The 57,671-nt window shown below is 38.2% G+C and carries 54 protein-coding genes and 1 tRNA gene (2 of these 55 running past the window's edge); 25 read left to right on the top strand and 30 right to left on the bottom strand.

Annotation, left to right across the window (positions count from 1 at the left end):
• From K5G00_RS11025 to K5G00_RS11045, 5 genes are all read left to right on the top strand, one after another.
• Positions 1-599 carry the 3' portion of a PAS domain S-box protein gene (locus K5G00_RS11025; RefSeq protein ID WP_238766217.1) on the top strand. Its footprint begins 3,424 nt before the window's first position, so 599 of the gene's 4,023 nt are visible here — the last part of the coding sequence; the start codon falls outside the window, past its left edge; the stop codon is at positions 597-599.
• Positions 600-685: 86 nt separating this feature from the next.
• On the top strand, positions 686-1,840 hold the full coding sequence (locus tag K5G00_RS11030) for an alkaline phosphatase (RefSeq protein ID WP_238766218.1): 1,155 nt from the start codon (positions 686-688) through the stop codon (positions 1,838-1,840).
• A gap of 111 nt (positions 1,841-1,951) precedes the next feature.
• A complete protein-coding gene (locus K5G00_RS11035; RefSeq protein ID WP_238766219.1) occupies positions 1,952-2,920 on the top strand; it encodes a bile acid:sodium symporter family protein in 969 nt (322 codons plus the stop codon).
• Between the two features lie 59 nt (positions 2,921-2,979).
• The gene (locus tag K5G00_RS11040; RefSeq protein WP_238766220.1) at positions 2,980-4,323 is read left to right on the top strand and encodes a 1-acyl-sn-glycerol-3-phosphate acyltransferase; all 1,344 of its coding nucleotides are present in this window, start codon (positions 2,980-2,982) and stop codon (positions 4,321-4,323) included.
• Between the two features lie 45 nt (positions 4,324-4,368).
• On the top strand, positions 4,369-5,454 hold the full coding sequence (locus tag K5G00_RS11045) for a DNA alkylation repair protein (protein ID WP_238766221.1): 1,086 nt from the start codon (positions 4,369-4,371) through the stop codon (positions 5,452-5,454).
• Here the strand turns inward: K5G00_RS11045 and K5G00_RS11050 are convergent.
• The 4 genes from K5G00_RS11050 to K5G00_RS11065 all read right to left on the bottom strand — a co-directional run bounded on the left by K5G00_RS11050 (position 5,451) and on the right by K5G00_RS11065 (position 9,428).
• A complete protein-coding gene (locus K5G00_RS11050; protein ID WP_238766222.1) occupies positions 5,451-6,104 on the bottom strand; it encodes an ATP-binding cassette domain-containing protein in 654 nt (217 codons plus the stop codon). The two genes, K5G00_RS11045 and K5G00_RS11050, sit on opposite strands and share 4 nt — an antisense overlap.
• 397 nt (positions 6,105-6,501) lie before the next feature.
• A complete protein-coding gene (locus tag K5G00_RS11055) occupies positions 6,502-7,824 on the bottom strand; it encodes a DEAD/DEAH box helicase (RefSeq protein ID WP_238766223.1) in 1,323 nt (440 codons plus the stop codon).
• Between the two features lie 26 nt (positions 7,825-7,850).
• A complete protein-coding gene (gene dprA / locus K5G00_RS11060; RefSeq protein WP_238766224.1) occupies positions 7,851-8,954 on the bottom strand; it encodes a DNA-processing protein DprA in 1,104 nt (367 codons plus the stop codon).
• A 21-nt stretch (positions 8,955-8,975) separates the two neighbouring features.
• Positions 8,976-9,428, bottom strand: coding sequence for a hypothetical protein (locus K5G00_RS11065; protein ID WP_238766225.1), 453 nt, complete (start codon positions 9,426-9,428; stop codon positions 8,976-8,978).
• A gap of 98 nt (positions 9,429-9,526) precedes the next feature.
• On the opposite strand from K5G00_RS11065, the gene aroB reads away from it, so the two are divergent.
• Together aroB and K5G00_RS11075 are read left to right on the top strand one after the other, a co-directional pair.
• The gene (gene aroB / locus K5G00_RS11070) at positions 9,527-10,591 is read left to right on the top strand and encodes a 3-dehydroquinate synthase (protein WP_238766226.1); all 1,065 of its coding nucleotides are present in this window, start codon (positions 9,527-9,529) and stop codon (positions 10,589-10,591) included.
• A gap of 18 nt (positions 10,592-10,609) precedes the next feature.
• On the top strand, positions 10,610-11,848 hold the full coding sequence (locus K5G00_RS11075) for a 3-phosphoshikimate 1-carboxyvinyltransferase (RefSeq protein WP_238766227.1): 1,239 nt from the start codon (positions 10,610-10,612) through the stop codon (positions 11,846-11,848).
• On the opposite strand, the gene K5G00_RS11080 is transcribed toward K5G00_RS11075, so the two are convergent.
• Positions 11,849-12,292, bottom strand: a complete 444-nt coding sequence (locus tag K5G00_RS11080; protein ID WP_262921333.1) for a nucleoside deaminase — start codon at positions 12,290-12,292, stop codon at positions 11,849-11,851.
• Between the two features lie 12 nt (positions 12,293-12,304).
• Here K5G00_RS11080 and aspS point away from each other — a divergent pair, with 12 nt between their 5' ends.
• Positions 12,305-14,131: an aspartate--tRNA ligase gene (aspS, locus tag K5G00_RS11085; protein WP_317235542.1), complete on the top strand. Its 1,827-nt coding sequence runs from the start codon at positions 12,305-12,307 to the stop codon at positions 14,129-14,131.
• Positions 14,132-14,204: 73 nt separating this feature from the next.
• On the opposite strand, the gene K5G00_RS11090 is transcribed toward aspS, so the two are convergent.
• The 14 genes from K5G00_RS11090 to K5G00_RS11155 form a co-directional block, all read right to left on the bottom strand.
• Entirely contained in the window at positions 14,205-14,675 is a 471-nt protein-coding gene (locus K5G00_RS11090) for an ExbD/TolR family protein (protein WP_238766229.1), read from the bottom strand.
• Positions 14,676-14,677: 2 nt separating this feature from the next.
• On the bottom strand, positions 14,678-15,259 hold the full coding sequence (locus tag K5G00_RS11095; protein WP_238766230.1) for an ExbD/TolR family protein: 582 nt from the start codon (positions 15,257-15,259) through the stop codon (positions 14,678-14,680).
• 36 nt (positions 15,260-15,295) lie between these two features.
• Complete coding sequence (locus K5G00_RS11100; RefSeq protein ID WP_238766231.1) at positions 15,296-15,754, bottom strand: hypothetical protein; 459 nt, start codon at positions 15,752-15,754, stop codon at positions 15,296-15,298.
• 8 nt (positions 15,755-15,762) lie between these two features.
• On the bottom strand, positions 15,763-16,566 hold the full coding sequence (locus K5G00_RS11105) for a MotA/TolQ/ExbB proton channel family protein (RefSeq protein WP_238766232.1): 804 nt from the start codon (positions 16,564-16,566) through the stop codon (positions 15,763-15,765).
• Between the two features lie 147 nt (positions 16,567-16,713).
• A tRNA-Ser gene (locus K5G00_RS11110) sits at positions 16,714-16,801 on the bottom strand.
• Positions 16,802-16,871: 70 nt separating this feature from the next.
• Entirely contained in the window at positions 16,872-17,915 is a 1,044-nt protein-coding gene (locus K5G00_RS11115) for an asparaginase (RefSeq protein ID WP_238766233.1), read from the bottom strand.
• Between the two features lie 30 nt (positions 17,916-17,945).
• Positions 17,946-18,710: a TatD family hydrolase gene (locus K5G00_RS11120; protein ID WP_238766234.1), complete on the bottom strand. Its 765-nt coding sequence runs from the start codon at positions 18,708-18,710 to the stop codon at positions 17,946-17,948.
• A 124-nt stretch (positions 18,711-18,834) separates the two neighbouring features.
• Positions 18,835-20,169, bottom strand: coding sequence for an NADP-specific glutamate dehydrogenase (gdhA, locus tag K5G00_RS11125; protein WP_238766235.1), 1,335 nt, complete (start codon positions 20,167-20,169; stop codon positions 18,835-18,837).
• A 226-nt stretch (positions 20,170-20,395) separates the two neighbouring features.
• Positions 20,396-22,039: a chaperonin GroEL gene (groL, locus tag K5G00_RS11130; protein WP_262921334.1), complete on the bottom strand. Its 1,644-nt coding sequence runs from the start codon at positions 22,037-22,039 to the stop codon at positions 20,396-20,398.
• Between the two features lie 25 nt (positions 22,040-22,064).
• A complete protein-coding gene (locus tag K5G00_RS11135) occupies positions 22,065-22,343 on the bottom strand; it encodes a co-chaperone GroES (protein ID WP_158864533.1) in 279 nt (92 codons plus the stop codon).
• 395 nt (positions 22,344-22,738) lie between these two features.
• Entirely contained in the window at positions 22,739-23,116 is a 378-nt protein-coding gene (secG, locus tag K5G00_RS11140) for a preprotein translocase subunit SecG (RefSeq protein ID WP_238766236.1), read from the bottom strand.
• 10 nt (positions 23,117-23,126) lie between these two features.
• Positions 23,127-23,729, bottom strand: coding sequence for a hypothetical protein (locus K5G00_RS11145; protein ID WP_238766237.1), 603 nt, complete (start codon positions 23,727-23,729; stop codon positions 23,127-23,129).
• Positions 23,730-23,732: 3 nt separating this feature from the next.
• Positions 23,733-24,254: an LptE family protein gene (locus K5G00_RS11150; protein WP_238766238.1), complete on the bottom strand. Its 522-nt coding sequence runs from the start codon at positions 24,252-24,254 to the stop codon at positions 23,733-23,735.
• Positions 24,247-25,524, bottom strand: a complete 1,278-nt coding sequence (locus K5G00_RS11155; protein WP_238766239.1) for a sigma-54 interaction domain-containing protein — start codon at positions 25,522-25,524, stop codon at positions 24,247-24,249. Before K5G00_RS11155 ends, K5G00_RS11150 begins: the two co-directional genes overlap by 8 nt.
• A gap of 131 nt (positions 25,525-25,655) precedes the next feature.
• Between K5G00_RS11155 and kdsB the strand changes: the two genes are divergently transcribed.
• From kdsB to K5G00_RS11185, 6 genes are all read left to right on the top strand, one after another.
• A complete protein-coding gene (kdsB, locus tag K5G00_RS11160; protein WP_238766240.1) occupies positions 25,656-26,405 on the top strand; it encodes a 3-deoxy-manno-octulosonate cytidylyltransferase in 750 nt (249 codons plus the stop codon).
• Between the two features lie 183 nt (positions 26,406-26,588).
• Entirely contained in the window at positions 26,589-26,954 is a 366-nt protein-coding gene (locus tag K5G00_RS11165; RefSeq protein ID WP_238766241.1) for a T9SS type A sorting domain-containing protein, read from the top strand.
• Positions 26,955-27,029: 75 nt separating this feature from the next.
• Positions 27,030-29,270 (top strand): phospholipase D-like domain-containing protein, encoded by a 2,241-nt coding sequence (locus K5G00_RS11170; RefSeq protein ID WP_238766242.1) that lies wholly within the window; start codon positions 27,030-27,032, stop codon positions 29,268-29,270.
• Between the two features lie 73 nt (positions 29,271-29,343).
• Positions 29,344-32,145, top strand: a complete 2,802-nt coding sequence (locus K5G00_RS11175) for a bifunctional YncE family protein/alkaline phosphatase family protein (protein ID WP_238766243.1) — start codon at positions 29,344-29,346, stop codon at positions 32,143-32,145.
• Between the two features lies 1 nt (position 32,146).
• Positions 32,147-34,399, top strand: a complete 2,253-nt coding sequence (locus K5G00_RS11180; protein WP_238766244.1) for a TonB-dependent receptor — start codon at positions 32,147-32,149, stop codon at positions 34,397-34,399.
• Positions 34,400-34,518: 119 nt separating this feature from the next.
• Positions 34,519-37,203 carry a bifunctional YncE family protein/alkaline phosphatase family protein gene (locus K5G00_RS11185; RefSeq protein WP_238766245.1) on the top strand — a complete coding sequence of 895 codons (2,685 nt, stop codon included), beginning with the start codon at positions 34,519-34,521 and terminating at the stop codon, positions 37,201-37,203.
• Between the two features lie 6 nt (positions 37,204-37,209).
• Here the strand turns inward: K5G00_RS11185 and K5G00_RS11190 are convergent, their stop codons facing one another.
• The 4 genes from K5G00_RS11190 to K5G00_RS11205 are packed head-to-tail and all read right to left on the bottom strand — an operon-like array spanning position 37,210 to position 40,985.
• Positions 37,210-38,160, bottom strand: a complete 951-nt coding sequence (locus K5G00_RS11190; RefSeq protein ID WP_238766246.1) for a nucleoside hydrolase — start codon at positions 38,158-38,160, stop codon at positions 37,210-37,212.
• Positions 38,161-38,177: 17 nt separating this feature from the next.
• On the bottom strand, positions 38,178-38,894 hold the full coding sequence (deoC, locus tag K5G00_RS11195; protein ID WP_238766247.1) for a deoxyribose-phosphate aldolase: 717 nt from the start codon (positions 38,892-38,894) through the stop codon (positions 38,178-38,180).
• Between the two features lie 22 nt (positions 38,895-38,916).
• The gene (locus K5G00_RS11200) at positions 38,917-40,218 is read right to left on the bottom strand and encodes a serine hydrolase domain-containing protein (protein ID WP_238766248.1); all 1,302 of its coding nucleotides are present in this window, start codon (positions 40,216-40,218) and stop codon (positions 38,917-38,919) included.
• Between the two features lie 56 nt (positions 40,219-40,274).
• Complete coding sequence (locus K5G00_RS11205) at positions 40,275-40,985, bottom strand: GntR family transcriptional regulator (protein WP_238766249.1); 711 nt, start codon at positions 40,983-40,985, stop codon at positions 40,275-40,277.
• A 105-nt stretch (positions 40,986-41,090) separates the two neighbouring features.
• On the opposite strand from K5G00_RS11205, the gene K5G00_RS11210 reads away from it, so the two are divergent.
• The 3 genes from K5G00_RS11210 to lepA all read left to right on the top strand — a co-directional run bounded on the left by K5G00_RS11210 (position 41,091) and on the right by lepA (position 44,622).
• Positions 41,091-42,095, top strand: coding sequence for an aldo/keto reductase (locus tag K5G00_RS11210; protein WP_238766250.1), 1,005 nt, complete (start codon positions 41,091-41,093; stop codon positions 42,093-42,095).
• 166 nt (positions 42,096-42,261) lie between these two features.
• Positions 42,262-42,750 carry a putative molybdenum carrier protein gene (locus K5G00_RS11215; RefSeq protein WP_238766251.1) on the top strand — a complete coding sequence of 163 codons (489 nt, stop codon included), beginning with the start codon at positions 42,262-42,264 and terminating at the stop codon, positions 42,748-42,750.
• Between the two features lie 84 nt (positions 42,751-42,834).
• Positions 42,835-44,622, top strand: coding sequence for a translation elongation factor 4 (gene lepA / locus K5G00_RS11220; protein WP_238766252.1), 1,788 nt, complete (start codon positions 42,835-42,837; stop codon positions 44,620-44,622).
• A gap of 84 nt (positions 44,623-44,706) precedes the next feature.
• Here the strand turns inward: lepA and rprY are convergent, their stop codons facing one another.
• The 3 genes from rprY to purN form a co-directional block, all read right to left on the bottom strand.
• Complete coding sequence (gene rprY / locus K5G00_RS11225; protein WP_158864570.1) at positions 44,707-45,396, bottom strand: response regulator transcription factor RprY; 690 nt, start codon at positions 45,394-45,396, stop codon at positions 44,707-44,709.
• Positions 45,397-45,398: 2 nt separating this feature from the next.
• Positions 45,399-46,964: a sensor histidine kinase gene (locus K5G00_RS11230; protein ID WP_238766253.1), complete on the bottom strand. Its 1,566-nt coding sequence runs from the start codon at positions 46,962-46,964 to the stop codon at positions 45,399-45,401.
• 101 nt (positions 46,965-47,065) lie between these two features.
• On the bottom strand, positions 47,066-47,647 hold the full coding sequence (gene purN, locus K5G00_RS11235; RefSeq protein WP_238766254.1) for a phosphoribosylglycinamide formyltransferase: 582 nt from the start codon (positions 47,645-47,647) through the stop codon (positions 47,066-47,068).
• 184 nt (positions 47,648-47,831) lie between these two features.
• On the opposite strand from purN, the gene K5G00_RS11240 reads away from it, so the two are divergent.
• From K5G00_RS11240 to K5G00_RS11255, 4 genes are read left to right on the top strand one after another with little or no spacing between them, the layout of a single operon-like run.
• Complete coding sequence (locus tag K5G00_RS11240) at positions 47,832-48,068, top strand: acyl carrier protein (protein WP_158864576.1); 237 nt, start codon at positions 47,832-47,834, stop codon at positions 48,066-48,068.
• A gap of 21 nt (positions 48,069-48,089) precedes the next feature.
• A complete protein-coding gene (gene fabF, locus K5G00_RS11245) occupies positions 48,090-49,334 on the top strand; it encodes a beta-ketoacyl-ACP synthase II (RefSeq protein WP_238766255.1) in 1,245 nt (414 codons plus the stop codon).
• Positions 49,335-49,340: 6 nt separating this feature from the next.
• Complete coding sequence (rnc, locus tag K5G00_RS11250) at positions 49,341-50,081, top strand: ribonuclease III (RefSeq protein WP_238766256.1); 741 nt, start codon at positions 49,341-49,343, stop codon at positions 50,079-50,081.
• A 58-nt stretch (positions 50,082-50,139) separates the two neighbouring features.
• Positions 50,140-50,826: a lipid-A-disaccharide synthase N-terminal domain-containing protein gene (locus K5G00_RS11255; protein ID WP_238766257.1), complete on the top strand. Its 687-nt coding sequence runs from the start codon at positions 50,140-50,142 to the stop codon at positions 50,824-50,826.
• Positions 50,827-50,860: 34 nt separating this feature from the next.
• Here the strand turns inward: K5G00_RS11255 and K5G00_RS11260 are convergent, their stop codons facing one another.
• Positions 50,861-51,877 carry a serine hydrolase domain-containing protein gene (locus K5G00_RS11260; RefSeq protein WP_238766258.1) on the bottom strand — a complete coding sequence of 339 codons (1,017 nt, stop codon included), beginning with the start codon at positions 51,875-51,877 and terminating at the stop codon, positions 50,861-50,863.
• Between the two features lie 22 nt (positions 51,878-51,899).
• On the bottom strand, positions 51,900-52,271 hold the full coding sequence (locus tag K5G00_RS11265) for a MotA/TolQ/ExbB proton channel family protein (RefSeq protein ID WP_238766259.1): 372 nt from the start codon (positions 52,269-52,271) through the stop codon (positions 51,900-51,902).
• A 257-nt stretch (positions 52,272-52,528) separates the two neighbouring features.
• Between K5G00_RS11265 and K5G00_RS11270 the strand changes: the two genes are divergently transcribed.
• Genes K5G00_RS11270 through K5G00_RS11280 form a run of 3 tightly spaced genes read left to right on the top strand, consistent with a single transcriptional unit; the run spans position 52,529 to position 55,211 of the window.
• On the top strand, positions 52,529-53,581 hold the full coding sequence (locus K5G00_RS11270) for a sensor histidine kinase (RefSeq protein WP_238766260.1): 1,053 nt from the start codon (positions 52,529-52,531) through the stop codon (positions 53,579-53,581).
• A gap of 3 nt (positions 53,582-53,584) precedes the next feature.
• The gene (locus K5G00_RS11275) at positions 53,585-54,301 is read left to right on the top strand and encodes a LytR/AlgR family response regulator transcription factor (RefSeq protein WP_238766261.1); all 717 of its coding nucleotides are present in this window, start codon (positions 53,585-53,587) and stop codon (positions 54,299-54,301) included.
• Between the two features lie 31 nt (positions 54,302-54,332).
• Entirely contained in the window at positions 54,333-55,211 is an 879-nt protein-coding gene (locus K5G00_RS11280) for a cation diffusion facilitator family transporter (protein ID WP_238766262.1), read from the top strand.
• Between the two features lie 6 nt (positions 55,212-55,217).
• Here the strand turns inward: K5G00_RS11280 and K5G00_RS11285 are convergent, their stop codons facing one another.
• Together K5G00_RS11285 and K5G00_RS11290 are read right to left on the bottom strand one after the other, a co-directional pair.
• Positions 55,218-55,916, bottom strand: coding sequence for a 3-keto-disaccharide hydrolase (locus K5G00_RS11285; RefSeq protein WP_238766263.1), 699 nt, complete (start codon positions 55,914-55,916; stop codon positions 55,218-55,220).
• A gap of 27 nt (positions 55,917-55,943) precedes the next feature.
• Positions 55,944-57,293, bottom strand: coding sequence for a Gfo/Idh/MocA family protein (locus K5G00_RS11290; RefSeq protein WP_238766264.1), 1,350 nt, complete (start codon positions 57,291-57,293; stop codon positions 55,944-55,946).
• Between the two features lie 171 nt (positions 57,294-57,464).
• On the opposite strand from K5G00_RS11290, the gene K5G00_RS11295 reads away from it, so the two are divergent.
• A protein-coding gene (locus tag K5G00_RS11295) for an RNA polymerase sigma factor (protein ID WP_238766265.1) crosses the window boundary here: on the top strand, positions 57,465-57,671 show its beginning. It continues 384 nt past the right edge of the window; the window shows 207 of its 591 coding nt (coding positions 1-207); its start codon is at positions 57,465-57,467; its stop codon lies beyond the right edge, outside the window.

The raw sequence follows: 57,671 nt of genomic DNA on the forward strand, positions 1-57,671 counted from the left end.
CTGCCATTTTTGATCGTTTTGTTCAAGCCGACATCGGAGATTCCAGAGCTTTTGAAGGTTCCGGATTGGGGTTATCCATAACAAAGGCTTATGTTGAAATGTTGGGAGGTGAAATACATGTACATTCAAAAATTGGAGTTGGTACACTATTTACAATAGTACTTCCAGAAATTTCGAAAAAACAGAAAAAAAAGGAAAAAAAGCCGGATAAAACTTCTGCCAATATTAAAGAAAGACTAAAAAAGCTAAATATATTGATAGCAGAAGATGATGAAACCAGTTTTCTTCACCTTTCTCTTCTTTTGAAAAATTATGCAAAACAAGTGCACAGAGCAAAAACAGGGTTGGAGGCAGTGAATCTCTTCAAAAAAAATTCAGATATTGACCTGATTCTAATGGATATAAAAATGCCTGACATGGATGGTTTTGAAGCCATTAAAAGAATTAGAGAAATAAATTCGGATATAGTAATAATTGCCCAAACGGCGTACGCGCTTGAAGGAGACAGGGCAAAAACACTGGAAACCGGATGTAACAGTTATATCTCAAAACCTATAGATAAGGATAAACTTATTTCGTTAATAAAAAAACATTTTTAGTCTACTAATTGTATTGTTACTGAAAATTAATTTCTCAAATACTTTTAACTTACTATTTTTACTAATTCAAAATAAACAGTTAAATTATGCTTAAAAGATTATCGCTGCTGGTATTTTTACTGGCCTTTGGATTAAATATTTTTGCCCAGGACGCTTATATGGATGCTGAGGCAGAAGATGTAGAAAAGACCTATGTTGGGGGAGAAAAGTATGAAGTAAAAACTTACCCCCAAACGTTTAAAGCAAAAAAACCTAAAAACGTTATTTTTCTCATAGGAGACGGGATGGGAGTTGCCCAGGTTTTTTCCGGTATAACAGCAAACCACGGTCGGCTTTTTCTCGACAATTTTAAACACATCGGTTTCTCTCAAACACAATCGGCATCTGATTTTATTACCGATTCGGCTGCCGGAGGAACTGCCCTTTCAACAGGAGTCAGAACCTATAACGGAGCCATTGGCGTTGACACAGAAAAAAAACCGATAAAAACGATTTTGGAAAAAGCAGAAGAAAAAGGACTTGCAACGGGACTAGTTTCTACCTCAACAATAACCCATGCAACTCCTGCATCGTTCATAGCACATCAGCCAAACAGAAATATGTATGAAGAAATTGCTGATGATTTTTTGAAAACCGATATTGACGTTTTTATCGGAGGTGGTAAAGCTCATTTCACCCAACGAAAAGACGGGAGGAATCTGGTGGAAGAACTCAAACAAAAAGGGTATCAATTTGAAGAGGATATCGAAAATATCAAAAAGGTAAAAGAGGGTAAACTCGTTGGGTTAACTGAAGAAGGCGATGCCGGAAGACTTGAACATCGTAAAGATATGTTACCCGTTTCGACAGAAACAGCCATCAATATTTTAAGTAACAACAAAAAAGGTTTCTTTTTAATGGTTGAAGGATCTCAGATAGATTGGGGTGGCCATGCCGGAAGTACAATTTATATTGTGGAAGATATGCTTGACTTCGACAAAGTTGTAGGAAAAGCCCTTGATTTTGCATCAAAAAACGGAGAAACTCTTGTGGTTGTAACTGCCGACCATGAAACTGGGGGAATGGCGATTACCGGTGGTGATTTTGAAACCGGCATGGTAAAAGCCGATTATCCGCTGGGGGGGCATACCGCAGTTATGGTTCCTGTTTTCGCATATGGCCCGGGAGCTGAAGAATTTGGTGGAATTATGAAAAATACAGATGTAAATAAAAAAATGGAGAAACTATTACTCAATAAATAGATTATTAGCCATTTACAAAATAAAAAAGCCGGAATCAGGATTACCTGACTCCGGCTTTTTTATTGCTTTTTTAAATAGTTTTTATATTTTCAAACTTTCAAATTCAGACTTATGAGAGAGGCATTGGAAGTTCTTGATAATGTTAGACTAAATTTTTCCCAATCTGGTTTATTTGCTTTAAATGTTACCATTGCATTTATTATGTTTGGTGTAGCGCTCGACATCAAACTCCAACATTTTAAGGATGTCATTATGAAACCCAAATCGGCTTTAGTGGGAGTCTTATCTCAATTCTTACTGCTGCCTCTTGTTACTTTGGCTTTTATTTTGATATTAAACCCAACCCCCACAGTAGCTTTGGGTATGATACTTATAGCATCGTGCCCCGGCGGCAACATTTCGAATTTTATGAGTGCGCTGGCAAAAGGGAATGTTGCATTATCGGTAAGTTTAACAGCAGTTGCGACACTGGCAGCAACATTTATGACGCCATTAAACTTCGCCATCTGGGGGAAAATATATTTAAACCAATACAATGCCTCAGCAGGCGCAGGGAATTATCTTGTTCCTATCGAAATAGATTTTTCCCAGATGGTACAAACTGTAGTTGTTTTATTAGGTATCCCGGTTGTATTGGGAGTATTGTTTTCACAATATCTTCCCCGTTTTACTGCCAGGATTAAAAAACCTATCAGACAGCTTTCAATTATAATCTTTATTGCATTTGTAGTCATCTTACTATCTGCAAATTTCGACCATTTTATGAAATTCATTCACCTCGTATTTATAATCGTTCTTATCCACAATGCGATTGCTTTGGGAACAGGCTTTTCAATTGCAACCCTGTTTCGTTTACCAAGGGTCGACAGGAGAACAATTTCATTGGAAACAGGTATTCAGAACTCAGGACTAGCTTTGGTTTTGATGTTTAATCCCAAAATATTTCCTCCCGAACTTGAGTTAGGAGGAATGACAATTATTGCAGCCTGGTGGGGCGTATGGCATATTATCAGTGGGTTGGCAATTTCTACGATTTGGTCTAAAAAGCCATTAACACAGCCAGCCACTTCAAACGGGTAAATTTTTGTAGTTTTGCTAAATCAAAACGAATAACAGAACTTAACTGCGGAATTTATTAAATGAAGTACGAAAAATGGTCGTTAGGGTATTGGTGCTTAAAGCAATATGTGACATTTGCTGATTGGTTGATTCACAAAAAAATAACCACCAACGGAAAAGAAAAAATTCCTCAAAACAAACCAATTCTTTTTGCCCCAAACCATCAGAACGCACTCAGCGATCCGATGGCGGTACTTCTCCATACCCGTTTTCAGCCCGTTTGGTTGGCCAGAGCTGATATTTTTAAGTCGAAAACAGTAGCTGCCATCTTACGGTTTCTGAAAATAATGCCCGTGTATCGTTTGCGCGACGGGAAAGAGAATCTGGCAAAAAACGACCAAACATTTACTGATTCAATAAAAGTATTGGAAAATAATGGCGCACTTGCACTTTTCCCGGAAGCGGCCCATTCCGGGAAACGCCAAATGCTGGCGCATAAAAAAGCTGTCCCACGAATTGTTTTTATGGCGGAAGAAAAGGCCGGATACAACTTGGACATTCAAATTGTTCCCACCGGAATTTACTACAATCATTACTGGAAATTTAACCGATGTGTGCTCGTAAATTTTGGCAAACCAATTCCGGTACAAGATTATCTGGAGGAATACAAAACCAATCCAAATGCTGCCACCATTTCACTGAGAGAAGCTATCTCCGATGCCATTCTGCCATTAATTTTAAACATTAACAGCAAAAAATATTATACTGATTTTGAAAACATCCGGGAAATTTATGGGAAACACTTTTTAAAGAAGCAAGGAAAGAAATATTCGCTGTTAAATCTTTTTCAGTCGAATCAAAAACTGGTTGCTCAACTGGACAAATTGGAGGCTGAAAAACCAGAAGAAACAGAAAAACTCGTTTCGCAAGTAAAAGAATATCAACGCAACTTAAAGAAACACAAACTCAGAAGCTGGGTGGTTGAAAAACGAAAAAGTAATCTTATAAATATCATTGGAACCCGCCTCTTATTATTGATGGGACTACCGGTTTTTCTATATGGTTTTTTGCTAAACGCCATCCCCTATTTTACGATTGACCGTTTAATTCGTAAAAAAGTAAAAGACAGGACATTTTGGAGTTCGTTCTTCCTGGTTGCCGGCATTGTACTTTTTCCGGTAATTTATATTATTGAGATATTGGCGCTGGGTTGGCTGCTACCTTCTTTATTGTGGAAAATAATTTTTGTTGTGAGTTTACCTTTTGCTGGAAAACTGGCATTTCAATGGTATATTTTACTTCGGAAAATTATTGGAAGAACACGTTTCGTCATGTTAAAACTGACGAATAAAAAAGAATATCAAAACATCGTTCAGCAACAGGAAAATCTTTTCAACCTATTAGACAAATTAATTCCGGACTAAAACTTTTTTACCTAATTTTATATTCAAACTTTAACTTACCTACCGATGCCCGAAAAATTAAAAGATATCCTTTTCCCTTTGGAAAAAGTTGAACTGTTTGGCCGTGTTTTAAAAGAAGAATATCCGTCTTTTGATTCCGAAAAATTTGTTTCTTCGGTTTGCGATGAAAATTGGCCTGCCAGAGAATTAAAGGAAAAAATGCGGCACACCACAGTTTGTTTGCATAAATATTTACCTGAAGATTTTTCAGAAGCAATTGAAATACTGCAGAACATTGTACCTAAAGTTACAGGTTTTGAAGCAATTGTTTTACCCGATTATGTTGAAGTTTACGGAATCGACTATCCTGAAATTTCTGTTCCGGCACTGGGAGTTCTAACCAAGTGTGGTTCTTCAGAATTTGGTATTCGCCCGTTTTTAAACAAAGACCTGAAAAGCACCATGAAATACATGCTTGCGTGGGCTGACAATGAAGATTTTAAAGTACGCCGATTTGCCAGCGAAGGCTGCCGCCCAAGATTACCGTGGGCTTCCGGTGTTCCGGCATTAAAAAAAGATCCATCACTGATTCTTCCCATTCTGGAAAAACTAAAAGACGACTCCGAAGAATTTGTACGAAAAAGTGTAGCCAATAATCTCAACGATATTTCCAAAGATCATCCGGGACTGGTTTTGGATATTTGCGAACGCTGGCAGGGAAATTCAAAAAACACCGACTGGATTATAAAACATGCTTGCAGAACACTTTTAAAGCAGGGCAACAAACGGGCCATGCTGCTTTTCGGTTTTGCCAATCCGGAACAAATGCAAATTAAAGAGCTCCAATTTTCAAGTCTTTCTCCTGCCATTGGTGATGAAATATCGTTCTCCTTCAATTTATATCTAAAAACAAAAAAGAAACAAAAAGTGCGTTTGGAATACATTGTTCATTTTGTAAAAAAAACCGGGAAGACTTCGCCAAAAGTTTTTCAAATGAAGGAAGTTTTGCTGGCTCCGGGGATTCATCCGATTCAGAAAAAACATTCGTTTGCCAACATGTCAACCAGAAAACATTTTCCGGGTGAACATAAATTCCAACTGGTGGTAAATGGAGAAGTAAAAGCAGAAGAAATAGTACAGCTTGCCGATTAATAAATATAACCTAATCGTTTTAAGTCCGACTTTCCTTTAACCGGAATTGTTGTTCCATTGTGCAAAAGGATAATTTTGTCACTTACATCCAGAATGTCATTATAATAATGGTCAACCAGCATTATCCCCTTATTTTGTTTTTCACGTTGAATTAAACTTTTAACAATCTCAACATGAGCCGGCATGATGTGAGTAAACGGTTCGTCGAGCATACAAAACATTGATTGACTTGTGAGAATCAAATACAATTCAAGAATCCGTATTTCTCCTCCAGACAACTTGTTGACTCCGGATTTATAATACCTATCAAACTGGTTGAAGTATTTAAGGAAATCTGAAAAGTCAAGCTGGAAATGATGAAAGATTCTTTTTATTGAATTTGATTTTGGAAGAAAATTAAACTGCGGTAAATAACTGATAAGATTTTTCTCTTTATATGTTTTATGAATTACTCGGCCATCTATCCGAACTGACTTATTGTATGTTTGCAGATCGCCAAAAATAATCCGTAAAAGCGTGGATTTCCCCGAACCATTTCTGCCAAGAATTCCCAGAGTTTCACCTGTTATACATCGCAAATAGACATCCGCCAACACTCTCTTCTGTCCGTATTCAAAAATAATACTATCAGCCTCCAGAATATGACTCATCTGACCTTTAAAACAAGGATTAATAAAATAAAAAACAAAAAAATATCAATTAAAAAAGTGGAAATCCAAAGTTGTCTTTTTGAGACTCCCAGATTTAAGTAATAAAAAAACTCATTCTTTTTAAAGGTGTAATTGGCATACAACACAAACAGCAGTGCCATAATTTTAAACCAGAAGACAAAAACAAAGGGATTAATTCCATAAACAAAAATGATTGAAAGTGCTCCTGCCGAAATCAAAATATTAACAAATGCGCTCGATAAATAATAATTTATAAAGAATCTAATCTTTCTCAATCGATATAGCAATTTTGGCAACAATACAAAGTTACCAAAAGCATCCCTATCAACTTATTAGAAAGTGTTATATAAACTAAAAATAAGTTAAACAAACTCTGTTATCTTCTCCTTTTTGAACGTTTTTGCCGTGTCTTTGTACGTTTAAATTTATCGACATACGTTTTTTTCGGGCCGATTCTTTTTTTCTTTTCATGAAAGGCTCCCTGGTAAGTTGGGTCATCAATTTTTCGCTGTCGATCGATTTCGCGGAGCTGTTTTTGTTTTTCCTCAAAATCCGTTTCTACAATTGTAACTTCTCCTGGCACCTCTTCCTTCGGAATTTCCATCCGAATCAGCTCCTGAATTTTTTCAAAATGCCATTCATCTGATGGTTCAATCAGGGTAATTGCGTCTCCTTTGTTCCCGGCACGTGCAGTTCGTCCAATCCGGTGAATATAATCGTCATAATTATTCGGAAGATCAAAATTAATAACATGGCTCACTAAACTGGCATCCAATCCGCGGGCAGAAACATCAGTAGAAATCAAGATTCTGATTTCCCCTTCTTTGAAAGCCTTTATCGCATTCATACGTGTATTCTGCGCTTTGTTCGAGTGCAAGATTCGCTTTTCCCCCTCAGTTTTACGCTTAATCACTTTAAAAACACCTTCCGCATGTTCCTTTGTTTTTACAAAAATAATAACACGCGAAAAAGTCTCTTCATCTTTCAACAAATGCTGAATCAGGTTCAGCTTCGTCCTGTAATTCGGAACTTCATAGGCTTTTTGCGTAACCAGCTCAACTGGCGTTGCCGACGGAGCTACTCCCACTTTTTCGTAATGATCCAGAAATTCTTCAGCCATCTTTTCCACTGTTTCCGGGAAGGTAGCAGAAAAAAGAAGGTTTTGCCTTTTACCCGGAAGAATCTCCTGAAGTTGCCGAAGTTGTGGTAAAAATCCCATATCAAGCATTCGGTCGGCTTCATCAATAACAAGAAACTTTATTTTTTTCAATGACAGCACTCCTGCACGATACAAATCCCGGAGCCGGCCCGGTGTTGCAACCAAAATATCAATTCCCGGTGTAACCAGTTCTGCATGTTTTGTCCAGCCGATTCCTCCAAAAATTGCAGCATGCCTCAAATCGGAATATGTTGTCAATTCTTCAATATCTTCGCCAACCTGAATCGAAAGCTCCCGGGTTGGTACTATAATTAGCACTCGCGGATCAACGCCTTCTGCCTTTTTTAATTTTGTAAACAAAGGCAAAAGATAAGCCGCTGTTTTGCCCGTTCCGGTTTGAGCAATTCCAACCACATTTACTCCCGAACTAATCCGGGGAATCGCTTTTCTCTGGATAGGAGTTGGTTCAGTAAAACCAATCTCGTCAAGCGACCTTAAAATGGCTTTCGATATTTTTAAATCTTCAAAAGATCTTTTCATGCCGCAAAAATAACAAAATCAAGCAACTACTTCAATCGATACATCTTTCCGGGCAAAGCCTTTAAAATATTTTTGAATTCCATATTTAGCAACAATGCAGAAACACGACTTACGGGCATTGAAAGTTTGGAAGAAATCTGATCAATAAAGAGTTCTCTGTTCTCTTTTAACAAATCAACAACTTTCTCTTCATCTTTTGTCAACTCAACAAATAAACTCGGTTGGACTACTTTTTCTTTATCGTCCATCTCCCACCCCATAAAAAACTCAAGGTCATCAATCCCGGAAATTAAACTGGCACCGTTATTTCGAATCAACTTATTACATCCTTTTGAATAAGTATCGCCCGCCCTGCCCGGAAATGCGAAAACATCGCGATTATAAGAAAATGCAATATCAGCAGTAACCAGCGCGCCACCTTTTTCTGCGGACTCAACCACAATTGTTGCATCTGCCATGCCCGCAATTATCCGGTTTCGACGCAAAAAATTGGGAGGATCAATCTTTGTTTGGCTTGGGAAATCAGTGAGTAACCCGCCATTTTCCAACATTTTCATGGCAATTTCTTTGTGTAACGACGGATATAATTTATCCAATCCGTGTGCAACAACACCCACCGTTGGCAAATTATAATTCATAGCCGATTTATGCGCGTGAACATCTATTCCGTAAGCCAGTCCGCTTACTATTAAAATCGGATATTTACGTTCCGAAAATTGTTGAATTAATTCCTCACAAACCTGCTTTCCGTAGTCGGTAGCATTCCGGGTTCCAACAATCGAAATTACACGTTGCTCATCCAATTTCATATTTCCTTTTGTATAAATCAAAACAGGAGCGTCAACACAATTTTTTAACCGCCGGGGATAATTTTTTTCAGTATAAAAAAAGCAATTAATGTTTCCCTCATGAATGAATTTAAGCTCTTTCTCCGCACGTTCAAAAATTTCGTTATCGCTTATTCGTTTTACATTCACTTCTCCAATTCCGGGTATTTTCAGAAGTGCTTTTTTCGATTGTTTAAAAACACCTTCCACACTACCAACATACGAAACCAGATTTCGGGCAAGTATACCTCCCACCCCGGGAATCATAGAAAGTGCAATTTTGTAGATTAGATTGTCGTTCATTTTTGTTGTGAGGGCTTAAATTTATATTCCAAGAACAGCATTGAGCGCTCGCTGCAATTCCCTTTTTTCCTCTTTTGAAAGTGCAGTGAGACTCACGGACGGATACTCTGCCATTCCTCGTTTGGTTTTTACGATTAAAGTTAGATCGCTCATTTTCCCGGCCATCGAATTTTCAAAATAAGCATTTTGAAGCATGTATTGTGGAAATTCAATGGAGTTATACTCGCCTCCGCCAAAACGAATTGCTTTATAGTAGCGCAACAAAACTTTGTTGTTTGCATCGCTAAAATAAATGTACTGATGGTCAGCAACCTGAAAATAAAGAAACCAAAGTGCAAAAACGCCAACTACAGCAATCCCCAAAATCGTTAAATCAAGCAAAAACAAAACCAGCGCAGCAACCGCAATTACCACACTTACCATATAAAAAAGCTTACGCAACTTGATGATTCGTTCTTTATTTTCAATCTTCATGAGTCGTTATCTAATTTCTAAAATTCAAAGTGCCGGAAACGGTTTCCAAAAAGGAAAACCAAAAATATTTTAACTTTACCGCAATTTAGCAGCTAAGTATGGGAAATTCAAAAATTTATTCCAAAATAATTTACAGTCGTCGGTTAGAAAACGAACTTTCAGAATGGATAAAAAAGTATCCGAAGGGCAAAGTTTTTTTGGCTACAGAAGAAACAGTTAATCAGCTCTGGGTATCAAAATTCGACCATTTCTTTTTGGAAAAAGGAATCCGGAAGGTGATAATTCCTTCGGGCGAAAACAACAAAAAAATTGAATCTGTTGCAAAAATCTGGGAATTCCTCTCCAAAAACGGAGGCGATAGAAAATCACTTCTAATTAATATTGGTGGTGGAATGCTTACTGATTTAGCAGGTTTTGCAGCTACTACTTTTAAACGAGGCATTGATTTTCTCAATGTTCCAACAACACTGCTTTCGCAAGTTGATGCGTCGGTTGGTGGAAAAACCGGAATCAATTTTAACGGACTAAAAAATGAAGTTGGCACCTTTAAAGAACCTGTGGCAGTTATTATCAATACCGATTTTTTGCAAACCATCGATAAAGAAAACTTTATTTCAGGTTTTGCTGAAATGATAAAACATGGTTTGATCTACAGCCCGGAACACCTGGAAGAATTAAAAACTTTTGATTTTGAAAATATTGATTACGATTTGTTGCAGGAAATTATTCGGCATTCAGTAAATGTGAAGGAATATTTTGTAAGCAACGATCTCACTGAAAATAATATTCGCAAAGCATTAAATTACGGACACACCGTTGGGCACGCTTTTGAAAGTATTGCAATGGAACAAAAACGCCCGATTTTGCACGGTTACGCTGTTGCTTACGGAATGATTGCGGAACTTTTTCTTTCGGCAGAAATATGCAATTTCCCAAAAATCGATTTTGATAAGATTAATGGATGGCTTTTAAAAGTGTACGGCAAATTCGAAATTTCGGAAAACGACTTCGACCGGCTTTTTGAATTGATGACACACGATAAAAAGAACGAATCGGGAAGAATAAACTTTACGCTTCTTCGTGCTGTCGGAAAAATTGAAATCAACCAAAATGGCGACAAAGAGTTGATTTTTGACGCTTTAAGATATTACGCAAATTTATAATCGGAGCCAAAAGAAAAAATGAAATACCAGGTTTCAGCCAACACAAAAAATATTTCAGGGTCTATAAATTTACCTGCTTCAAAAAGTATAAGCAATCGTGTTTTAATTATCAGCTCGCTTTGTTTTAATCCTTATCCGATAAAAAACCTGTCGGACAGCGACGACACCAAAGTTTTGTTTTCGGCTTTGCTCTCGAACAAGAGTACATTTGACATTGGACACGCCGGAACAGCCATGCGTTTTCTTACTGCTTTTCTGGCAAAAATTGTGGGAGTATGGGAAGTTACCGGCTCGGAGCGAATGAAACAGCGCCCGATTAAAATTTTGGTTGACGCGCTAAATCAACTCGGGGCAAAAATTGAATATTTGGAAAATGAAGATTGCCCGCCACTGAGAATTTACGGTTCGCATTTAAAAGGACAAACACTTGTTCTGGACGGAAGCATTTCCAGTCAATATATTACAGCACTTTTAATGATTGCCCCTACTGTTGAAAATGGGTTAACATTAAAACTGACTGGCGACATCACTTCGGGTTCGTACATTGAACTCACACTGAGATTGATGCAGAAATTTGGTATTCAATATCAATGGGAAGAAAATGAAATCTCGGTGCCTGAGCAAAACTATTTTCCGATGGAATTTACTGTTGAAGCAGACTGGTCGGGAGCTTCGTACTGGTATCAAATTCTTGCGCTAGCGGAAAAAGGAGAAGTTTTTCTCGAAAATCTTCAACTTGAAAGTTTACAGGGCGATGCAAATATTGCAGTTTGGTTTGAGCAATTTGGAGTCTTCTCTACTCAAAAAGAAAATGGAGTTCTACTTTCAAAAACTAAAAATATTCAGCCGGCAAAACTGGAACTCGATTTTATTGAAAACCCGGATATTGCGCAAACCATGGCTTGTTTGTGTGTAGCCAAACAAATTCCATTTCATTTTACGGGCTTAAAAACCTTAAAAATTAAAGAAACTGATCGGATTTTTGCACTCCAAAACGAACTAGCAAAATTTGGGGCAACGTTAACAGAACCGGAACATGGAGAATTAGCATGGAATGGCGCAATTGATTCATCAATAGCAGAAGAAATTCCAGAAATAAAAACCTATCACGATCACCGGATGGCACTTGCTTTTGCTCCAATGGCAATTGCAGGTTTTACTCTTAGAATTGAAGACCCGATGGTGGTAACAAAATCATACCCAATATTTTGGAACGATTTAAAAACAATTGGTTTTGAAATAGCAACAAAAGAATAATTAACGTTTCTGTCGAAAAAATTCCTGCATCAATTCGGCGCATTCAGTTCCAAGAACTCCCGTCACAATTTCGGTTTTAGGATGTACGGCTTTTGACGCAAACTTTTTAAAACCTCCTTTTTCATCAGAAGCACCATACACAATCTTCCCTATTTGCGACCAGCCCAGCGCTCCTGCGCACATCACACAAGGTTCCAATGTTACATACAAAGTGCAATCATTCAGATATTTCCCGCCCAACATATTCGCGGCAGCAGTAATCGCCTGCATTTCTGCATGGGCAGTAACATCGTTTAAAGTTTCTGTTAAATTATGCGCGCGAGCAATAATTTTCTGATTTGAAACCACCACTGCGCCAACGGGAACCTCTCCCTCTTCAAATGCTAAAAGCGCCTCAGAAAACGCCTTCTTCATAAAATACTCATCATTAAACGGTTCAATCATACTTCTCTTAAAATGGCTGCTAAAATTCAGGATGAAATTGCTAAAATCTTCTTATTTTCGCAACCAAATTATAAAAAAGGTATCATGTACAGAACTCATACGTGTGGTGAACTGAGAATAGAAAATTTAGGTACTGAAGTTACCCTTTCGGGCTGGGTGCAAAGAATTCGCGATTTGGGAGCAATGACTTTTGTTGATTTGCGGGATCGTTATGGAATTACACAGTTGGTTGTTGACGAAAACACAGACAAGTCGGTTGCAGAAAATTTAGAGAAACTGGGGCGTGAATTCGTGATTCAAGCAATTGGAACTGTCCGGGAACGCTCGAGTAAAAATAAAAATATAGCAACCGGCGACGTTGAAATTGCGCTGAAATCAATTCAGATTTTAAGCCCGTCGGCAGTACCACCCTTTACAATCCAGGATGATACCGACGGCGGTGACGATCTGCGAATGAAATACCGTTATCTTGATTTACGCAGAACAGTTGTTCGCAAAAATCTGGAATTGCGTGCAAAAATGGCCCATGCCATTCGTAATTATTTAAATGCCGATGGTTTTATTGAAACTGAAACTCCGGTATTAATTAAATCTACTCCTGAAGGTGCGCGCGATTTTGTGGTTCCTTCAAGAATGAATCCGGGTGAATTTTATGCTTTACCTCAATCACCTCAAATGTTTAAGCAGCTTTTAATGGTTGCCGGCTTCGACAAATATTATCAGATTGTAAAATGTTTTCGCGATGAAGATTTACGTGCTGATCGCCAGCCTGAATTTACTCAGATTGACTGCGAAATGTCGTTTGTTGAGCAAAAAGATGTATTGGAAACATTTGAAGGTTTAACCCGCTATATGTTTAAAGAAGTTCTGGATATAGATGTTGATGAATTTCCGTGGATGCCTTATTCCGAAGCAATGGAAAAATACGGTTCCGATAAACCTGATACCCGCTTTGAAATGCTTATCAACGATATTTCGGAAATTGTAAAAGGAAAAGATTTTGTCGTTTTTGATTCAGCGGAGTACATCGGGGCAATTTGTGCCAAAGGCTGTGCAGAATATACACGTAAACAATTGGATGGCCTTACCAACTGGGTAAAACGCCCGCAAATTGGAGCAAAAGGTTTGGTTTATGTAAAATGTAATGCTGACGGAAGCTACAAATCATCCGTCGATAAATTCTACTCTCAGGAAGAATTGAAACTGTGGGCAGAGACAACGGGCGCAGAAGCAGGTGATTTAATTTTGGTAATGTCGGGCGACAAAAACCACATGTTAGATGCACTTGGGGAATTGCGTCTTGAAATGGCTAATCAGCTTGGGCTTCGCGACAAAAAAGTATTTAAACCGCTTTGGGTGGTTGACTTCCCTCTTTTGGAATGGGATGAAGAATCACAGCGTTTCTTCGCAATGCACCATCCGTTTACTTCGCCAAAACCGGAAGATATTCCAATGCTTGACACAGCCCCCGGGAAAGTCAGAGCCAATGCTTACGACCTTGTAATTAACGGTGTAGAAATTGGTGGCGGTTCTGTTCGTATTTTCGATTCTGAGTTACAATCAAAAATGTTTGACTTGCTCGGATTTACAAAAAAACAAGCAGAAGAGCAGTTTGGCTTCCTGATGAACGCATTCAAATACGGAGCACCGCCACATGCAGGAATTGCCTTTGGATTTGACCGGTTGGTTTCATTATTTGCCAGTCTTGATACTATTCGTGATGTGATTGCATTTCCCAAGAACAACTCAGGTAGAGATGTGATGAACGATGCACCGGCGCCAATAGCAAAAGAGCAACTCGACGAATTAAATTTAATTTTAAACACCAAAGAAAAATAGTGCAGAGTGGCATAAAAAATAAAAGGGAACCACTTGGTCCCCTTTTATTTTTTATATCTGTTAATCAATCAGATTATCTTTCGGCTCTTTTCCTTGATGAATAGTTAATGTGAAGAGCAGCTGCTTTTCTCAACTCCTGCTTAATATCATTAACAATACCCATTTTAGTATTTTCATCTACTTTCAATGAAGTAATCATCAAAGGTCTCTCTTCTTCTGCTCTGGCTTCTCTTTCAGCAGTAACGTAATCCTGAATATCATCAACTGTAGCAAATTCATCGTTCAACTGGATACGAGGCGCAACACCAAATGTTTTTTGGTACTGACGCAACGGTTCTCCAACATAGATATAACTTACCAATGATTTCTTTTCAAGTTTACTTAATTCTGTTGCTTCAGGAAGATGTATTTGTACTTTATACGTTACTTCACGCATTGTTGTACTAACCATAAAGAAGAATAGCAACATGAACACAATATCAGGTAATGATGCTGTTGAAATGGGAGGTAATTCTTTTCCTCCTTTTTTTCTGAATTTACTCATAATTAATTTCCTCCTACATTTTTACCTTTAGGTTCAGCTTCTGAGATCTTTTGAGGATAAATATCGCGAATCGCACTTTGTTGATCTTCTTCCAACTCATCATAAGGTTTTCCGAAATGCTCTCGTGCCAATTCATCTCTCAATTCATTAATGGCAGCAACCAGTTCGTTTTGTACAGCGAGATATGTTCCATATCTGGTATCCAGGTCGTTTCGCAAAGATATTACACCTTTCGTAACCATAGTTTCACCGAAGTATGCTATTTCTTTGGGTTCTTTTTCAGGCAAATTCTCTGCATTGGTAGGATTTGCCATAAACTCTTTCGCCCTGTCACGCAGTTCATCAATATTTATATATTCCCCCTCTACAAGTAGGTCGTTGTTTCTGTTTACCAAAACGACAAAAATATTACGCTCATTAATCTGAGGTGTTTCGTCAATTTGATCCGGATCGACCCATTGAGGAAGACGTCTTTCTAAACCGCTGTCAACGTCCATCGTGGTTGTTACCAGGAAAAAGATAAGCAGCATAAAAGCGATATCAGCTAATGATGATGCCGGTACTTCAGGTGTTTTTTTAGCCATAATTTAATTTTTCCTGTTTTATTCCCACAAATAAAATTATTTAAACAAACGGGTTACTGAAGAAAATACAATCGACAAAACAGCCAATCCAAGCAAGATGTATGTCGCGTACAATCCGGTATCCACTAACTTAGCTACACTTGCTGTTAATGTTCCATCATTGATAAATCTGTCAACTCCTATAAACTGAGGAATTGCATCAGAAGCCAAAGAGTAAGAAATTACAGCAACAATTGCAAAAAATGCCAGGGCAATTAACCCTCCTTTTGCGGCCTTTTTGTCGGTGAACATGTGCAATAATCCAGAGATTACAGCTACACCGGCACCAATTGCCACAAGTATGTAGGCCCAAACCAAGTTGGTATTAATCCAACTTCCCATTGTTGGATCTTGATCGTTTTCACTAATGTTTGCCATTAATGAAACGACAAGAATTGCAGAAATGACTAGAAGGACCCACAATAGTATTGTAACAAATCTATTTGTTTTTGTCATGGGTATCCTTATTTTTTCATGTTATGTTTTACCAATAAATCTAAAAGAGAAATAGATGCATCCTCCATGTTATTGATAATACTATCAATTTTTGAAACACAGTAGTTGTAGAAAATCTGAAGAATGATTGCAACAACAAGACCTGTTACTGTTGTAATCAAAGCCACTTTAATACCGTTTGCTACCAATGAGGGAGAAATATCACCCGCAACTTCGATAGCATCGAAAGCGCCAATCATCCCGATAACTGTTCCCATGAAACCAAGCATCGGTGCAAGAGCGATAAACAATGCAATCCAGCTTAATCCTTTTTCAAGTAAACCTGCCTGCACACCTCCGTAAGAAATAATTGATTTTTCAACTACGTCGATACCGTGGTCTGCTCTGTCAAGCCCCTGGTAAAAAATACTTGCCACCGGACCTCTGGTAGTACGACAAACATCTTTTGCAGCTTCAACACCTCCGTTATCCAAAGCTTCTTCAACTTTGGCCAACAGTTTCTTAGTGTTGCTGGTTGCCAAATTAAGGTAAAGTACTCTTTCAATTGCAAATGCCAAACCTAAAATAAGTGAGATTAATACAAACGACATGAAAGTAGGATTACCTTCAATAAATTTTTGTTTGAGCTGGCTGTGCAATGATTTTCCTTCTTCTGCCGCTGCGGCAGCTTCTTCTTCCTGATCAGCAGCCAAATCCACTTCCTCGGTAGTAGTTGATTCTTGTGCAGCTGCCTCATCCTGTGCAACCACAGCGTTAGATGCCCCAAAAATCAGCATCCCAAATACTGCTATTAACGCGAATAGTCTTTTCATAATTGATTTGAATTTTTAATTAATAATCTCTTGATTTTTTGATTGTATTGATTTTAATATTTAAAATATTGCCTTTTGCCACAAATAATATGCCTCCTTTTTTAAACGAATGCTTTTTTTTTATTCACGAATATTTTCTCTACTACGCGGAGAGAGGGGGATTCGAACCCCCGGTACCGTTTCGCGGTACACACGCTTTCCAGGCGTGCCAGTTAAGCCACTCCTGCACCTCTCCAGTGTTTTATGCTGGCATGCCAAAAAATAAGGCCTGCAAATTAATAAAAAATTGTGAATAAAAAATAATGCTATTCACTAATTTCCCCTCGTAAGCTTTTATTGAGATACATTTTTATTTCATTGCCTGACAACCCTTGTCCTAATAAAAACATCATCTTTGTGATAGCAGCTTCAGTGGTCATATCTTTACCCGAAACAACACCTGCATTCAACAGTTCCAAACTCGTTTCATACTGCCCCATAGAAACCTTTCCTCCCTCACATTGTGTAATATTCAAAAAAACAATCCCTTTTTTTATTGCTCTCTTTATGCAATTAATCAACCACCGTGAAGTCGGTACATTTCCGGAACCAAAAGTCTCCAGCACAACACCTTTCAATCCGTGAGTGTTTAAAATTGAATTAAACACGTTTCGATTAACCCCGGGAAACATCTTCAAAATTACGACATTATCATCAAACATTGTACTTACTTTCAAAATCCCCTTGTTCTCAGAATAATAAATGTACTCCGGGCTAAACCGAATGTCAACCCCTGCAGTTGCTAAAACCGGATAGTTTACAGAGGTAAAGGCACTAAATTGGTCAGCATCTCTTTTTATTGTACGGTTCCCCCGAAATAATTTAAAATCAAAATAAATACAGACTTCCGGTACCATACATCTCCCATTCTTACGTGCTGCCGCAATCTCAACCGATGTAATCAAATTTTCCTTTCCGTCGGTTCTCAAAGTTCCTATTGGGAGTTGCGAACCAGTTAAAATAATAGGCTTATCCAGATTCTCAAACATAAAACTCAATGCTGAAGCTGTATACGCCATAGTATCGGTTCCGTGTAATATTACAAACCCATCAAACGAATTATAATTTTTCTCTATGGTTTTAGCAATTTTTATCCAAACAGCCGGATTCATATTTGATGAATCGAGTACCGGGTTCAGGATTACTGTTTTAATGTTGTAATTAAACTTATTTAGCTCTGGAACTTCATCGGTTATTTGATCAAATTTTACAGGAGCAAGTGTTCCTGTTTGCGGATGTTGAACCATTCCAATCGTTCCGCCTGTATATATAATTAATATAGAAGCTTTTTGATTTATATTTCTATTCATTAATATAAAATGAAATGGATATGCAATTTATTAAATTCCAAACAAATTGCGCGCATTTGCAGTTGTTATTTCCGCTACTTTTTCGACGGGCACATCATAAATCTCGGCTACTTTTTGGGCAATATATACCAAATACGAACTTTCGTTTCTCCGTCCTCTTTTAGGTTCAGGCGCCAGATACGGCGAATCCGTTTCCAATACAAAATTTGAAAGCTCAAAATTACTAATCACTTCATCCAAATCACTGTTTTTAAACGTAACGACTCCTCCTATTCCCAATAAAAAACCCAAATCAATAATTTTCCGGGCTTCCTTCTTGCTACCGGTAAAACAATGGAATATTCCCCTCAGGTTCCCGTCTTGTTCTTCTTTTACAATTTTATAGACTTCACTAAAAGAATTTCTTACATGAATAACGATGGGAAGGCTTTTATTTTTCGCGAGCCTTACCTGAAATCGAAATGCATCTTCCTGCTGTTTCACAAAGGTTTGCGACCAATATAAATCAATACCTATTTCGCCAACACCATAAAAATTATGCTTGTCAAACCAGTACTCTACCGCCTCTAACTCCTGTTTATAATCTTCATCTACAGAAGTTGGGTGAAGTCCCATTAAAGGATAGCACAGATGCGGATAAGAGTTTGATACGTCAACAAGATGCTTGGCTGTACCTGAATCAATATTGGGAAGAATAATCTTCTTTATATTATTATTGTAGGCCTTTTGAATCACATCGTCGAAATCATGTGAAAAATCCTCAGAATAAATATGCGAATGTGTATCAATCAACATAAAAACAAAATTTCGACGAATATATAAAAGGTTTTATCCTGAAACACATCTTCTATTTTATCAATAGATTAAATTTTATGTATTTCAGGATAAATTAATATTGGTACCTCTTTGAAAAACAGAATTATACAATTCCCTGGGCCAACATAGCTTCAGCCACCTTTACAAAACCACCAACATTTGCGCCTTTTACATAATCGATGGAGTTTCCATTTCTACCGTAGTGTACGCAGGTTTCGTGAATATTCTTCATAATTCCTTTTAATCGTGCGTCAACTTCTTCACGCGGCCAGTTTATTCGCATACTGTTTTGCGACATTTCCAAGCCGGAAACAGCCACACCTCCTGCATTTACTGCTTTACCCGGAGCATAATCGATTTGCTCACTTAAATAATCAACAGCATCGGCTGTACATCCCATATTGGAAGCTTCGGCCAGCATCTTGCAGCCATTCTTCACCAAAGTCTTGGCGTCATCCAAATCAACTTCATTTTCTGTTGCACAAGGCATTGCCAAATCAACAGGAACTTCCCAGGGGCGTTTACCTGCAAAAAACTGAGCTCCAAATTCTTCTGCATAAGGTTCCACTATATCGTTGTTTGTGGCTCGCAACTCAAGCAAATATTCAACTTTGTCTCCTGATACTCCTTCAGAATCAAAAATATATCCATCAGGACCTGAAATCGTAACAACTTTTCCTCCCAGTTCATTAATTTTTGTAATTGCCCCCCAGGCCACATTTCCAAATCCGGAAACTGAGATTGTCTTTCCTTCAATGTCTTCACCAATACGGTGAAACATATGTTGTGCAAAATAAACCGCACCAAAACCGGTCGCTTCCGGACGGATCAGACTTCCTCCCCAGGCAAGTCCTTTTCCGGTAAGCACTCCGGTAAATTCGTTTTTTAACCTTTTATACTGTCCAAACAGATATCCTATTTCCCGGCCGCCCACACCAATATCTCCCGCAGGAACATCAGTGTTTGGACCAATGTGGCGATACAGTTCAGTCATAAAACTTTGACAGAACCGCATAATTTCAGCGTCGGTTTTTCCTTTGGGACTGAAATCAGAACCGCCTTTCCCTCCGCCCATCGGAAGTGTAGTTAAACTGTTTTTAAAAGTCTGCTCAAACCCTAAAAACTTTAAAATACTTAATGTAACGCTGGAATGAAACCTCAATCCTCCCTTATAAGGACCTAAAGCAGAATTAAATTCAACCCGATAGCCGCGGTTTATTTGCACCTCTCCACGATCGTCCACCCATGGAACACGAAACATGATAACCCGCTCCGGTTCTACCATTCGCTCCAGAATTTTTGCTTTCTGATAACGTGGATTTTTTTCATAAAACTCCCAAACTGAACCGATTACTTCTTCCACAGCCTGGTGAAATTCACTTTCGCCCGGAGTTCGTTTCTCCAAATCAGCAATGAACTCATTTATATCTGTTTTCATTTCTTTATTTATTTTGAAATAATGTGTAAAGGTAGAAATCAAAAAAAATAAAAAACAAGAAATACCCAAATATTAAACAAGAACCAAAACACTCAAAAACAACACATTACACCTTCCAAGAAAGATGTTAAAAAGCAGTATCTGACAATCGTCAGTTTTTGGAAAAGCAAAAAAGCCCTTCCCATGAAGAGAAGAGCTTTTCTGATTTTATTATGAGTTGTGATTTTTACATCATTCCACCCATTCCGCCCATTCCTGGTGCACCTCCACCCATTGGCGGTGCAGGGTTCTCTTCTTTTTCCTCAACAATTACAGTTTCGGTAGTTAAAAACATACCTGCAATCGAGGCTGCATTTTCAAGGGCAACACGAGTAACTTTTGCAGGATCGATAACACCGGCTTCATACAAGTTCTGGTACTCATCGACACGGGCATTATAACCGAAATCATCTTTACCTTCTTTGATCTTTTGAACAATAACAGCACCTTCTTTACCAGCATTTCCTACAATCTGACGAAGTGGCTCTTCTATTGCACGTTTTATAATTTCAACACCGGTTTGTTCATCGTCATTGTCTCCTTTAATACTGTCAAGGTCGGCAACTGCGCGTAAATACGCTACCCCACCTCCAGGAACAATACCTTCTTCGACTGCTGCACGGGTTGCACTTAAAGCATCATCAACACGGTCTTTTTTCTCTTTCATTTCAACTTCAGACGCAGCTCCGACATAAATTACGGCAACACCTCCGGCCAATTTAGCCAAACGCTCCTGTAATTTTTCTTTATCGTAATCAGAAGTTGTAGTTTCAATTTGCTTTTTAATCTGTCCAACACGAGCAGCTATTGCATCTTCAGCACCTGAACCATTTACGATTGTAGTATTTTCTTTGTCAACAGTAATTTTTTCTGCCTGTCCAAGCATGTCAATAGTAGCCTGTTCCAGCTTCATACCTTTTTCTTCGGTAATAACTGATCCACCTGTCAAAATTGCAATGTCTTCCAACATTTCTTTACGACGGTCGCCAAAACCAGGAGCTTTAACAGCACACACTTTTAAAGAACCACGCAAACGGTTTACAACTAAAGTTGCCAGAGCTTCACCATCAACATCCTCAGAAATAATCATCAATGGACGACCAGTTTGGGCAGTAGCTTCCAAAACAGGAAGAAGATCTTTCATTGTGCTGATTTTCTTATCGTGGATAAGAATATAAGGATTTTCCAGTTCAGCAGCCATTTTTTCAGCATCTGTCACAAAATACGGAGAAATGTAACCACGGTCAAACTGCATACCTTCAACGACATCAACATAGGTATCAGTACCTTTTGATTCTTCAATAGTAATTACACCTTCTTTATGAACTTTCTGCATTGCTTCTGCAATCAGTTTACCGATAACTTCGTCGTTATTTGCAGAAATTTTGGCTACTGATTCAATTTTTGCATAATCGTCTCCAATGGTTTGAGCCTGGTTTGCAATGCTTTCAACAACTTTTGCAACAGCTTTATCTATACCACGTTTTAAATCCATTGGATTGGCACCGGCAGCAACGTTTTTCAATCCTACATTAACAATCGACTGTGCCAAAACGGTAGCAGTTGTAGTTCCGTCACCAGCATCATCGCCGGTCTTAGAGGCCACTTCCTTAACCATCTGAGCACCAAGATTTTCATAAGCGTCTGCTAAATCTATTTCTTTTGCTACTGTTACACCATCTTTTGTGATTTGTGGCGCACCAAATTTTTTCTCAATTACCACATTACGGCCTTTAGGCCCCAATGTTACTTTCACAGCGTTTGCGAGTTTATCCACGCCGCTTTTCAACATATCGCGTGCTTCAATGTCGAATTTAATTTCTTTTGCCATAATATTCTTCTTTTTTTGATTTTGATTAAGCGATGTACAAAACGTCAGTTTGTGACATTAACAAATAATCTGCTCCGTCAATGTTCAACTCTGTTCCGGAATATTTACCGTAGAAAACCACATCACCTGTTTTCAGTTCCATAGGTTCGTCTTTTTTGTCAGCACCAACGAGCACAACGGTCCCTACTTGCGGTTTTTCTTTTGCTGAATCAGGAATAATAATTCCACTCACTGTCTTCTCTTCGGCTTCCTGTGGTTGAACCAGGATTTTACCTGCCAGAATTTTACCTTTTAAATCTGCCATAGTTGTTTAGTTTTATACATTAAACATTTATATTTTTCAAAAATCGACACCCTCCTTTATCATATTCTGTGCCAAGTAGCCGCAGTGCTTCCATTCGCAGAAAACAAAGACAAAATTACACTCGAAAGCGTTCACCCAAGCTAACCCAAACACACAAACAACAACAAATCAATACGTTAACACAGATGACATTGATTATGACATGCTGACAGCAGAGAAAGTTCTCGATTCGGGTTACAAACAATATTCAAAAAAGAATATTGAAATATCTAAAGTTCCGGAACAAAATGAAAAGATTAACTCCAATTAAAAAGTTAAGGTCGAAAAATTTGCACATAAAAAAAGGCTGCTCATTTCTATCAAGCAGCCTTTTATATTGTATTGTATCTATATTCCTACTGTTCTCCGTCATCATCTCCGTTTGCCGGAGTTTCGGTATTCTGATCGTTTGTAGAAGCCGGAGGTGTAGTCGGGAAACTTGGCACCTGAGTTGGGTCAACAGTATTTTCAATCTGGTCGCGAACCATTGATTCATCAACTCCGCCTTGCTGACGTGGAATAAATGCTGAACCTAAAATCGACAAAACCAAAAGAGAAGCTGCTAACACCCACGTTCCCTTTTCAAGGAAATCAGTTGTTTTACGAACACCCATTACCTGATTCGATGATTGAAAGTTACTGGCCAAACCGCCGCCTTTTGAGTTCTGCACCAACACGATAAGCACCAAAAGGATACAAACGATAAATATTAAAACGGTTATTAATGTGTACATTTTTCGCTTATTAAATGTTCTTTAAATCTTCAATTTCTTTAATTCGGCTTGCAAAGTAAACACTTTTTTCCGGATATTTCAAACTTAATTTTTCAAAAGCACTGATAGCTTTTTCATATTTTTTCTGCTGCAAATAAATAGTTGCCAGCGTTTCGGAAACAATCTCTCCATCCTCTTCCTCCGATTTCTTTACCGCTTCGTTTTCACCACTTTGCCATTCATTATCCGTTTCTGATTTTCTTTTTATCTTGCCAGAATCTGACGCTAAAAATTTATCAATCAGTGAATATTTAGACGAATTATCGCCTTCCGCATCGAAAGCAAATACTGTTTTTTCCTCTTGTTCCGTAGAAACAATCTCTGTATTCGTCGTAACCTTATGCTTTGTTTGAAGATAATGATATAGTTTTTTTCTGTCAGGAACGGAAACGGCGACATTTTTTAAAACCTGTTCAAAATTGGGATGATATGTTTCCTTCAGACTTTTTAAATAAAGAATTTGTGCTGTCTGAAAATAAGGGTATTCATCAACTGCGGCTTTCAAATCCTCCTGAATTTGATTATCGAAAGCCTTTCTGTTGTTTAATATGTCGTAAAGTTCTTCCTTTTGCATTTTTTACCAGTTGGCCACAGTTGCATTGAAAATATCCTCCAGTAGTTTTTCCACAATTGTAGGGACCAAGTCGTCTTCAATATCGCTCAGACTACGTGTACTGTCAAAATCTTCGTAAGCCGAAAACGACTTTTCAAAACTCAAATCAGGGTCGGCACCATTTGTATATTTTACCTTTACGGTAATTGTAAGCCTGTTTTGTGCTGCCAAATCGTCTTTTTGAATCGACATGGGCCGAACGTCGTAATTTTCTATTTGTCCCTCAAAAATCAAATCACCGTTATCCTGCACTTCGTTCAACGAAGTTTGCCGCTGTAATTTTTCTCTTAACTCTTCCGTAAAAGTCTGACTGAGATTTGGATTGACCAAACGCGCACGGTTTGGAAAATAATAAACGGTATAAGTTTTAATGTCAGACGACAAATTGACACCGGTAAAAGAATAATTTATTTTACACCCCGTAACAAAAACGACGGATGCAAAAATCAAAATCTTTAGCCAATTCAACTTTTTATAATTATCCATTAATATCGTACTCCTTTATTTTTCTGTATAGTGTTCGTTCTGAAATTCCCAACTCCTGTGCAGCATATTTTCTTTTCCCGTTGTGTTTATCAAGCGCCTTTTTTATGAGTTCAATTTCCTTTTCTTCCAACGAAAGCGACTCCTCAACATATTCCTCTGTATCCTGAATATTATCTTTATCCAAATGTTCAATATGAATAGGTTTTGAATGCGGGTCATCCGGCACAATTTTCCCGTTTTCGGTGTCGTATAGATTTCGAATAATCTGCGCCTGATCTCTGGAAATCGGAGATTCTCTGTTTTCCATCAAATCAAGTACCAGCTTTTTTAAATCTGTCATATCCCGTTTCATGTCAAACAACACTTTGTACAAAATTTCGCGTTCGTTGGCAAACGAATTATCCTGTTGTTTATTTGAAAGCAAGGCAGGTAAATTCTTTACATTGTTATTTGGCAAATAATTTCGTAAAACATCAGATGAAATATCCCGATTCTGCTCAATGATTGAAATTTGTTCGGTAATATTTTTTAACTGTCTCACATTTCCAGGCCATGAATAATTTACCAGTAAAATGCGGGCTTCTTCATCCAACTGGATGGGAGGCATGCGATATTTTTCGGCAAAATCACGTGCAAACTTCCTGAACAACAGAAAAACATCTTCCGGGCGTTCCCGCAACGGATTAATGATTACCGGAACAGTGTTTAAACGATAATATAAGTCTTCTCTGAATTTCCCCTGCTCAATTGCTTCCGGGATATTTACGTTGGTGGCAGCAATCACACGTACATTTGTTTTAATTACTTTTGAAGAACCTACTTTAATAAATTCCCCTGTTTCGAGTATACGAAGCAAACGCACCTGGGTTGAAAGGGGTAATTCACCAATTTCATCCAAAAAAATGGTTCCGCCATCAGCCTCCTGAAAATATCCTTTCCTGTCGGACAATGCTCCTGTAAATGCACCTTTTTCGTGACCAAAAAGTTCAGAATCAATTGTTCCTTCCGGAATGGCTCCGCAGTTTACTGCTATATATTTGCCATGCTTCCGGCTTGAAAACTGATGAATAATTTGTGGGAATATCTCCTTTCCTGTCCCGCTTTCACCCGTTATCAAAACCGAAAGATCGGTTGGAGCGACCTGCACTGCAACCTCAATCGCCCTGTTTAAACCGGGGGAGTTTCCTATAATTTCAAACCTTTGTTTTATTCCCTGAATATCCATAATTCTAAATAAATAAAGCGCAAATTTACAATTTTTCGCTGGCATTACTTAACTTCAATTTAGAATTAACCTTTTTTAGGTTTCAAAATATTCGGAAGCAAAAACCACATGAGAAGTTCGATTTTTGATGAAGGAAATGCTGTTTCAATAATTATCTTTGTTTCAAAATTTTAAAAATGGACTTTGTAGCAATAATACCTGCCCGATATGAATCGTCTCGCTTTCCGGGCAAACCTATGGCAATATTGGGCAATAAACCAATGATTCAACTGGTTGTTGAAAACATATCAAAAGCACTTAACCACGTGTGGGTTGCTACAGATGACGCTCGGATTTTTGATGCCGTAAGAAATTTTGGAGGAAATGCTGTAATGACGTCAAAAGAACACCAAAGCGGCACTGATCGCTGCGCAGAGGCAGCACGTGTCCTGGCCCGGGAGATTCAATTTGATGTGGTCATCAATGTACAGGGTGACGAACCTTTTATTCAACCCGAACAAATCGAACTTTTAAAATCGTGTTTTTCAGGCAGCACTGAAATCGCCACTCTGGTAAAAAAAATTGAAACTTCCGATGAACTTTTTAATCCCAATCGCCCCAAAGTTGTCATTGACGCTTCTTTCAATGCGCTTTATTTCAGCCGCTCACCAATTCCTTATCTACGGGAAAAGGAGCAACAAATATGGCACACATTGTTTAATTACTGGGCACATATTGGAATGTACGCTTACAGAACTGATGTACTTCAAAAAATAACAATGCTTCCCCAAGGAAAACTTGAGAAGGCTGAATCATTGGAACAACTGCGTTGGCTCGAAAACGGATTCAAAATAAAAGTTGCTGAGACCGATCATCAGAGCATAGGAATAGATACCCCGGAAGATTTGAAAATGGCTCTAAATTTCTTAAATTCAACAAAAAAGTAAAGTTATACTTCGCTCAAAAACCACAAAAAACATCTTTTATTTAAATTATTTGTTAACTTGAAAGGTGTTTTTTGAAGAATCAGGAGAATTATCCGGGACATTGTTGCAACTATTACCATTTTATATTGTCGTATATAAAAAAGGCATATTATTTGTTCTACTCATGATGTAAATTACAGAGCTATGAAACAGATTTTACTACTATTAATATTCTCATTTATAAGTTTTGTGGGGTTTTCGCAAACACAAGAAAATGAATCTTCTCATTGGAATAAAAATTCATTGGATATAAATGCGAAAATTGATTTGAAAGTTTTTCCAAATCCCTGCACCGGACAAAAATTAACAGTTGAAATAGACAATGAGGAACTAACTGAACTTAGAATTACCAATATTGCGGGAAAAGTTGTGATACTGAAAAAATATATCATTCCTGTTGACAGAGTTGAGCTTTCGCTTAATAATACTCCAAATGGACTATATTTAATTCAGGTAAAAACAACGGAAAACAAACTGATGGCTAAAAAATTGATAGTTTCAGCGAGATAAAAAGCTAGCTTTTTATAAAGACTAAATCACATATTTAAAATACCTATTTTTCTTTCAAAATAAATTTCCGGAGGTTTGAAAACAATTGTTACTTTTTTCTGTCTGCTATTTTCCATTTCACTTTTTTCTCAGGAAAAAATAGCAGATATCAGAGATCGCGTTGGACAGCAAGTTACGGTTAGCGGGATTGTTACGAACGGAGATGAATTGGGGACCATCCGTTATTTTCAGGATGAAACTGCTGGATTAGCAGCATACGGAGCCTCTCTGGCAAACATAAAAAGGGGAGATTCAATTACGATAACGGGAACGTTAAAAGATTACCAAAATCTTCTTGAACTGGATCCTATTCAATCAGTAACCGTTGTATCTTCAGGGAATGAGTTACCTGTCCCCCTGGTTTTAACAGTCGATGAAATTGGTGAAGCGAATGAAAGCCAATTAGTCCAGATAAATAATATAACCTTTGTAAACGCAAATGGAACTTTTGCGGGAGGTCAGAATTACGATTTTATCAGTGGAGAGACAACCGGGGAATTGAGGATAAACGCCAACTCTCCTATTGTTGGTGAAGTTATCCCTACGGGTGAATTCAGTTTGATTGCCATTTGTTCTCAGTTTTTATACAATACTAACGACAATCAAACCGGATACCAATTACTTCCTCGCGATATAGATGATTTTGTCTCCTATGCTTCGGTGACTTTAAAATCTCCTGTTCAAATTGATGAAATTACAACCACCTGTTTTTCATTGATATGGGAAACAAATGTGGATGCTACTTCCGAAGTGCGATTCGGACTTTCTCCCGAGATGTCTGACTGGGAATATTTAAAATCTGAAACAGAAATAACTTCTGAAAATACTTTTTCACACAAAATTTATATCAGCAACCTCACTCCTGCTACAATTGTTTATGCACAGGCATTCTCAGTTCTGGATGGAGACACTGCCTTTTCCTCCGTAAGTGCTTATGCTACTCAGTCAAGTTCAACAGGCGAAATCAATGTTTATTTTAACACTGAGGTCGACCAGTCGGAATCAACTGGTCCTCTGGCAAAATATATAGAAAATGCGATGGAAGACACTTTGATCTCCTATATAAACCGGGCAGAAGAAACAATTGATTTTTGTATCTACAATATAAACAATTATGGCATTAGCGACGTCAGCGACGCTTTAAACGAGGCTGCCGACCGGGGGGTAGAAATTCGTTTTATAACTTGCGGTTCTACCAATCATTTGGGCGTTGATGATCTGAATGCCAGGATACCTGTTATAGAAAGACCTGAAGTTCAGGATGGCGGGATCATGCACAACAAATTCGCCATATTCGATGCAAACTCTGCTGATGCGAAAAAACCGTGGGTCTGGTCGGGTTCAGCAAACCTGACCAGCAATCAAATAAACACCGATGCCAATAACATTTTGTTTATTCAGGATCAAACATTAGCCAAAGCTTATCAAATTGAATTTGAGGAAATGTGGGGTTCAACTACCAACCAGCCCAACGCTGCCAATGCAAGATTTGGAGCCGACAAAACGGATAATACACCTCATGAGTTTATTATTGACGGAAATCGAATTGAAAGCTACTTTAGCCCTTCCGACAATACAAATCAAAAAATAATAGATGTTGTTAATACCGCCAACCATGATTTAAGTGTGGAAACGATGTTAATTACCCGAACTGATTTGGCAATGGCCATCAATGATGCGTTTGAAAGAAATGTTGAAGTGAACGTTATTACAAACTTTGAAAACGATAACTCGGAATCGGTAAATGATATGTTAGCAACCAACTTGCTTCAGGAAAAATATATTTTTGATGACATCTCAGGTGGAGTTTTACATAGTAAACTAGCCATAATCGACTCGAAAGACATAACTTCCGATCCGCAAATTATTACCGGAAGTCATAATTGGAGCAACTCGGCAAACGAAAGAAACGACGAAAACACGTTAATTATCCACGATGCTGATATTGCAAATATTTACTTTCAACAATTTGCCTTTCGCTTTTCCGAAAATGGGGGAAACTTGTATGTTAAAGCAGAATCGATTGAAATGACAGATTTACAGGTTTACCCCAATCCAACATCTGATAAAATAAATATTTCCTCGGCAAAAAAAATTGCCGGGATTGAAATCTACACGCTTACAGGCGAGAAAATAATTCAAAATACAAATCTGAATTCAACACACAAAACACTGAACATAAACACTCTACACCCTGGTATTTATGTGTTAAAAATAAATCTTAAAACCGGAGAACAGAATACATATAAAATAATAAAACACTCGTTTATTAATTAAAACTTATTCAATTTATTACTGAATCAATAGAATAAATTGGATGTCTGTCTTATCTTTAATAAAAAAAAGAAAAATGCACAGATTTATTTTCACTCTTGTTTTCCCTCTGTTTTTTTTATTTTCATGTACAAATGACAAAAATCCTGATCCTTGGATAACATCTGCTCCGGCAGGGGACCGCTTTGTAGAAATAAACAATACAGGCGAAACCGTTATACCAAACGGAAGACTTTTGACTCCGGTCGGAAAAAGTATTGTTGTTGCTCCCCACCCTTTTGGTTTAACTATCAGTCCTGATGGAAACACTGCAGTAACAGCCAATTCTGGAACAAGTCCGCTTTCCATAACAATCATCAGAAACATACTGTCAGAAAATCCCGAAGTTCAGCAAATTCCTCCGGGACCTGCTACTGACCGTGGCGTATTGGCATCAGTTTTTATGGGACTTGCTGTTTCAAAAGACAACAGTGTGGTTTATGTTGCCGGCGGACAGGAAAATAAGATATTCATTTTTGATTTAAATACAGGTAAAAAGAAAGGATTTATCGATTGCTCTTTTGAATCAGACAGTATTGATTATACCCATGGTTACATTGGAGACTTAACACTTTCAAAAAACGGGAAAAAACTGTTTGCCGTTGACCAGATTGGTTTTCGAATGATAATTGCAAACACAGAAACCAATCAGCTGGAACAAAATATTCCGGTGGGAAGATACCCGTTTGGAATCTGTCTTTCACCCGACGAAAAAAAGGTGTATGTAGCAAATGTGGGGATGTTTCAATACAGCATGGTAAAAGGAATCACATCCGACAATGTTGAAGAAAAAGCTTTAAAATATCCACCATTTGCCTACGGAAGTAAGGAGATGATTGAAGGTATTCAAACCGACAGTTTAGAGGTTCCTGGGCTGGGAGAAATGAATTCATCCGAAGGATTTTCAGTTTTTACCGTTAGTTTGGAAGATCTGCAAAAACCAGAAGTTATTGCGAAAACCAAAACGGGACATTTGGTTGGAGCAATGGTTGAAGACATTCCGGCTGTTGGTGGTGCAAGCCCAAACTCGCTGGTTGCCACCGACGATTATGTTTTTGTCACCAACGGAACGAACGACAATATTTCTGTCATTTCAATTGAACAAGATACAGTTGTACAAACTATTTATTTAAAACCTGACAAACGAATCAAACAATTTCGCGGCGTAATCCCTTTTGGATTAGCGCTCTCACCCGACAATCAGAAACTTTTTGTGGCTTGTTCCGGAATAAATGCGGTGGCTGTTGTCGATACAAAAGAACTTGAAGTACTAGGGTACATTCCAACAGGTTGGTTCCCGGCAAAATTGAAAGTAAGCAACGATGGTAAACAGTTGATTGTGGCCAATGCCAAAGGTTTTGGAAGCGGGCCCAACGGAGGTTCAACATTTAACCGCGGTCCTGAAGGAAGCTATATCGGAGCATTAATGAAAGGAACAGTGCAAGTGCTTGATATCCCTTCAAATGAAGCGTTGAGATCGCTTACAGAGAAAGTAATCTCAAACAATTTTAATTTTGAAAGAGCTTCGTCTGACAAATTTGCAGAGCGTAAAAATAACCCTGTGCCGCTTTATCCCGGAGAAAAAGAGAGCCCGATAAAACATATTGTTTTTATTTCGAAGGAGAACCGAACCTATGATGAAATTTTTGGACAGATAAAAAAAGGAAAAGGAGAACCTCAACTGGCACGTTACGGAACCGGAGTATCATTTGCAAACAGTGAGCAAACAGCTTCTGTTGAAAACGCTGATGTAATGGTGAACCACCTGAAAATTGCCAAAGATTTTGCCATCTCTGATAATTTTTATGTAGATTCCGATGTTTCAGCTGACGGACATCGTTGGCTGGTAAACACTTATCCAAATGAATGGACTGAAACCTGTACTGCAGCAAGTTATGGCGGAAATCGAAGGTTTAAGTTTGAATCAAAAGCGCCAGGCGTTTATGCGATGAACGGTGCTGCCGGAGCCATTTACCCGGAAGATTACAACGAGGCTGGCTCGATGTGGGACCACCTGGAGCGGAACAAAATTGATTTTTACAATTTTGGATTCAGCATCATGTTCGAACCGTCGATTTATGAAGCCCAATATAAATATCAGGGAAACCGACACTATATAAACTACCCCCTTCCACAACCGATCTGGGATCGGACTTCAAAACAATACCCGACCTACAATATGGCCATTCCCGATCAATTCCGCATTGATCAGTTCCAAAAGGAGTTTAATCACAGATGGATAGCCGGAAAAGACACGATGCCGGCCCTTATGACGGTTATTATCCCCAATGATCATGGCGCGGGCGATCGACCGGAAGCTGGCTACCCATTCCGCGAAAGTTACATGGCCGATAACGATTTGGCAGTTGGCCGTATCGTGGAATTCCTCTCTCATACACCTTATTGGAAAAACATGCTGATTGTAATTACAGAAGATGATGCTCAAAACGGAGTAGATCACGTTGATGCACACAGAAGTATATTAATGTTGATTTCTCCTTGGGTGAAAAAAGATTATGTGAGCCATTTCCATTACAGCTTTGGCAGTATTTTTAAAACTTTTTGGAATATCCTGGGATTACCCTATTTAAATCAATATGACGCCGGGGCAAACGATATGTCCGATTTTTTCACCGACTCTCCTGATTACACCCCATATAACGCTATTCCTGTTGATTCAAGAATTTTTGAGCCTCAAAAAGCACTGGATCCTTTTGACGAGAATTTCGACTGGAAAGCACTGGAAGAATCCCCGGTAATGGATGACAAAGAAGATATGATTCAGGAAAGCAAAGAGCGGGACGAATATCGGCTGGAAAACAGGGAAAAAGAAAATTAGTATGAAAAAAATTACATTAACCCTAGTGGCTGCATTTGTTTCAATGCAGCTTTTTTCTCAATCAATTAGCGGTATTGTTCTAAATGCGGAAAACCAACAACCGGTATCCGATGCAAATATTTCTGTTAAAAACTCAACGCTCGGAACTGTTTCCGATGGTAAGGGATTTTTTTCAGTAATAACGCCGAAAAATGGGAATTCCATCCTTTTAATTTCATGCGTAGGTTTTGAATCAAAGGAAATAGAAACAGCCGACACCGAAAATAAAAATATTGAAATCAATCTTCAACCGGTTTCGGTTCAACTCAATAAAAGTATAGTAGTTACAGCGTCGAGGAACCAATTGTTATCTTTTCAAACTCCGGATGCTGTTTCTGTTTTAACCCAAAAGGAAATAACAAACAATGCTCCTCGTTCGATGGCGGAAGCATTGATAGGCACTGCGGGTGTGTGGATGCAAAAAACCAACCACGGCGGTGGCTCACCTTTTGTCCGCGGGTTCACAGGCAATCAAACGTTGCTTCTGATTGACGGAATTCGGCTAAACAACGCCACATTTCGTTATGGCCCCAACCAATATTTTAATACGATCGATATTTTTTCGGTCGACCAGGTTGAAGTAATACGTGGAAAAGGTTCAGTTCTGTATGGCAGTGATGCACTTGGCGGAGTAATAAATGTAGTTACCCGAACACCCGAATACGCCTCCGAAAAACCATTATTGGGTGGTCGTGGAAAAGTAAAATATATGAACAAAGGAATGGAGAAATCGGGTGTTGCAGAGCTTTTATTCAGAACAAAAAACGTTGCAATTTCAGGAAGTGTCAATTACAAAGATTTTGGAGATATTTTTGCCGGCGGTTCACTCGGCTACGAACGCCCATCGGGTTATGATGAAACCGGGGTAAATATGAAAGCAAAACTCCGCCTTTCCCGCAACTGGCAAATAACTTCAGCGTACCAGTACCTCATCCAAAACGATGTGGGTCGTTACGATCAGGTTGCACAGCGTGGTTACCAACTGTACTCCTTCGATCCACAGATACACCGCCTTACCTACGCAAAGGCGGAACACTTCAGCAGCAACGAATGGTTCAGAAAAATAAAACTTACGGTTTCCAATCAGTATTCCGATGAAACACGAAAAAAACAAAAAGAAAGCTCGGTTACTTTTACGGAAGAAAACGATGTGGTAAAAACCAACAGCATTTCACTGGAAAGTTATTCCACATTCAGCAGAAAATGGGAAGCGGTAAGCGGTATTGAATTTTATTCTGACAATGTGGAATCCGGACAAAAAGATACAAATCTGGAAAATGGTGAAGAAACCAAATCCCGCGGGCTCTATCCCAACAATTCATCAATGCAGAATTTAGCGGTATTTAGTCAACATACCCTAAAATTTGAAAAGTTCCATTTAAATATGGGAGGTCGTTTTAACACGTTCCGGATTCATTCCGTTGACGATGAGTTTGGAGAAGTAACACTAAAACCCAGTTCGCTGGTAGGAAATATCTCCGGACAATATTTTACAACTCCTGAACAGCAGTTTATTCTTTCGGCACACACTGCTTTCCGTGCGCCAAACATTAACGACATCAGTTCTTTTGGTCAGTTTGATTATGGCATCGAAATCCCTTCCACTGACCTTGCACCGGAAAAGACATTTACGTTTGAAGGAGGCTATAAAAAAACATCGGAGTGGTTTTCGATGGCCCTAACTGCTTTTAACACCCGGTTAAAAGATCAAATTGTGAGAACAGAAGCCACATACAACGGAAGCGAAACCATTGATGGAGAGCGTGTTTACAAAAAAGAAAATGTAGCAAAATCGAACATTTCAGGGGTGGAATTTGAATCAGGATTTCAAATCACAAGACAATTTTCATTTATCAATAATCTTACCTGGCTTTATGGCAAGAACCTCGAAAATAACGAACCAATGCGACGAATTCCTCCACTGAATGGGAAACTGGCGTTGCAATATTCCAAATCAAAAATTTTTAGCGAAGCCGAATTCCTGTTCGCCACAAAGCAAGACAGGCTTTCAGGTGGAGACATCGATGATCATCGTATTCCCGAAGGCGGTACTCCCGGGTGGAACATTCTAAACCTGAAAGCGGGTTATTCATGGAATATCGTCTCAATTCATGCCGGAATGCAGAATATTTTTAATCAGGCTTACCGTATTCACGGCTCAGGAGTTGACGGTTACGGAAGAGCATTCTGGATGACATTACAATTTGAAATTTAGTTGTGTAAATTCATTTCAAACAAATCAAACAAAAAGACCTGATTCTTATAAATAAATCGTAATTTAAAAGCTAAAACATTCGATACGCAGCATTGATACAACACTCAAAATAGATTATCATGAAAAGATTTCTCTGGTTTTTCATTATTCTTATAGTTGCACAACCTTCGTTGATTTCACAGGCACAAAACAAACGAGAAAAAAAACAACAGACGAAACACCTGAGCGAATACGAAAATCAAACGCTGGCCGACAGCCTGTTGCCTTTACCAATGCCATACAACCGCTGGGTCGATCCGGCAGGAAAGCAGGTTTATTTTGGTGACAAACAATTGGAAAACCATGCACTCGATTGTGCCCTTTCACCCGATGGGAAATATGTTGCAGTGGAAGGACGTTATTCCATCGTGATAATATCAACCGGCACCAACGAAATAATTGAGCGCACAACTTTGGAAAACCTGCTTGGCGATGATGACGCTATAAATACTTTTTCGGGAATTACCTGGGGAAAAACAGGCTACGACTATTCTTTGTACTGGAGTGCTGCAGGAGATGAAAAATCGTATGTGATAAAAGCATCATGGAATGGCCGCAAGCTAAAAAAGGAAAAAACTTTCGATTTTGGAGCTAACGAACCAGCATCGACTGCCTTACCCAATGAAGTTGTGGTAACAGAAGAGAATGGAAAAACGATGTTATACGTGGTTTTAAACGGCAACAACATGCTGGTAAAACTTGACGAAAAAACCGGGCAAACCATTTGGTCGGTAGAAACGGGTGTGGCACCTTACGGTGTTGTAAAAGCTGCCGGCAAGATTTATGTTACCAACTGGGCCGGAGCTGTTCCTGATGAAAACGATAAAAATATAGCCGGCATTCCGTGGGGAAATGCTAAAGTTGATCCTTTAACCGGTGCAACACGTGAAGGAACAGTTTCGGTTTTTAGTCCTGCCGATGGAAGGTTGATAAAAGATATAATCGTTGGCTTGCACCCAAATGATATTATCCCGAGCCCGGATGAAAATTATGTTTATGTTGCCAATGCCAACAGTGATGCCGTTTCAGTAATTGACACCAAACAGGATATTGTTTCTGAGAGTATTTCAGTACGTCTGGGTGATGAAAAAAATCCTTACTGGGGGGATTCACCCAACGGCTTGGGAATTTCTGGTGACGGAAAAATACTTTATGTAGCCAACGGAATGGACAACGCGGTGGCCTTAATCGAGTTAGGGAAAAATGCTTCAAGCAGTTCAAATGGGAATCAAAGTAAAATTTCAGGATTTATTCCCACCAGTGCTTATCCGGGAGCGGTTTGTGTTCTCAGGGATCAAACACTGTACATTCCCAATATTGAAGCGGAAGGAGCAAGAATCCCTAGCATTTCTGAAAGCGGTGCAAAATCGTACAATGCGCACCGGCAGATGGCTTCCGTGTCTATTATTCCTTTACCGGATAAAAATCAATTGGCTGATTATACCAAACGTGTACATGAGACCAACCAAATTTTCAGAATTGCCTTATCGAAAAAACTTCCCCGGAAAAATGCAAACGCCGTTCCTGTACCGCTCAGAATTGGTGAGCCTTCGATTTTTAAACATGTCGTTTATATCATAAAAGAAAACCGGACTTACGACCAGATTCTTGGTGATGTTTCGGCGGGAGACGGAGACCCGTCACTTTGTGTTTTTGGAAAAGAAGTCACGCCCAACACACACAAGATTGTTGACGATTTTCTGCTTCTCGACAACTTTTACGTTTCAGGAAAATCTTCCGCAGAAGGCCACCAATGGACCGATATGGCTATTGTTACCGATTATATTGAAAAAAATGTACGGGGTTGGTTTCGTAGTTACCCACATGTTCAACAAGATGCATTGGTTTATGCTCCCACCGGTTTTATCTGGGATAACGCAATCCGACACGGCAAAAGCGTACGAATATATGGTGAAGCCTGTGTTCCTGAATTTGACAAAAGTGCCACTTGGGAATCTATTTATAAACAGTTCAAAAATGGCGAAAAAGTAGAATTTAAAAACACAACTACCATTGACCCGGTTTGGGATATTTTAAGTCAGAATTACCCGGGATACGACAGCCACAAATTCCCGGATGTATTTCGGGCACAAACGTTTATAAAAGAACTAAAAGAATATGAAAGGAAGGAAGGTGATCAATGGCCCGAACTGATTATCATTGCTTTACCCAATGATCACACCTCAGGAACACGACCAGGATTTCCTACTCCCCGTGCGATGGTGGCTGACAATGATCTGGCTTTGGGACAAATCATGGAAGCCATTTCTAAAAGTAAATTCTGGAAAAATACTGCGGTTTTTATAACCGAGGACGATTCGCAAGCCGGGTGGGATCATGTTTCAGCCTACCGAACGGTTGGAATGGTTGCCAGCCCATACACGAGGTTTGAAAAAACCAACCACACCAACTACAACCAGGTTTCGATGATAAGAACCATCGAACAAATTCTGGGGCTTCCGCCAATGAATATTATGGATGCAACTGCCATGCCCATGTTCAACTGTTTTAATTCATCCGCTGATTACAGTCCCTATGTTTCTGTCCCAAACCAGATTCCATTGGATGAGATGAACAGTGAACTATCTGAATTAAAAGGCCCTGCACTCCACTATGCAAAAAAAAGTATGGAACCGCAGTTTGAACGGGTAGATGCCGGCGACGACGAACTCTTTAACAGAATTATCTGGTTCGCAATGAAGGGGAAAAAACCTTACCCCGAAAAATACAGCGGGAAAGATGAAGATGATGACGACGATGATTAAGTGATTTTAATGTAATTTTTCCATTAAGCGCTGATAACTTTCCCAAAAATCAGCTTCCATTTTTTTCTCATCAATATCGGTGTAGACTTCCACTTTTCGCTGTAAATTTTCAGGCGGCGTAAGTACCATTTCGGTTTTTGCCAGTTCCGGGTGAATAATCGATTCAATAAGCGCTAAATCCCACATAATCCAACGCTCACCTGCATTTACAAAATCCCACCGGGTCAATAAATTTTGGCTGATTTTGTTGTTGTATACTGAAAGTCGCTTCTGTGTTTCTTTTCGTTCAAAAACCAGTTGACCTGAAACCTGTCCGGAAATGATTGATAATTCCAAATCGGTACAATCCAAAACAATATCAAGTGCATTTAAATCATTACGTGCATTAAATTCATTCTTGTTCCAGACACCTGTTTCAGGGTCATATTTCATACTCAAAATATGAAGATGAATATTTTTTGCAATATCCGGCTCTGCTAGTATTGCTGCGGCGACATTGGTAACCGGGCCTAAACAGGCAATATCCAGCTTATTGCCGGGAGAAGCCTTTTTTGCCTCGGTGATAATAAAATCAACTCCTTCGGAATATTGAACGGGGGTGCCATGATTAAACCCCCAGGCAAATCCAACCATTTTTTCACAACCTTGGGGATGCGGAATTTGCGATCGATTTACCTCCAATAATAATTGCTCATTTTCCCTTTGTGAAAGCTCAACCGTGTTGATATTTTTAGTGGAATAGTTATGCCACATAGAGTCGGTAACCATCTGCGGATTATTGAAATGAGCGGAGACCAACCCCAGTAATTCGAAATCATCTGAATCCAGGGCTCGTACAATAGCATACATGTCATCCATTTCATTTCCTGTATCAGCATCAATAATCAACTTTATTTTTTGCGCCTGGCAACTTATTCCAAATAAAAAAGTCAGAAGTACAAATACGTTTCTCATCATTCCGGTTACTTTAGAATTTACAAATCTCCAAATCGTTCTTTTGCATCCTTCAGAATAACAACTGTTGCTGTAGCTCCACAACGCGAACAGCCTGCTTTTTGAACCGCCAGCAAACCATCCAGTGTGCGAACACCACCGGCAGCTTTTACTTTAACGTTTGGCCCCACACTTGCTTTCATCAGCTCCAGATTCGAGATTGTAGCTCCCTGGTATGCATATTTTCCATCATCGCTTTTTACAAAACCAAAACCCGTAGATGTTTTTACATAGTCGGCCCCCACTTTTGTGCATATTTTACACAATTCCACAATATCCTCTTTTTTCGAAACATAATCGGTCTCAAAAATTACTTTTACAATGGCTTTGTTGTTATGGCAAACTTTGGTAACAGCAGCAATTTCTTTTTCAATATAGTCCCATTCTCCCTGTAAAGCTTTTCCAATATTTATTACCATATCAATCTCTACTGCGCCATCCACACATGCTTTTTCCGTTTCAAAAACCTTCACTTCGATTGCAGAGTTACCGGCAGGAAAACCAATTACACATCCCACCAGAACATAGGAATCCTTTAACAGTTCAACAGCCTGTTTCACAGCATACGGTTTTACACATACCGATGCCACATCATATTCTTTGGCCACTTCGCATTCGCGTTTCAAATCTTCATCAGTCATGGTTGGATGAAGAATGGAATGGTCAATCATTTTTGCAAGTTCTTTTACTTTGTTCATTTTATATTGTATTTGAGTTATTTTAATCGTCAATTGTTTGAAAAACCATCTGCCTGAATTTCCAGCCGGTTTGGTCGTTTACAGGCCCGCGCGTTTGTTTCATAATTATTCCAATTATATTTTCCTGTGGATCCGCAAAATACTGGGTATTAAAATATCCACCCCAATTGAATGTTCCTTTGTTACCCAAACCACCTTTGTTTTGTCCTTTTTCTGTTAACACAGAAAATGTTAATCCATAGTAACTGTCAGCGTCTTCTCCCCAAATATTCCCCATTTGATTTCCCATAATTGAACGAACTGTTGTCCGGCTTAAAAGTCTTATACCGTTATATTCGCCTCCGTTCAAATACATCTGAAGAAAAACAGCATAGTCTTTTGCTGTACTGGAAAGCCCTCCTCCGCCTGAGAACAGAGTTTTTGCCCCTTCAACCGGATATTCAGGGTCATAAAATGTTACCGGGTATTTTTCCCATTTTCCATCAACTTTTTGTTGAACAGAAACCAGACGATTTACCTTTTCTCCAGGGAGATAAAAGTAAGTATCCTTCATCCCCAGCGGATCGAAAATGTGCGTTTTCAGAAACTCATCAAACGGCATTCCTGAAACTATTTCTACCAGATAGCCAAGGACATCCAAGCCCATGCTGTAAACATACGCCGAACCGGGCTCGTGATGCAAAGGCAATTTTGCCAGCTTTTTGATGTTTTCTTCAATGCTTACATCTTTTTTTGTAAACGCAATTACAATTCCTGCTTTCTGATAAATCATTTTCATTCTTTCATCGGAATCAATGTCTCCATAGCCAATTCCCGAAGTATGTGTAAGCAAATGACGAATTGTAATTTTATTTTTTACAGGAATTCCGGTCCATGTGGTATCATTGTACCGAAATGTTTTTAACACGCGGGCATTCTCAAACTCAGGGATATACTTTGAGATGGGATCATCCAGGCTGAATTTTCCTTCTTCCCACAACATCATAACCGCAGTTGATGTGATTGCTTTTGATTGTGAGGCAATACGAAAAATATCATCCCTTTTTAGCTTTTCACCTTCAGCGTTATCCGCCATTCCGTAAGCCTTCCAGAAAACAATCTTTCCATTGCGGGCAATCAGCGAAACGATTCCGGGCACCTGATCTTCTGCCACAGCCTCCTTACACATTTTATCAATTCGCTCTATACGTTCGGAAGAAATTCCAACACTTTCAGGTTGAGCTTCCGAAAGTGGCGCTGTTTTTTGAATGGATTTCGTTTGGGCTGTTAAACCTGTCAATCCAGCTATAATAAAGGTTACAATAAGAAAAGTAAACTTTTTCATTTTTGATTTATTAGTATGTATTATTCATAATATTTATCCTCGCTATTAGCTTTTCGTCACATAAAATACTGATTCCCTACCGGAAAATCTGTTGTATTGCAGAAAAGTTCGCTGTAAATTGTCAACTTTTTTTGGTTTGTAGAAAACAGAACAGAAATATGCAAAACCGGTGAATTCCTTTCAATACTTAAAATTTCTGCAATTTTATCGTCTGCATATTCAGCCCTGATTTCCTGCTTTGAGCCAGTTATTTCAATAAGATATTCCTGACTCAGCGTTTTGAAAAAAGATTCGTCAACAAATTGTTTTTCTGTAAATCCCTGAAGAATGGTTGCCGGGAGCCAGTTTCTCTCCAGCATAACCGGCAGGGAATTTACACATCTTAATCTCTCAAAAAAAATACATTGTGCATCCTTATCCTCTTTTTTTACCGGAAAAATAATCTCTTCTTTCCACTCACCTATTTGAGGTTTTGTCAAAAAAATTGTATTTACATTTTTGCCAACGGCTTCTGAAAATCCTTTTACTGTCAACAGCCCGAGCGACTTCCTTCTTTCTTTTACCCGGCTCCCTTTCCCCTGTAGCTTTTCGATATAACCTTCTTTTATTAGCTCGTCAAGCGCTTTGCGGGTTGTTGTTCTGGTGACCGAAAAACGCGAACACAGCTCATGCTCTGAAGGAAGAAAATCTCCAACTTTAAATTTTCCCTGCTGAATTGATTCCTTCAGAAAATTCTTAACAAGCAAATATTTGGGTCCAAACTTCATCTTACAAATCTATAAACTCAAACTTGTACGTACAAGTAAAAATAGAATATTTTGAACTTTTTCTCTAAAAAGAAGTATAGTATTATGTAATTAAAAACAAATATTATGACCAACAGAAGAACCTTTTTAAAATCACTGGCAGGTGTAACTGCAGGTTTGTCGATGACGGGAAACGCATTTGGTAAACCGGAAACAAATGACAGGTTAGGCGAAATTTTGCCAAAAAGAAAATTGGGTAGAACCGGTGAATATGTAACGATGCTTGGAACGGGAGGTTACCACATTGGCTGGACAACCGAACGAGATGCACAGGAAGTAATTGAAGCCGCGCTGGAGGGAGGAGTCCGTTTTTTTGATACTGCTGAAAGCTACTCAGCCGGAAGAAGTGAAGAACGCTATGGTAAATACCTTACACCCAAATATCGTGATTTGATTTTTCTGATGACAAAAACTACGGGACCTGATGCAAAAACGGTTCAGGAGCATTTGGAAGGATCGTTAAAAAGGTTAAAAGTGGATCAGATTGACCTTTACCAGGTACACTCGATAAGAACACCCAAAGACGTCGATAACAGGATTGAAGCGGGAGTTCTGGAATATTTGGAAAAAGCAAAAGAACAGGGAAAATTTAAGTATCTTGGATTTACCGGGCATCAAAATCCGTTTGCACACGCACACATACTCGATCGTACGCAGGAAAGTGATATTTTCGATACAGTATTAATGCCTGTAAATGTTTTAGATCAAACCTATTTTAGCTTTATAAAAAATGTATTGCCAAAAGCGTTGGATAGAAACATGGGGATTTTATCTATCAAATCGCTTGCTGACGGAAGATTTTTTGCCAGAAAAGAACAGGCAAACTGGACCTCAGACGACCCTGTCATTCCCAATTATATGAGTATAAAAGATGCAATGCATTTTGTATGGTCGCTTCCCGTAACCGTTCTCATTTCAGGAAATGAAAATGCAACATACATGCGTGAAAAGATTGCTTTAGCCCGTTCATTTTCCAAATTATCAGAAAATGAAAGGATGGCACTGGTTGATAAGGTAAAAGAGATAGCAAAAACCGGCAAAGTAGAATATTTTAAAAACGAAGCTGTGTAAAAAGAAAATCCCGGGACCTCTGCCCCGGGATCAAAACTAAACCTAACTAAACCAAACTTATGAAAAAACAGCAATCTGCTGTGAAGTATTTTGTTTCTAGTAGTGTAATAATGTAAAGAACATTTTCTGTTTAATTGTTTTCATGTTAATAAACACTCAACAAATAGTGTGCCAAAAGATAATAAGCGGAGGTCAAACTGGTGTGGATCGGGGAGCATTGGATGCCTGTTTGAACAACAACTTTTCACATGGAGGTTGGTGTCCAAAAGGCAGAATGGCAGAAGACGGAAGAATTGACATAAAATACAAGCTAGACGAAACAGGAGAAAGCAACTACAATTCAAGAACTTATAAAAACGTAAGAAATTCAAATGCTACGCTTATTATTGTAAACGGCGACCTAAAAGGGGGGACACTACTCACCCAACAAATAGCCACACAAATGAAAAAACCTGTTTTGATTCTTTTTCCTGAAAAACCGGACGCAAAAGATTCCTTTCTCAAAATGATAACGTTTATTCAAAATAATAATGTTTCAATTCTAAATATTGCGGGTCCGCGGAAAAGTGAGTGGATACAAGGTTATCAGTATTCGTTTCAACTTGTTTCAGATTTCATCAAAAAGATTCAAAAATTACAGCAAAATACTATCTGATTATAAAGAATTCAAAAAATAAATATCTTTGCGAGAATTTAATTTGAAAGCTTTAAATTGAATTAAAAATTTAGTTTAGTATAAATGGAGAATATTCGGAATTTTTGCATCATAGCTCATATCGACCACGGAAAAAGTACACTGGCCGACCGTTTACTGGAGAATACCAAAACAGTTGGAGAGAGAGAGATGCACGACCAGGTACTTGACAGCATGGAACTGGAACAGGAAAGGGGCATTACCATTAAAAGTCATGCCATTCAGATGGACTATGTACATGAAGGAAAGGAATATAAACTCAATTTAATTGATACTCCCGGACACGTTGACTTTTCTTACGAAGTTTCACGTTCGATAAAAGCGTGTGAAGGAGCACTTTTAATTATTGATGCTACACAGGGAATTCAGGCTCAAACCATTTCAAACCTGTATCTGGCAATCGAACATGATCTGGAGATTATTCCGATTCTCAATAAAATGGATCTTCCGAATGCAATGCCCGAAGTTGTAGAAGATCAAATTATTGATTTGATTGGCTGCGACCATGAAGATATTATCCGTGCAAGTGGAAAAACAGGAGAAGGAGTTGAAGCTATTTTAACAAATATTGTTGAAAAGGTGCCACCTCCCAAAGGAGATCCAAATGCACCGCTGCAAGCCCTTATTTTTGATTCTGTTTTTAACTCATTTCGCGGGATTATTGCATATTTCAAGATTATCAACGGACAAATCCGGAAAAAAGATCTGGTTAAATTTGTAGCTACAGGAAAAGAATACGATGCAGATGAAATAGGCGTTTTAAAACTCGGGCTGGTTCCCAAAAATGTTTTATCCACCGGAGATGTAGGATATATTATTTCGGGGATAAAAACGGCAAAGGAAGTAAAAGTTGGTGATACCATAACACATGTTGAAAAACCTTGCCAAAAGGCCATTTCTGGTTTCGAGGAAGTAAAGCCAATGGTATTTGCGGGAGTATACCCCATTGATGCTGATGATTATGAGGATCTGAGAGCAGCAATGGACAAACTTCAACTTAACGATGCCTCCTTAACTTTTGAACCTGAATCTTCTGCCGCGCTCGGATTTGGTTTTCGATGTGGTTTCCTTGGTTTATTACACATGGAGATTATACAGGAAAGGCTGGAACGTGAATACGAAATGAATGTTATCACAACTGTTCCTAACGTTTCCTACCTTGTTCATTTAACCGACGGCTCAACACAAACCGTTTACAACCCTTCAGGGATGCCCGCTTCAACAATCATTCAGGAAATTGAAGAACCATATATTCGCGCAAACATTATTACAGCTTCAGAATTTATCGGACCGGTTATGACGCTTTGTCTCGACAAACGCGGAACTTTGGTTAGCCAGAACTACTTAACTTCTGAGCGGGCAGAATTGGTTTTTAATTTACCTTTAGGCGAAATTGTGTTCGATTTTTATGACAAACTAAAAAGCATTTCAAAAGGGTACGCTTCCTTTGATTACCATATTAGTGGTTTTAAACCCGCCAAACTGGTTCGACTTGACATTCTACTAAATGGCGAAATGGTTGATGCACTTTCCACACTTATCCATTTTGACAACGCCTATAACTTTGGCCGACGGATGTGTGAAAAGTTAAAAGAACTCATTCCCAGACAACAATTCGACATTGCGATACAGGCTGCAATAGGAGCAAAAATAATCGCCCGCGAAACCGTAAAAGCCGTTCGTAAAGATGTAACAGCCAAATGTTATGGGGGTGACATTACCAGAAAACGTAAATTGCTGGAAAAACAGAAAAAAGGTAAAAAACGGATGAAACAAGTAGGTAACGTAGAGGTACCTCAAAAAGCTTTTTTAGCGGTCCTGAAACTTGATTAGAACTCTTTTGAGCAAAATCAGAATTTCTTCCCGTTGCTCCGGAAAGTTAATATGATTTATATCCCCGTGAATACGGGGATGATATCAAACAATTAATTTGTACCCTTTGCCATGTACATTTATAATTTCTACCGTAGGTTCATCCTTCAGGTGCTTACGTAACTTTGTAATGTAAACATCCATACTTCTGGCGTTAAAATAATTATCGTCAATCCAAATTGATTTTAAAGCATAATTCCTTTCCAACACTTTGTTGGCGTTTTGACAAAGAAGTTTTAACAAATCCGATTCTTTTGTGGTCAGTTTAACCGTCTCGTCTCCATCAGAAAGAATTTGTTTACGGGTATCGAAAGTATATTTCCCCAAAGTAAATATCTGCTGTGCATTTGACTGACTCTCTTGCGAAGTTCTTCTTAAAATTGCTTCAATCCTGAGAATCAGTTCTTCCATACTAAAAGGTTTGGTTATATAATCATCGGCCCCCATTTTGAACCCTTCCAACACGTCCTCTTTTAAATTTTTTGCCGTCAGAAAAATAATCGGAATATCTGAATTAATAATACGAATGTCTTTTGCCAGTGTGAATCCATCTTTTTTGGGCATCATAATATCCAAAACGCAAATATCATAATGTTCTTTTACAAAACCTTTATAGGCAGCTTCTCCATCTGGAAACAGATTAGCGTCGTAACCTTTTGCGATTAAATATTCTTTTAACAGTAATCCCAAATTCTCATCATCTTCGGCAAGTAATAATTTTGTTTTTTGTTCCATGGTCATTTATTTATTTGTGGGAATAAGATACTAAATTTTGTCCCTTTATTAACAGCGCTCTCAACTTTTATTGTACCATTGTGCGAATCAACTATCTTTTTCACATAGCTTAATCCTAATCCAAATCCTTTTACATTATGAATATTTCCGGTAGGCACACGGTAAAAACGGTCAAATATTTGCGCATGGTGCTCTTTTGAAATTCCAATTCCTTTATCTTCAACCGAGATTACAACAAATTCTTTCTTATTATATGTTGTTACTTTTATTTCCGGTATCTCCTGGCTGTATTTCATAGCATTATCAAGCAAATTAAATACCACATTGGTGATGTGTACCTCATCCCCTTTTATCATTGGGTCTTCAGCATTGATTTCAGTAATAAGATTTCCATTTTTACTTTTTACTCTGAGCTCAAAATTCCCTGTAACTGTTTCAATCATTTTGTTTACATCGAACTCTTTAAACTTAAATTTTAAACGCCCTTCATTAAAAACAGCCATTTGCAGTACTTTCTCAACCTGAAACCCGAGGCGCTTACTCTCTGTGCTTATAACATTTGCCACATGCTCAATCGTTCTGGGTGTATTTGCCACACTTCCATCCTGAAGCATCTGACTTGCAAGCGAAATAGTTGAAATCGGTGTTTTTAATTCATGCGTCATATTGTTGATGAAGTCGTTTTTTATCATCGACAATTTTTTCTGCCGGAAAATTACTGTTAATGTATAGGCAAAAATTCCTATCAGCAACGCGGTTAAAATCAGGGTAGGAATAATAGTCAGACCAGTTTCACGCAACAGATACCCAGAACGTTTTGGAAAATAAATATGAAGATAGTTCGGTTTGGCTCCATTTCTATCCATTTGAAAAAGTGGCTGTGAAAACTCGCCTTTCTTTGCATTCTTATTAAAATTTTCATCTCCAATCATTATTTTATCCTGTCCGAGATTGGAATTCTTTACCGCATATTCATAATCCAAATCAATACCAGCAGCCCTTACTTCACTTGCCAAAACTTGAGCTAAAAACACAGTATCTATTCTTTCTTCAATCGGCCGGTCTTCAAGGTAAATTTCATACTTGTCTATGCTATTATCAAATAACCACTGCTCCAACCTCTGTCTTTGATTGGCTATCATCCGGTTAATATCAGGCAGAGTTTTTCTCAGCGTACCACCCTCGCCTGTAGAATCTACGCCAATGGTCGAATCTACTGTATTTATCTGCACCTGCTCTCTGTAATAGCCTGAAACACTGTTTTCCGTTACATTTAGTTTAAATTCGAATGCACCATTCCCTGAGTTATTTCTGGGAAAAGGAATAAAATCTTCTTTGGGCAGATTTGAACCTGGGAACTGACCGATATCTGCATAATACTGTGCTTCACGCTTTTCATATGTTTCCAAATGCGCGGCCACCCTCATCAAAACATTTGCCACCAAACGATTAAACTGCTCTTCCCGAATATCGGCAGCGCGTTTTATCAAATGCGTTTGAACAAATATCAGGCCCGAAAGCACAACAGCCATCAAAAATATTAATGTAATCAACATTTTTCTGCTCATGCCGCAAATATAATTTTAATGAAATGCTTGCTGTAACCTAGTTAACATTATTTAACACCAGCAATTAAAATGTAAAGTTTATTAACCTGTGCATCTGGATCTTATTCCTTTTCCGCGCTTCCCAACAAAACAGATTCAATAACCTCGGGAAAGTATTTATATTCCAGTTCGTGTACTTTTTTTGCAACAATCTCCGGCGTATCGGAAGGTTCAATTTTACACTTTGCCTGGAAAATTAATTTCCCGTCATCATAATTCTCATTTACATAATGAACAGAAATTCCCGACTCCAAATCTCTATTTTCTACAACAGCTTTATGAACATTCATCCCGTACATTCCTTTTCCTCCGTATTTGGGCAACAATGCCGGATGAATATTTATTATCGGAAAATTTTGAATCAAATTGTCAGGTATCAACCACAGAAAACCGGCCAAAACTACTAAATCGACTTTACGTTTTTTTAATATATTCAGTATTTCCTGACTTTTATAAAACGTTTCTCTGTCAAATATAAATGTGTCAATGTTAAATTTCTCTGCTCTTTCCAGAACATAAGCCCTGGGATTATTACACCAAACAGAATCAACATCAATAATTTCATTATCAGCGAAATACTCTATAACATTTTGTACATTAGTTCCTGAACCAGAAGCAAATAAAGCTACTTTCTTAACATTCATTTCATATTGTTTTTTACAGATAGAACATTTGACTAATTTGTTCAAATCAAGAAGCTTACAAATGAATTCTACCCCCCTGTTTATATCTTTTTTTAAATTTTTTCTTTGAAATATAAAACGTAAATTTATTACTTTGCACGGAATTATTTAAAAACAAAATTAGTATTAATCAAAAATTACAATTATGTCTGACGTTGCAGCAAAAGTAAAAGCTATTATCGTTGATAAATTAGGCGTTGATGAAAGTGAAGTTACTCCTGAAGCTTCCTTTACAAATGATTTAGGTGCAGATTCACTTGACACTGTTGAGCTGATTATGGAATTCGAAAAAGAATTTGACCTCGCTATTCCAGACGATCAAGCTGAAAAAATTTCAACGGTAGGTGAGGCTATTGCACATATCGAAGAAGCTACGAAGTAATTATATTCAGAAAAATTATTTATGGAATTAAGGCGGGTAGTAATAACCGGTTTAGGAACTGTTAATCCTTTGGGAAACACCGTTGATGAATACTGGGAAAATCTGAAAAACGGGGTTAGCGGTGCAGCACCTATTGAAAAATTTGATGCAGCAAAGCACAAAACCCAATTTGCCTGCGAGGTAAAAAACTTCGATCCTGAACTTTACGGGATGGAAAGAAAGGATTGTCGCAAATACGATTTGTACACACAATATGCATTTGCGAGCACCGACCTGGCGGTTAAAGATTCAGGCTTAAACCTTGAAGAGATTGACCATGACAGAGCTGGTGTTATCTGGGGAGCGGGAATAGGTGGACTTCAAACTTTTTTTGAAGAAGCCAGAAACTATAAAGATGAAAATCCCCGGTTCTCTCCATTCTTTATTCCCAAAATGATTGCGAATATAGCCGGTGGACTATTATCGATAAAATACGGTTTTAGAGGACCTAATTTTACCACAGTTACTGCCTGCGCATCTGCTTCCCATGCAATGATTGAAGCATTTAACATGATTCGTATGGGGAAAGCAGATATTATGATTACAGGTGGTTCAGAAGCCGGTGTAAACGAAGCAGGAATAGCCGGCTTTAATTCTATGAGAGCCATCTCGACCCGTAACGATGATCCCAAAACAGCATCAAGGCCTTTTGACAAGGATCGTGATGGGTTTGTTATGGGTGAAGGTTCTGCAGCTTTCATTTTTGAAGATTATGAAAGCGCAGTAAAACGGGGAGCCAAAATTTATGCTGAAATGGGTGGCGGAGGAATGTCTGCTGACGCATTTCATATGACTGCTCCGGACCCGGAAGGGAAAGGTGCAAACCTGGTTATGAAATGGGCTTTGGAAGACGCTGGAATTACGGTCAATGATGTAGATTACATCAATGTACACGGCACTTCTACTCCGCTTGGAGATATTGCTGAACCAAAGGCTATTATCAAAACATTTGGCGAACACGCTTATAAATTAGCAATCAGTTCAACAAAATCAATGACCGGGCATTTACTGGGGGCAGCAGGTGCAGTTGAAGGCCTGGCAAGTATTTTGGCCATTAACAACAGTTTGATTCCACCAACAATAAACCATTTCACCGATGATCCTGAAATTGACAGCAATTTGGATTTCACATTCAATGTTGCCAAAAAACGTGAAATAAATGTTGCAATCAGCAATACATTTGGTTTTGGCGGACACAATGCAACTTTAGTTTTCAAAAAACTATAGAAAACTGTGGTTAGAAAAATAGTACAACGGGTAAAACTCTTTTCGTCCTCTCGGAAAGAGTTTTACTTGTTTTTAAAGGAGATACTTGGTTTCTATCCCGGAAATTTAAAATTGTACGACCTCGCATTTATTCACAAATCAGCTTCTACCGTCGATTCGCGAGGTAACTATGTAAATAACGAAAGACTGGAGTATTTGGGTGACGCTATTTTGGGTGCCATCATTGCCGACTTTTTATACAACAGATTTCCGCAGGAAGATGAAGGATTTCTTACAAAAACCCGGTCAAAACTGGTAAACCGTACCTTTTTAACCAAGCTGACTTACGACATGGGGCTTAACGTGTTTATCGATTCAAACACCACTAAAAATATCGACAGCAGCCATATTTACGGCGATGCTTTGGAAGCTTTAATTGGAGCCATTTATTTGGACAAAGATTACCAAACAGCAAAATATTTCGTAACAAAAAAAATCCTTTCACAATTTGTTAACCTGAACGAGATTGAACAAAAAGACACCAACTTTAAAAGTCAGTTAATAGAGTGGAGTCAGAAAAATAAAAAAGAAGTTGTATTTCAAACGACCGAAGAAACAAGTGAACGCACCAAACAACCACGGTTTATTGCCACTGTTGAGGTAGAAAATGTTGAGATAGGAAAAGGAGAAGGTACATCCAAAAAAGAAGCCCAGCAAAATGCCGCCCGCCAAACGCTTGAAAAGCTGGATTATTTACAATTTCAATAGTCACTGCTAAAACAAACCAATTTCGATTGTTATATTTGCCCCGTTTTTAAAACCGACAATGAACGAGTATTTAATTTATTCACTGGGCTTTTTAGCTCAAATTCTGTTTTTTGTAAGAACCATTGCCCAATGGTTTAAATCGGAACAGGAAGGCGAAGTATATTCACCAATTGTATACTGGCAAATTAGTCTGGTTGGTTCCATCCTGATGCTCACTTATGGGATACTGCGCAATGATTTTGCAATTGTAATTGGGCAATTTCTGGTTTACTCCATTTACATACGCAACCTCCAGTTAAAAAAAGCGTGGAGGCGAATGCCTTTAATTTCAAGGATATTCGCGGTAGCAATACCTTTGATTTATCTGGCATGGCTGATTTTTTCAGGTAATTTTAATGCCATTTTTAAAAATGAAAATGTTTCGGTATTTTGGATGATTTGGGGAACTACGGCTCAACTTATTTTTATATCACGCTTTTTCTACCAATGGATATATTCAGAAAAGGAAAAGGAGTCTTTACTGCCGCTTGGTTTTTGGCTTATCAGTACCACCGGTTCATTAATGATTTTTACATACTCAGTTTATCGTTTGGATCCGGTACTTTTTGCTGCTCATAGTCTGGGGCTTTTTATTTATTTCAGAAATATTCTGTTACATTTTGGAAAGGGAAGCTTGTTTTCCAAACTAAACAAAATTCCGTTTTTAAATAAATTTATCACCAGGGTGTCCGATAAAATAAAATAAAGGCCAATCCATATTTATTGGATTAACCTTAAATTCATTGCCATTTTTTGTATAAAACACCATCTACTTCATTTAACAGATCAATCAACTCAGGCCTGATTTGATTGGAAAGAATAACAAAAAAATATCCCTCAGTATTATCATATTGGTTGTATGCTCCAAACGAAGCAAGATTACCTGTGTGTGACACAACATCATTATTCTCTTCACTAATATCCCACCCTAATCCGTAATATTTATCACACCCGTTTTCAAGCTTTGTTGGAGCAAACATTAAATTTTTACTTTCCCGGGTAAGTATCTTATTTTCAAAAAGTGCCTTGTCCCATGCATAAAGATCATTCACAGTAGAAATTATTCCACCATCTCCTGTGGACATCAAATAATCACTTTTATTCCAATCTTCATCATAACCAATTGCCCGATCATAATTCTTCCCATCATAAACAAAAGTCTTTTTCATTCCCACGGGTTTGAAAATATTTTTTCTCAAAAACTCACCATAGCTCACCCCTGAAACCTTCTCAATTATTTTTCCGAGTAAAAAATATCCTGAATTACAATATGAATGCTTTGTATTGGGTTGAAAAAGCAAAGCATCTGTCAAATTCAAAAACTCCCAAATTAATTTCTCATCATTTTCGATATTATTCTGCCAGTAGTCCGGAATTCCCGAAGTATGATTCATCAAATTCCTGATTTGAATATTTTTCATAGATTCCGGCACTTCTAAATACTTTCCAATAAAGTCATCAATTGATAATTTTTTATTTTGCTGAAGTATTAAAATGCCTACAGAGGTAAATTGTTTTGTTAATGATGCAACCGGGAAAAGTGTAGAAAGTCTGTTTGTCTCTCTTGTTTCGATATTTTTATATCCGAAAGAACCTCTATACAGGATCTTATTTTTTTTCGCAACTAAGATTGATCCATTCAGCAGAGAATCAGAAGTATATTTATCGACAACAGAAGCCAGTTTTTTTTCAAGCACCTGTCCGGAAACGCAAAAAACCGAAACAACTACCACAATTATTGATAGCAATATTTTCATTCTGTCGTTATTTGAGTTTTAATTAAATTGATTTTCCTTTGACAATCTCTTTAAGAACGTAGTGAAAAATCAACGAAAAGATTAAAACTACAAATCCCCAAATAGGCGCATAAAAACTTACCATTGCACCTTCCATGACAATTTGAGGGGAAATATCAGCGGCTTCGCGAATGGCTTTCAATGCTTCAACGATTCCAACAATTTGTGATAAAATACCTGAAGCTGCAGCCAATGCACCTGCCATTAATACAAGATCGAGCAACTTAAAATTGTATTCCTTTTTTGTTGCCATCTGAACAATTTTCCATACAGTTACTCCAACTGCAATTAAAGCCATTAATGAAATAAAATTCATAAATGGTCCTCCGTTGCGAAACATTTCTGACAAATTCATTTTTTTCAGTTTTAAAAATTATACCTGAAAATTACATCCTGTTTTTCGTTTGGAGCTGCTTTAATCGTTCAACTGCAAAAAACGATAACCGAAATACAATTCCTCTTTAAATCTACCAAACATTTATCTATTTTGTTGTTCAGCATAAAACCTATGTAATCCACCGACAAAATTTCAAAATTTCAAAAATCATTTCTACTTTCATTCCTTTATGTAACAACAAAATGAAATTCCATTTTCATCAAATAAAAAATATTTTGCATAAATCAATAATAACAAGAATTGCACTTCATGTAATTTTTTGGGTATCTGTAGGCTCTTTTTACTTCATAACGTTTAACAACAACAGCGAGATCAGGGCCGTTTCTTATATTCTTTCTGTTGGATTGTTGCCAGTTGCATTTTTTGAAGCTTACTTTTTTAATTATATCCTGATTCCTAAATTTCTGGAAAAAAAACGGTATGGAAGATTCTTCTTTTTCAGCTTTTATACTGTTTTAACCTCTACATGGCTATCATTTTTGATAGTGATGTTCACCTTAATTTTTATTTTAGAAAGAGATGCCTCGCTGGATCCAGCTGTTTTACATCCCGAATTACAGGTAGTCTCACTAAACTTTATTGTTTTTCTTGCTATTTCAATAAAACAAGTCAAAAGGGCATTTTATATGCAAATTGAAAAGAGTGAAATAGAAAAAAATATTCTGACAAGTGAACTAAAACTGAAGGAGGCAGAATTGAAATTACTAAAAGCACAGGTTCATCCTCATTTTTTGTTTAATACTTTGAATAATTTGTACGGCCTTACTTTGGAGAAATCGGACGACGCACCAAAACTTGTTTTGCAACTTTCAGAAATTCTGGATTACATCCTTTACCGGTGCGACGACAAAAAAGTACCTCTTTCAGATGAATTAAATAACTTAAAGAACTATATAGAAATAGAAAAAATCCGGTATTCGAAAAAACTGGAGTTAAAAACTGAATTCCCTCAAAACAATAATTCTCTGAAAATCGCACCGCTTATTCTTCTCCCTTTTGTTGAAAATGCATTTAAACACGGTGTAAGTAATTTCCCCGGGGTTGGTTTTGTAAAAATCGACATTAACATCGTCAGTAAAAATCTGATTTTCAACATCAAAAATTCAAGAAATCATTTAATAAAGAAGGAGATTGATTCTAAAAAAGGTATTGGCCTTGTAAATGTAAAGAAACGGCTTGACTTACTCTATCCTGAAAAATATATTCTTAGTATTGACGAGCAAGCAGAAACATTTTCTGTAAATTTAACATTGGAACTGGAGGTTTAGCTCATGTATAATTGCCTGATTATTGACGACGAACCCATTGCAATCAGGGTTATTAAAAACCATCTTTCGGCTTTTACTGATTTTTTGGTTGTTGCAGAATGTAACAACGCACTGGAGGCGATGTCTGTGCTTTCAAAGGAAAAAATTGATTTGCTGTTCTGTGATATTCAAATGCCGCAAATCACAGGAGTCGACTTTGTTCGGTCACTGGCTCATCCTCCCAAAGTAATTTTTACAACAGCTTACCGCGATTATGCCATCGAAGCATTTGAATTAAATGTAATAGACTATCTGCTAAAGCCCATCTCCTTTGAAAGATTTGCAAAAGCCATTAACAATTTTTTTGAACTCGAATCTTTGCAAAACGGAAAAACTTCAGAAAAAAAAGAAAACTTAAACGACAACCGTAATTTTATTTTCCTGAAAGCGGATAAAAAACATTACAAAGTTGATTTATGTGATATTTTATACTTTGAAAGCCTGGGCGATTACGTTATGGCCTATACAATCAACAATAAAATTGTAACAAAAGAAAGAATCAGTTTTATGGCTGAAACGCTACCTGAAAGTCAGTTTATCCAAATCCACCGAAGTTATATTGTATCCATTCATAAGATAGAATCACTTGGCCCTGGTTTTGTCGAAATCAACAAAAAAAAGTTACCGGTAGGAAGAAGTTACAGACCTTTACTTTCCAGATTACTTGATAACAATAACTAATAGTTTTGTTAAATTTGCAGTTTTGCAAATTATGGAACTAAAAGATAAATATATTCGTCGTGAAGGATGGCTTTCCATTTTCGGAAATATTTTTCTTTTCGGGCTAAAATATTGGGCAGGCCTGGCAACCGGATCGCTGGCGTTAATTGCCGATGCCTGGCATACTTTGTCTGATTCTGTCTCATCGGTTATCGTGTTAATCGGAGGAAAAATTTCAAGAAAACCCGCAGATGACGATCATCCTTTTGGGCATGGACGCGCCGAACACATTTCAGCCATTATTATTGGTGTTTTGCTGGCCATTGTAGCTTTTGATTTTGCCGTTGGCGCTATTGAAAAGTTTGGATCAAAAGAAAAAACAACATTTGGAACCATTGCCTGGATTGCAACAATAATCTCAATAATTGTAAAAGAAGGTATGTCGCAATATGCTTTCCGGGGAGCAAAAAAAACCGGTTCTTCAATTCTCAAAGCCGATGGCTGGCATCATCGGACGGATGCACTTTCGTCGGTGGTCATTTTAATTGGTATTGCCGTTGGAAACTATTTCTGGTGGACCGATGCAGTTTTGAGTTTTATTGTAGCCTTGATGATTGGCTGGGCAAGCTACGAGATTTTATCAAAAGACATCAAATCTTTATTGGGCGAAAGTCCTTCGGATGAGCATTTAATCGCTATTCGAGAAATTGCCCAAAAAGCGTGCAGGCAACCGATACATCTTCACCACATACATTTACACAATTACGGGAACCACACAGAATTAAGCTGCCATATAAAACTCCCTCCGGAAATGCCGTTAAATGAAGCACATGATATTTGCACTAAAATTGAAGTCGCTTTAAAAAACAAATTTGGATATATGTCAACCATCCACCCGGAACCCATCACGTGGGAAAACCCGGTTATATAGAAAAAATTAAGGTAATTCTACAATTTTTAAATTTCTGAAATGGATTTCAGCTCCCTCCGATTCCAGGCAGATAAAACCATTTCTTTTTGACGATTGACTTATTCCGTTGACAAATTTTCCATTTACCGAAAGTTTTATCGTTCCATCCACACAAACCACATCATAAGTATTCCTCTCTCCTTTCCCCTTGCAACGATTTTCAACCGATTTACTCCTTTTCCCCCGTGGATTGTCAGGAACCACTTCCACACCTCCTACGCCAAATAATTCTCCATGGACATATGCAACCGGTGGTTTTTCTCCGTTTCTTGTGTTGAGGTTAACCCAATCAAGTTCCAGCATTTGTACTTCAACACCGTTGGGTAAACGATTATCTCCTGGCACAGCATCGCTCCATACAAAGGTTCCCGAATTCCCTCCTGCCTCCATGTGTTTCCATTCAATATGCATGATAAAATTCCTGTACTTTTTTTCACTGCGGACAACGCCAATGGGGTGTCCTGTACAAATCAGCTCGTCTCCTTTTACTTTCCATGTATTGTTTTCGGTATTTACCTGAAACCATTTCAAAGTCTCTCCTTTTATCTTTTTATCAATTTGAACATTTTCCAATGCCACTTCATTGCCAAATTGAAAAAGAGGTGTCTGAGCAAATCCGTTTACCGCCAGCAGGAGGCAAAAAATAAAAGCAACTATCTCTTTCATTTTAATAAATTTTGAACTGGTTTCTTTTTATCCATTAGCAGCTTTATTCTCGACACCAACTACCGGGATTTTCTCTTCAACTCCCGGAACCGGGCCAAATGCATAGGTTTTCGGACCAAGATATAAATCGGAATTCATAATTTCCTCCCAGCTAACATCTTTCCCTGTATACGCCGAGATTCTCCCCATAATGGTAATCAGTGTTGAATTGACCTGAGCTTCAGCATCACTTACAGGTTTTCCCCTGCGGATAGCCGTTACCAGGTTGATGTGTTCCTGTACATAAGGATTGGTTACTTTCCACGGCGATTCCGTATCTCCGTCTTCGGGGTGAGGATATTTCCAGAGTTCATTCCCCTTCCAATCGTACAAACTACCCGCGGCATCGGCATATCCTTTTGTACCATTTATTTGCTGAACTTTACGGTTGGTACACCCATTTATCTGACGGGCGGCACAATGCGCCCTCATCCCATTATCATAAACATACTCAATACTAAAAAAATCATACTGATCTCCGGTTACCCTTCGTTGTCGTCCTCCCCAGCCAATTGCTTTTACCGGTATTCTATCCAAATGCCAGTTCATTACATCTATTTCGTGAATAAATTGTTCAGTAATATGGTCGCCCGATAACCAGCAAAAATTCACCCAGTTACGCAGCATATACTCCATTTCGCTCCAGTTGGCCTGCCTGTTACGATACCAAAGTGCACCACCGTTGCGAAGTATGTTTGCCCCGACAATCTCTCCGATCTCTCCGTTTGCAACACGTCGGTGGGTTTCCATGTAATCCTTTTGTACGCGCCGTATTGTTCCACTAATAATGCTTAATCCAATAGCTTCCGCTTTTTTTGCAGATGCCAGAACCGAACGGGCTCCAACCGGATCAACCGCAATCGGCTTTTCCATAAAAATATGTTTTCTGGCATTGACTGCAGCCTCAACATGTGCCGGTCGAAAATGCGGAGGTGTGCAAAGTAAAACGATATCAACACCCGAATCAATAACTTTTTGGTAACTGTCGAAACCTATAAAACAGTTTTCGTCAGCAATTTCAACTCCTTTTTCTGTTTTTAACGTTTCTCGGCAATTGTCAATTTTATCCTTAAAAACATCTCCCAAAGCTGTTATTTGCAAATTTGGACCGGCATCCAGAAAATTAATGGCTGCACCCGTCCCCCGGCCTCCGCAACCGATTAAGCCGGCTCTCAAAACCGCTCCATCAGGCGCCTGGTCAAGTAACTCCGGTAATTCGATTTCCTCTTTTTTTGATTTTTCGGAAGAGGTGCATGCAGCCAAAATTCCCGCTGCCCCAATCGTTCCCAATGTTGTTTTTGTAATAAAATTTCGTCGGTTTAGTTCCTTTGAATCCATATTGTAAATGGTTTATGTGTTGAAAATAAAAAATTTAATTTACCATATTTTATCGAATAATCTCAAAACTGTTTTTAATAATTTGCAAATTGTAGCCCAACAGCATGCCCCGGCACTTTGAAAATCCATCAAAATTAATTTACATTTGGAGGAATCAAATGTAGTTCCCTATTGAATCAGATAAATAATATAAATGACAGCGAGCTGTGTGAAAGGATAAAAAGGGGTGAGAAAGATGCTTACCGGAAACTCTTTGAAAAATATGCCCCAAAAATATATCATTTCTCGTTTACTTATTTAAAAAATAACGATGACGCTGAAGAACTGGTTCAAAATGTATTTATAAAAATATGGGAAAAACGAACAACGCTGGATTCA

This window comes from Maribellus maritimus, from assembly GCF_022267315.1.
In the GTDB taxonomy this organism is placed as follows: Bacteria; Bacteroidota; Bacteroidia; order Bacteroidales; family Prolixibacteraceae; genus Draconibacterium; species Draconibacterium maritimum.

Bases quoted from the DNA above. Each gene is read 5' to 3' on its own strand.
- K5G00_RS11030 (WP_238766218.1), top strand. From the start codon at position 686: ATGCTTAAAAGATTATCGCTGCTGGTATTTTTACTGGCCTTTGGATTA.
- K5G00_RS11035 (WP_238766219.1), top strand. From the start codon at position 1,952: ATGAGAGAGGCATTGGAAGTTCTTGATAATGTTAGACTAAATTTTTCC.
- K5G00_RS11040 (WP_238766220.1), top strand. From the start codon at position 2,980: ATGAAGTACGAAAAATGGTCGTTAGGGTATTGGTGCTTAAAGCAATAT.
- K5G00_RS11045 (WP_238766221.1), top strand. From the start codon at position 4,369: ATGCCCGAAAAATTAAAAGATATCCTTTTCCCTTTGGAAAAAGTTGAA.
- K5G00_RS11050 (WP_238766222.1), bottom strand. From the start codon at position 6,104: ATGAGTCATATTCTGGAGGCTGATAGTATTATTTTTGAATACGGACAG.
- K5G00_RS11055 (WP_238766223.1), bottom strand. From the start codon at position 7,824: ATGAAAAGATCTTTTGAAGATTTAAAAATATCGAAAGCCATTTTAAGG.
- dprA (WP_238766224.1), bottom strand. From the start codon at position 8,954: ATGAACGACAATCTAATCTACAAAATTGCACTTTCTATGATTCCCGGG.
- K5G00_RS11065 (WP_238766225.1), bottom strand. From the start codon at position 9,428: ATGAAGATTGAAAATAAAGAACGAATCATCAAGTTGCGTAAGCTTTTT.
- aroB (WP_238766226.1), top strand. From the start codon at position 9,527: ATGGGAAATTCAAAAATTTATTCCAAAATAATTTACAGTCGTCGGTTA.
- K5G00_RS11075 (WP_238766227.1), top strand. From the start codon at position 10,610: ATGAAATACCAGGTTTCAGCCAACACAAAAAATATTTCAGGGTCTATA.
- K5G00_RS11080 (WP_262921333.1), bottom strand. From the start codon at position 12,292: ATGATTGAACCGTTTAATGATGAGTATTTTATGAAGAAGGCGTTTTCT.
- aspS (WP_317235542.1), top strand. From the start codon at position 12,305: ATGGCTGCTAAAATTCAGGATGAAATTGCTAAAATCTTCTTATTTTCG.
- K5G00_RS11090 (WP_238766229.1), bottom strand. From the start codon at position 14,675: ATGAGTAAATTCAGAAAAAAAGGAGGAAAAGAATTACCTCCCATTTCA.
- K5G00_RS11095 (WP_238766230.1), bottom strand. From the start codon at position 15,259: ATGGCTAAAAAAACACCTGAAGTACCGGCATCATCATTAGCTGATATC.
- K5G00_RS11100 (WP_238766231.1), bottom strand. From the start codon at position 15,754: ATGACAAAAACAAATAGATTTGTTACAATACTATTGTGGGTCCTTCTA.
- K5G00_RS11105 (WP_238766232.1), bottom strand. From the start codon at position 16,566: ATGAAAAGACTATTCGCGTTAATAGCAGTATTTGGGATGCTGATTTTT.
- K5G00_RS11115 (WP_238766233.1), bottom strand. From the start codon at position 17,915: ATGAATAGAAATATAAATCAAAAAGCTTCTATATTAATTATATATACA.
- K5G00_RS11120 (WP_238766234.1), bottom strand. From the start codon at position 18,710: ATGTTGATTGATACACATTCGCATATTTATTCTGAGGATTTTTCACAT.
- gdhA (WP_238766235.1), bottom strand. From the start codon at position 20,169: ATGAAAACAGATATAAATGAGTTCATTGCTGATTTGGAGAAACGAACT.
- groL (WP_262921334.1), bottom strand. From the start codon at position 22,039: ATGGCAAAAGAAATTAAATTCGACATTGAAGCACGCGATATGTTGAAA.
- K5G00_RS11135 (WP_158864533.1), bottom strand. From the start codon at position 22,343: ATGGCAGATTTAAAAGGTAAAATTCTGGCAGGTAAAATCCTGGTTCAA.
- secG (WP_238766236.1), bottom strand. From the start codon at position 23,116: ATGTACACATTAATAACCGTTTTAATATTTATCGTTTGTATCCTTTTG.
- K5G00_RS11145 (WP_238766237.1), bottom strand. From the start codon at position 23,729: ATGCAAAAGGAAGAACTTTACGACATATTAAACAACAGAAAGGCTTTC.
- K5G00_RS11150 (WP_238766238.1), bottom strand. From the start codon at position 24,254: ATGGATAATTATAAAAAGTTGAATTGGCTAAAGATTTTGATTTTTGCA.
- K5G00_RS11155 (WP_238766239.1), bottom strand. From the start codon at position 25,524: ATGCCAGCGAAAAATTGTAAATTTGCGCTTTATTTATTTAGAATTATG.
- kdsB (WP_238766240.1), top strand. From the start codon at position 25,656: ATGGACTTTGTAGCAATAATACCTGCCCGATATGAATCGTCTCGCTTT.
- K5G00_RS11165 (WP_238766241.1), top strand. From the start codon at position 26,589: ATGAAACAGATTTTACTACTATTAATATTCTCATTTATAAGTTTTGTG.
- K5G00_RS11175 (WP_238766243.1), top strand. From the start codon at position 29,344: ATGCACAGATTTATTTTCACTCTTGTTTTCCCTCTGTTTTTTTTATTT.
- K5G00_RS11180 (WP_238766244.1), top strand. From the start codon at position 32,147: ATGAAAAAAATTACATTAACCCTAGTGGCTGCATTTGTTTCAATGCAG.
- K5G00_RS11185 (WP_238766245.1), top strand. From the start codon at position 34,519: ATGAAAAGATTTCTCTGGTTTTTCATTATTCTTATAGTTGCACAACCT.
- K5G00_RS11190 (WP_238766246.1), bottom strand. From the start codon at position 38,160: ATGATGAGAAACGTATTTGTACTTCTGACTTTTTTATTTGGAATAAGT.
- deoC (WP_238766247.1), bottom strand. From the start codon at position 38,894: ATGAACAAAGTAAAAGAACTTGCAAAAATGATTGACCATTCCATTCTT.
- K5G00_RS11200 (WP_238766248.1), bottom strand. From the start codon at position 40,218: ATGAAAAAGTTTACTTTTCTTATTGTAACCTTTATTATAGCTGGATTG.
- K5G00_RS11205 (WP_238766249.1), bottom strand. From the start codon at position 40,985: ATGAAGTTTGGACCCAAATATTTGCTTGTTAAGAATTTTCTGAAGGAA.
- K5G00_RS11210 (WP_238766250.1), top strand. From the start codon at position 41,091: ATGACCAACAGAAGAACCTTTTTAAAATCACTGGCAGGTGTAACTGCA.
- lepA (WP_238766252.1), top strand. From the start codon at position 42,835: ATGGAGAATATTCGGAATTTTTGCATCATAGCTCATATCGACCACGGA.
- rprY (WP_158864570.1), bottom strand. From the start codon at position 45,396: ATGGAACAAAAAACAAAATTATTACTTGCCGAAGATGATGAGAATTTG.
- K5G00_RS11230 (WP_238766253.1), bottom strand. From the start codon at position 46,964: ATGAGCAGAAAAATGTTGATTACATTAATATTTTTGATGGCTGTTGTG.
- purN (WP_238766254.1), bottom strand. From the start codon at position 47,647: ATGAATGTTAAGAAAGTAGCTTTATTTGCTTCTGGTTCAGGAACTAAT.
- K5G00_RS11240 (WP_158864576.1), top strand. From the start codon at position 47,832: ATGTCTGACGTTGCAGCAAAAGTAAAAGCTATTATCGTTGATAAATTA.
- fabF (WP_238766255.1), top strand. From the start codon at position 48,090: ATGGAATTAAGGCGGGTAGTAATAACCGGTTTAGGAACTGTTAATCCT.
- K5G00_RS11255 (WP_238766257.1), top strand. From the start codon at position 50,140: ATGAACGAGTATTTAATTTATTCACTGGGCTTTTTAGCTCAAATTCTG.
- K5G00_RS11260 (WP_238766258.1), bottom strand. From the start codon at position 51,877: ATGAAAATATTGCTATCAATAATTGTGGTAGTTGTTTCGGTTTTTTGC.
- K5G00_RS11265 (WP_238766259.1), bottom strand. From the start codon at position 52,271: ATGAATTTGTCAGAAATGTTTCGCAACGGAGGACCATTTATGAATTTT.
- K5G00_RS11275 (WP_238766261.1), top strand. From the start codon at position 53,585: ATGTATAATTGCCTGATTATTGACGACGAACCCATTGCAATCAGGGTT.
- K5G00_RS11280 (WP_238766262.1), top strand. From the start codon at position 54,333: ATGGAACTAAAAGATAAATATATTCGTCGTGAAGGATGGCTTTCCATT.
- K5G00_RS11285 (WP_238766263.1), bottom strand. From the start codon at position 55,916: ATGAAAGAGATAGTTGCTTTTATTTTTTGCCTCCTGCTGGCGGTAAAC.
- K5G00_RS11290 (WP_238766264.1), bottom strand. From the start codon at position 57,293: ATGGATTCAAAGGAACTAAACCGACGAAATTTTATTACAAAAACAACA.